The following is a 57,671-nucleotide window of genomic DNA, read 5'->3' on the forward strand; positions in this document are numbered from 1 at the left end:
AGTGTCAGAATCCTATCTCTTAAATTTAGTTGGCGATAAAAAGTTTTTTGAGCAGCCATTGCTGGAATTAATAAATCCTCCAGGTGATTCGCAATCGCTTCATTTTCTATTTGGGGACTATTTTTTTTCTTTGCATGATCTCGGTTAATTCTTTTTTTGCGAATCATAACTGGTTCTACTCGGGCTCAACTGCTTGCCCCGTAAAGGTTTCATCCTATTTTACCTTTTTTGGTCTACCCCCTTGACAATTTGCACTTTTTCTTAACTTGTCACAAATGGTCGTAGCTCAAGCCGCACAAAAGCAGACAAAAATATTAGAAATTCCTCTGGAACAATATCAGGAAATTCCTCAGAGTTTGATTTATGCGGTGGCACGAACTCAAGCGACGGCTGTTTTTGACAACTTAAGTAAAGCCGACCAATTTGCAGGCGATCGCTATATTATCGCTCATCAACCTAAATCAGTTTTATGTACTCCAATTATTCGGCAAGAAAAACTCGTCGGTATTGTGTACTTGGAAAATAACTTAACAGTGGGAGCATTTACTAATGAGCTATTAGAAATTCTCCAGATGCTCGCAGCTCAAGCGGCGAACTCTATTGATAATGCTCGTTTATATAAACAAATAGAGAAATATTCCCAAAGCTTAGAAGCAGAAGTAGCGCAAAAAACGGAAGATTTAAGGCAAAAAACTTTTGATTTAGAGCAAGCCTTTAAAAGCTTACAACAAACCCAAGCACAATTAATTCAGAGCGAAAAAATGTCATCTCTCGGTCAACTGGTAGCTGGGATTGCTCACGAAATCAACAATCCAGTAACATTTATTCGTAGTAATGTTGCACATATAGAGGGTTATCTCAAAAATTTACTTATTTTACTTGATATTTATCAACAATAGTATCCAGAACCCAGTAAAGTAATTCAAGCGAAAATATAAGAAATGGATTTAGATTTTATATGGGAAGATTTAATTAAAATTCTGCAATCTATGAAAGCAGGGAGCGATCGCATTAGCCAAATTATCCTGAGTTTGCGTAACTTTTCCCGATTAGATGAAGCCGACATGAAAGCAGTAGATTTACATACCGGAATTGAAAGCACTTTGCTAATTTTACAAACTCGCTTAAGACTGAGCGATGGCAAATCAGAAATACAAGTTATTAAAGAGTATGGAAATCTGCCCCCTGTCATTTGTTATGCTAGTGAGATAAATCAAGTATTTCTGAGTATTATCAGTAACGCTATTGATGCTCTTCAATCAATTAATAAAACAGATAAAAATCCTGTGATCAGGATTCAGACTGAATTCATTGAAAAAAAATGGGTTAGAATTAAAATCACTGATAATGGCGCCGGTATCCCGGCGAATATTCAATCCCGAATATTCGATCCATTTTTTACAACTAAACCAGTGGGTAGCGGTACAGGTTTGGGTTTATCTGTTAGCTATGGTATTGTCAAAAAACATGGCGGTAAATTAACCTGTAATTCTAGAGTTGGAGATGGTACAGAGTTAGCGATAGAGATTCCTATCAGCTATATTAGAACCTAAAGAAGCTTCTTACTGCTACACCCGTTGGGAGGTAAACCAAAAAATATTCGATCATTTATTGACGAGGAAAGCAGTGGGAAAAGGAACGGGTTTAGGATTGGCGATCGCACGGCAGATTGTAGTTGAGAAACACTTTGGTATGCTCGAAGTCAACTCAACTTTAGGCGCGGTACACAATTTACAATTTCACTGCCATGTTGAGCATTACCTGGGTAATTTATAGCCAATTTTTGGATTTTTCTTAAAATTGAAAGTTTTTTACACCCCAGTTTAAAATTTGGGGTGAGCGATCACTTCTGCCAAATTCTCGATACTTCGGTTGCACTAATTTATAAAGGAATCTCGATCGCAAATTCCGTACCTTCTCCTACAGTGGAACGGCAGCTCAAGGCTCCGGCGTGTTTTTCCGCGACAATTCGGTAACTGATGGCTAACCCTAAACCAGTGCCTTTTCCCATCGGTTTTGTCGTGAAAAACGGGTCAAATAATCGGCTCCGCACGTCTTCTGTCATGCCGATCGCATTATCGGAAATGCGGATGCAAATACTATTTTCGTTCAGGGCTTCTGTGCGAATGCTAATAGTTGGTTTCCAATCGTCGCCGCCGGCTGCCGTTAGCGAAGCCCTCGGAGAGGATCGCTTTTTATGGTTGCAAGCATCTTCTAAGGCGTCAATACTGTTGCTAAGCAGGTTCATAAATACCTGATTTAGCTGACCCGCATAACATTCTATTAAAGGGAGTTGACCGTAATCTTTGATTATTTTTATTTCTGGATAGTCGCCTCTGGCTCGGAGTTTGTTATGCAATATTAAGAGGGTATTATCTATGCCTTCGTGAAGGTTAGTAGGTTTTTTTACGGAGTCGTCTAAACGCGAGAAATTTCGCAAGCTCAAAACTATTTCGCGAATGCGATCGGCTCCCATTTTCATCGAAGATAATATTTTTAGTAAATCTTCTCTCAGAAATTCTAAATCGATATTGTCAATACATTCTTGAACTTCTACCACGGGCTGAGGATAGTGTTTTTGGTAAAGTTCCACAAGCTGCAACAAGTCTCGGATATATTGGCTGGCGTAGGAAATATTGCCGTAGATAAAACTGACAGGGTTATTAATTTCGTGAGCTACTCCAGCTACCATTTGACCGAGACTTGACATTTTTTCGGTATGAATTAGATGAGCTTGAGTTTCTCGGAGTTCTTTGAGAGCGATTTCTAGCTGCTGGGCTCTGTTGTTGGCGATCGCCTCGGAGAGCCGCAAAGCATCCTCCGCTGCTTTGCGCTCTGTTATGTCAAAAATGGCGCCGTTGAGGGATAAAACTTCACCGTCTGCGTTGAAAATGGCTTGACCTTTCTCTACAACCCACCGCACATTTCCGTCGCAGTGAATTAGGCGATATTCGATGATGTAAGGTTGTTTTGTCTTAATAGCCCGATCGATAATTGTCTCGATCTGCTCAGCGTCATCGGGGTGAACTATACTCGGAAAAGCCTGCACCGGTTTTTGCATAAAGTTAGCTGCAGGATAGCCGGAAATAGCTTCTATGCCACTGCTGATAAAAGTTAGGCTCGATCGCCCAGCAGGGCTGCACCGATAAACCGCACCGGGAATGTTAGAAACTAATGACCTAAATTCTTCTTCTCTTTCTCGCAAAGCTGCCTCAATCCGCTTGCGTTCGCTAATGTCACGAGCAAAAGCGCACTGATATTCTTTGCCGTTAAATTCCAAATGGTTGATCGTAATTTCTACCGGAAAGATGCGACCGTACTTAGTGAGGTGGTGAACTTCAATATTAACCGAACCGCATCGTTTTAAGACTTTCCAGTGCAAACTCCAAGCAGTTTGGGGAAAATCTGGATTGATGTCGTGCACGGTCATCGAGAGCAATTCTGCTGCAGAATATCCCAATGAAGTGCAAGCAGCGTCGTTGACGTACACAAATTTACCGTCGGGCCCGATCCAGAATATCGCATCTGCCGATCGGTCGATCGCAAATTGAGTCAGTTGCAACTTTTCCTCAACCCGGTGGCGATCGGCAATTTCTTTTTCTAACTGTTCATTAAGCGAATTGAGAGCTAAAGTGCGATCAACAATCGTATCTGAAGGATAAAACTTGAGCGATTGTTTTGCCAATTCTCCTTTCTCTATATCATGCGGGTGGTGATTTTCTTCTACCTGTTTTAACGACTGTTGTTGAAATTTTTCTTTTTGATTGAAACCAGACTCGGCAAGTGCTTTCGGCATGAGGGCGAGGGCGATTGCGGCTAAAAGCCAAGAAATCAAAGCACTTGTAGCTTTGAGAGTTACCGACAGCCAATATATGGAATGCCAAAGCGTCCAAACTTCCGTCAATTTAGCCGCACCCCAGGCAAAAAAAACAACCGCAAACAGCAGGAAAATCTTGCGGTGAGAACCTTGGCGGGTAAAATAAACTAAAGATAGGGCGATCGAGCAATAAGCCAGTGCCGTCAGCGAGTCAAAAACAGCGTACAGTCGCAACTCCGGTACCACGTTGCAGGCGAGTCTAGAAGATACAGCAAGTGTGGAAAAAAAAATTGTTAATTGTTCTTGCATAAAGTTCAAGAAAAAAATTATCTGTACCAATGCAAATCCGATCAAATCTAATTATTTGATTTCGGCTAGTGAAATATTTACATAATTATATACTTTTTTCATTTATGAAACAGCTATTTTTTCAGGAAATGTCAAAACTGTCGAGGTGGCGCCCTGAGAACGAAGCTTTTCTCAAATATGAGCAATGGTGAGCGTCACGGCTAGCAACGCTTACGTTGCTCCCTGTCACGGAATACATAGGTTCGCCTACTGATTGCTTCAGAAACATTTAAATTGTTAATGATCGCTATTAAATTTTCTTTTAGATTACTTAGGCAGTGAGCCAGGGGTTAAAAACCCCTGGCTCACAGATGGACTAACAAACTTTTAACGCAGAGAAAATCTCAATTTTTGGGCTGGAAATCCACAATTAAGCGCCGCCCAGCGCCCAATGCACCAAAGTCCGAACTCCAAAACCGGTAGCCCCAGGGCCATTGTAGCCATTTTCTTTGTCAGTCCAAACCGGGCCGGCAATATCTAAATGCGCCCATGCAGTATCCTTTACAAACTGCTTCAAAAATAGCGCCGCCGTAATCGAACCACCGGGACGTGGGCCTGTGTTTTTCATGTCGGCGTGCAATGCTTTCAAGCCCTCAAAATATTTTTCTTCCATCGGCATTCGCCAAAATTTTTCGCCTGCCAATTCTGAGGCGGCGACTATTTCGGCGGCGACGCTATCTTGAGGACTCCACAAACCCGCGATATCGTCGCCTAAAGCAATGACGCAGGCCCCGGTGAGAGTTGCTAAATCGACAATCGCGTCAACTCCCAGTTTATCAGCAAATACCAAAGCATCAGCCAAGGTTAAACGACCTTCAGCGTCGGTATTGTTGACTTCAATTGTTTTGCCGTTGGAAGCTGTAAGGATGTCTCCAGGGCGCATGGCGCGGCCGCTGATCATGTTTTCAGTGACGGCGCTGATAAAGTGAACTTCCACATCGGGTTTGATGTGTCCGATCGCCTTTGCCGCTCCCAAAGTAGCCGCAGCGCCGCCCATATCTATTTTCATCATTTCAATGCCGCTGCCCGCACCTTTGATGTTCAAACCGCCAGAATCAAAGGTCAATCCTTTGCCCACAATTGCTATTTTGCGGCGCGGTGTGCCTTCGGGTTTGTAAGTTAGGTGGATGAATTTTGGCGGCAAATCAGATGCTAGGGCTACGCCGAGAAAGGCTCCCATGCCGAGTTTTTCACAGTCTTCCCGCTCCAATATTTCTAATTCTAAACCGCATTCGGCAGCTAGACTTTGAGCAGTTTCTGCCATGGTAATCGGGGTGACAAAATTTGCCGGCGCTGCGACTAATTCCCGTGCTAAAATGACTCCGGCAGTGATTTGGCGGGCGCGGGCGATCGCACTTTCGGTATCGGCAAAACCAAGCAAATGAATTTGTTCGAGTTGCGGGCTTTTGTCTTCCTTTTCCGATTTGAAACGGTTGTCTTGATTCAGGGAGAGTTCTACACCTTCGGCGATGGCGCTGGCTGTAGAATCCGGCGCGTTTTTCCACACCGGAAAGCTAATTCCGAGGGTTTTGCATTTCTCTTTTTTGGCTAACTTGGCGCAAACGCCCGCAGCTTGCCGCACGGTGTCTAATTTTAAGTCCTCTGTTTTGCCCAAACCGACGATCGCAATTTTGCGAATGGGATTATTGCCGCCGACGCGGGTGATGGCGCTCGTGCCCACTTTGCCCTTAAAATCTACTTCCAGTAGCAGCTCTTTCAAAGTACCTGCAAGCTTTTCATCTAATTGTGCCAGCTCGCCGGTGAGTTCCAAGCCGTCCTCAAATAGACCAATTGCCAGGGCGTCTCCTGTCCAAACAGAGCGGGGCGTATCGGTGACTAGAAATTCCATGTTTTGATTTACACTTTAGATTTTAGATTTTTGATTGTACTTTGCAGTGGGTGGTTTGTGGTTTTTCGTTGGTGCGGGTAAATAGATCGATCGCACAAATTTTCGGCTCCACATCAAAATAAATTCTGCTACTATATCAGCCAAGTCCGCCTGCGATCGGATCTTCCACAAATCTCAATCATCTGTTTGGGGGTCGGCTGTCCGTTTTTGCCCCACTATTAACATTTATTTCTCGTTGAACAGGCATCCTGCCTGTGATGGCGTAGAACATCCATCCTGCCTCTGAGGGCTCTTGACAAACGATCGGTTATCTATTGTTATTCTCTTAAATTTTCCCATGCTAAAACGACGCCGGGCCCGATTTTCTGTTTTAATAAGCGTTTCAGTTTGCGTTATTGCGATCGGCTCTTTGGTTGCTGCGATGAAATTGATGGGTTTGGGCTCATCCCAGAAGGCTCAGCAGCCCCTGAATGCAGCGAATTCCGAATCGCAAGTCAAGATGTTGGTATCGCTATCACCGAGCGAGCGATCGGCGAAATTAGTTGAACTCGCAACCACTCAGTCTGCAAGTACGAACCCGCAGCAGGAAATCTCCCCTCAAAGCCGTGCCCGCTACCTGCTGGCCAGCGATTTAATCCAGCAAGGAAATGCCGCCAAAGCATTAAAATTATTGGACAAATTAGAGCAAGAATATCCGGTTTTAGCTGCTCACATTGCCCTAAAAAGGGCCCAAGCCTACCAATTGAGCGGCGACAAAGGCAAAGTCCAAAAAGCTTGGCAGGAACTACTCAAAAACTATCCGAGCGACCCAGTAGCAGCGGAAGCTTTATATGTTTTAGGCAAGTCAAAACCGGAATATTGGCAACAGGCAATTAGTGAATTTCCTGGTCATCCCCGCAGCGTAGAAATTGCCCTCCGCAAGTTAAAAGAAAACCCTAATCAGCCGCAGTTAATGCTGCTCGTAGCAAAATACGGTCATTATGTCAAAGATTACGGGACAATTTTGGAACAACTGGTGCAGCGAAACAGCGCCGGTTTGAAACCGGAAGATTGGGAAGAAATTGCCTTTGGTTATTGGGAAAAACAAGATTATGGCAAAGGAGCTATTGCTTACGGGAAAGCTCCCCGCAACGCCAAAAATCTTTACCGCAAAGCTCGCGGTTTGTGGCTCGACGGAAAAATCCCGGAATCGAGAATTGCCTATCAAGAATTAGTGCGCGAGTTTCCTGATGCCGAAGATACTGGTTTGGGTTTAATTCGGCTGTCGCGGCTGAGCGAGCCAAAGGATGCGATCGTTTTCCTCGATCGAGTTATTAGCAAATTCCCCAATTATGCCCCCGAAGCTTTGTTAGATAAATCCCAACTTCTCGACAAAGCACGCAGTGGTCAATCCGCCTCAGATACCCGCAAATTGCTATTGACAAAATACAACAATTCTGATAAGGCAGGCGAACTGCGGTGGACGATCGCCCAGCAGTATGCCAAAGGCGGAGATTTAAAATCAGCTTGGCAGTGGGCGAGAGAATTAACCACCCACAATCCCGACAGCGAACAAGCTCCAGAAGCAGCATTTTGGGTCGGGAAATGGGCACAGCAACTCGGCCGCCAACAAGACGCCAAGACTGCATTTGACTACACTATCTTACGCTATCCCGAATCATATTTTGCATGGCGATCGGCTGTACTTCTCGGCTGGCCCGTAGGCGACTTTACCACAGTCCGAGATTTGTCTCCCAATGTAGCGCGGCCGCCTCAGCGCCCCGAACCCACTGCAGGTTCTCCTGCTTTGAAAGAACTCTATCAATTAGGTCAAGATAGAGATGCTTGGACGCTGTGGCAAATAGAATTTATCGACCGCGTAGAGCCAAGTATTGCCGAACAGTTTACCGACGGTTTAATGCGAGTTGCAGTCGGAGACAATTTAGACGGTTTGTGGATGGTTGGGAGTTTGCGGCAGCGCGATAAACCCGATGATAGAACTCAATACCTCGAACTCAGACAGCAACCGATTTATTGGCAAGCACTTTATCCTTTTCCTTACTTAGAAACCATTGTCAAGTGGTCAAAAGAACGCACAATAAATCCAGTATTAGTAACCGCATTGATCCGGCAAGAATCCCGGTTTATGCCCTCCATCAAATCATCAGTTGGCGCTACCGGTTTAATGCAAGTAATGCCGGAAACAGCAGCTTGGGTTGCTCAACAAATCAGCCTCAAAAAGTATTCATTGGAGAATGTGGACGACAACGTTAAACTCGGTACGTGGTATTTGGATCACACTCACGACGAGTACAAGAATAACTCGATGTTAGCTGTTGCGAGTTACAATGCTGGGCCGAATGCAGTAGCAGATTGGTTGAAGAGGTTTAATTTTAGTGACCCGGATGCTTTTGCGGAAAAGATTCCTTTTCCTGAAACGAAAGGATACGTGAAATCGGTGTTTGAGAATTACTGGAATTATCTACGGATTTACAATCCCGAAGTTAATCAGTTAATGAGTGAGCATTATGCGGCTGCTCAGAAAAAAGCAAAGTGAATTATTCGTGGTGTGGGGGCGGGTTTATCTAAATTGTTGGTAATCGTTATATCTTTTTGGTGGAACCCGCCCCTACCAAATATGGTTTTGTAGCGGGTTCCACCAACCATAATCGCCCCAAACAAACAATCTCAAAAACCCGCCCCCACCCAACAAACAATCATCAGTAATTGACCGGAGATGATATCAGCGACATCCCAAAGAATCGCGAGTAGAAATCCCAGTTTGCGAATTAATACCGCTGGCTTTTGTACACAATTCTTTAACTTGTGCGCCATCCATAATTGCGTCGGTAAAGTCAGCGCCGGTGATATCAGCTCCCTCAAAAGTAGAACGCAGCAAAATTGTTTCCGCTAAAACTGCATCGCTTAAATCTGCCTTGGTAAATTTAACTTGATCTATCATTGCATTAGTTAAATTGGCGCCGTGCAAATTCGCCTGAGTCATCACCGAAGCGCTCATAATTGCTCCCCGCAAATCGGCATTAGAAAAATTAGTCAAGTCCATATTAGCGTTAGAAAACTCAGCGGCCCGCAGCATTTGACCAGAAAAATCGCGTCTTGTCAGTTCGGCGTTGCTAAAGGACAACGGCGGAGCGTAATATTTAGATTGAGCCAGCGCTGGCTGCGGCAGAATGAAGATAGTTAGCGCCAAGAGCAATGCTGCTAGTTGCCGGAGTTTCATAAATCTGATATTCTCGCAAGGTGGATATTTCGTAGTGTATCCCGAACTTTGGTCGATCGACTAAACAGTTAAAATCTGAATTAAGAGTGATGGAGATGGAAAAAAAGATATGCTAAGTTTTTTCTTAACTTGGATAGTAGCCGCAGTTTCGCTGGTAATTACCGCTAACATTGTACCAGGTATGGCGGTGGTTAGCTTTCCGGCGGCGATGCTGGCTGCTGTTGTTATCGGATTGGTGAATGCGGTTGTCAAACCGATTATTACATTGCTGACGCTGCCTTTGACCATTATTACTTTAGGTTTGTTTTTGTTTGTGGTGAATGCAATTTCGCTTTCCCTGGCTTCCTGGTTAGCGGCTGCGTTCAATATCGGCTTTGTGGTTAGCGGTTTTTGGCCGGCTTTGGTGGGTTCCATTGTGTTGTCATTCGTTTCTGGGTTGATCGGTCGATTTGTTAATGCCGATACTTTGTCTCAGTAATACATTATCCCGGATATTCGATCGGGCAAACTGCAACCGCTACTGTTACGGCAGAACCCGCCCTAACCCCTCCTTGTGAAAGGGGGGGATTTTTGTTGCGAAATATTTGTTTAGGGACTAAAAGCCTTTCACGGGCGGGTAGGATACCCAGCCCACAACCAGATTCACTCTTTGTGGAACAGGCATCTTGCCTGTTGTTGAGAACGGTACAAGATATCAGTTCGATCGCACACAGTGCCGCAGCTTCTGCTACGCTGGGCGTGCCGACTTCTTTGACTACAATATTTGAAGGATTGGGGACTTCTACGGAACTTAAAATGTCAGCAGCAAAGGTTTTTAACGGCCAATTTCGCGCTTGACAAAGTTCCAGCAAGCCGACTTCACCTGCTTTAGTGTCTATTGTAGCAAGACCTGCGATCGCACTTTCCGCTAAATGATTAGCGCGACATACATTTTGAATCGCAGTTTCGATTAATTCTCGCCCTGTTCCGCGTTCACAACCTATCCCTACCCACAACACTCTCGGATGCCACTGAACCTTTGGCAAAGCAGATTCCGGCGAAAATCTTCTCTGCGTGAAACTAATCCAAATTCGGGCTTTGATAGTTGATAGATTTTCCCCTTCCCAATACAAAGAATGTTTTTCGGGCAGGATGTTGTGCCACAAAGTAGAACCAACTTCTTGAATTACTTCGACAGTTTCCCCTCTAGCAAGAGCCGCCGCCACTCCAGTCCAGTCACCTTCGCCCCGGCTCCAACCGCTGGGAATGTCTAGCATATCTAAAGTAAATTCATCGCTCATTCTTCAGTTATCTATTCTGTAGTTTCACTGCGACCGCAATCTAAAAAGAAACTTAACACTCTGTTGAGTGAAAATTTTGGTATAATTGTAGCATAAACTACAAAAAACCCAACATTTAAGATGGTAGAACTAAATCAGTTACTGTTAGAGCTTGAAAGCAACCTCAAATGGGAAGGACTTATAGAAGAATGGACAGAACGCCGGGAAAGTTGGGTTAGCGATGCGGCAGCATCAGTTAACCTGACATATCTAGCAGAATTGCTAGTTGAATTGGAATCTAACTTGCAGTGGGAATCGGTGGATATTCAGTGGCAAGAGCGTCGGGAAAGTTGGGTAGAAGAATGTCTGGGAGCATCGATTGTTCAAGAAGTATCAAGTTTATTGCTGGAACTTGAAACCAATATAAATTCGGAAGCTATGGCTGATGAATGGCAGCAGAATCGCGAGGATTGGGTACAGCAAATGCACAATTTTAACCAGTAGTTTCGACGACTCAGAGCCTGTAGATATTGCGTTTTCAGGCTCAAAAATTTCCTAATGACTAATGATTAATGACTAATGACTAATGATTCATCTTTCTGCAAAACCCAATTCAAAAAAATATCAGCGAGTCCTTCAGCCATTTCGTGCATTTGCTGCCGAGAAGCATTCGGCTTCATAATCGTATTTTGACTGAAGGGCGCGGCTGCAAACATTCCCAAAAATACCTGAGCCATTTCCCAAAAAGCCTCAGCCACATCGCTCATTATAAAAAACCAACAGTCTAAATCAATAAAATTTGTACCATTATAGCACAAACTGCAAACAAGAAAAAACTTGATATGGTAGAACTAAATCAATTACTGTTAGAGTTTCAATCCCACCTAAACTGGGACGCAGTGAGGGAAGAATGGAAAGAACGTCGTGAGTGTTGGATGAGCGAGGTGTCAGCAGCAAGTGACGAACAACACCTAGCCAAATTGCTAGTTGAATTAGAATCCAATTTTCAGCGAGAAGCGGTACAAAGTCTCTGGAAAGTGATCCGTGAAAGTTGGGTACAAGAATGTCATATAGCATCGACGCTGGAAGAAGTATCAAGTCTATTGCTGGAACTTGAGAGCAATACAACTTGGGAAGTAGTGACGGATGAATGGCAGGATAATCGGGAGAATTGGGTACAGCAAATGTACGAATTTATAGAGTAATAATTCACTTAATCAAAATTAACTTTCATCGTGAATGATGTCCCTGCTGTGCGGTTGATTGTCTCGCTTCCGTCAATTACTTTAAATCCCGATCGCTCGTACAAACTCAGGGCTCGATTCGAGCTTCTGACACTCAGGGATACCGATCGATAAGAGACTTTCGCTGCTGACAACAAACGATCCAGCAACTGCGTTCCTACACCCTGATTTCTATATTCTGGAAGAACGGCGATCGCCAATTCCGGGATAGTATCGTCAACCCAGCCAAACCCCTTGTCATCATTTGTAAACAAACGCAGCCAGGCGGCTCCTACTGGCTGGCTCCCGTTCAATTCGATTGCTGCGAAGCCCAGATCGTTTGCACGTCCCCAATTCTTGACATATTTCGCAATTAAAGGATGATTCACAACCGCTTGCACCGTTGATTCACCTTCTTCTGCCACGTGCGCCGCTTCATACAGCATTTGCCACAGAAAATGCTCGTCTTCCTGGGTTAGTGGCCGAATAGAATAGTGCAAAACTTTGCCCATAACAACTTTTCCCTGTTGCCCTAATTATTCATCTTTCAGCAAAACCCCATTCAGAAAAATATCAGCGAGTCCTTCGGCCATTTCCTGCATTTCCTGCGGAGAAGCATTCGGCTCCATAATTGTATTTTGACTGAAACCCGCGACTGCAAACATTCCCAAAAATACCTGAGCGACAATCTTCGGATTCATCTTTCGATAAACTCCTTTTTCCATCGCCGTTTCAAAAAAAGCCTCAGCCACATCGCTCATTTTTCCGATGACTTCCAACTGAATTCTGTCGCGCAAATCGGGGTGAAATTGCGCCTCCAAAAAACACACCCGCATCATGTCGCTATTCTCGCGGATATTCAGCATCCGTCGCCGCATCACCTGAGCCACTGCTTTGTAACTGCCCATCTCGCTCAATTCTGTCAGCAAATCCGTCAGCAACTCAACCCATCCTTCCGTCGCCACCTCAATCAAAATCGCTTTTTTATTATCAAAATGCCGAAATAGCGTACCCTCGGCCACCCCCGCCGCTGCTGCTAAATCGCGAGTTGTCGTGCCGTCGTATCCGCTGCGGGCAAACAACCGCTGGGCGGCTTGTAAAATCCGCTTCTTGGTTTCTGTTTCAGAAGGAGGAGACTGATTAAAAATTCGCATGGCTTTGGAATCGGTAATTTCCGACTTGGAACTACGGGGTCGGGACTGAAGGGCTAAATAATGTTAAGTTTTAAGTTGTGCGCGGCTTTGATTCCAAACTTAAAACTCCTCGCCGGGCTCCAGACCCTTTTTGAGATTTGCTGTATCAGCGTAACATCTGCGACGCAACAGATCGCTTATGCCCCCAAAAATCTTTATCCTTAGAAAAGAATCTCTGACCGCCGAGCACAAACATTTTCTTGTTTGACAATCCCAAATCCATAATCGCAAATCGAATGACCCCGCAGTTCCAAAAACCCCGTGAAGCGAAGCTATCCCGTAGGGAAGCGCCCGATCGCAAAACTCGATTCATCGCCTCCCTACTGGCCGCTGTACTGCTGTGGTGGGGAATTTCTCCCGAAATCGCCCTCGCCCGCCCCAACGCCGCTAGTGGCTCCCAAGCAGTCTCTGTTCAACCGTCGCTCGATCGAGTAATCAGCCAAGTCAGCGAATTTAAGCTCGACAACGGCATGAAATTCATCGTACTCGAAAGGCCCAGATCGCCTGTAGCATCGTTTCTGATTCACGCCGATGTGGGTGGGGCAAACGAACCCGACGGTAAAACAGGTGTCGCTCACTATCTCGAACATTTAGCCTTCAAAGGCACGCCAAAAATCGGCACTACCGACTACCAAGCCGAAAAGCCGCTGCTAGAAAAACAAGACCAACTCTTCGAGCAAATGCAAGCAGCCAAGGCTAGCGGCAAAACTGAAGAAGTAGCCCAATTAAAAGCAGAATTTGACAAAGTTGAAGCCGAAGCTTCGCAATTTGTCAAGCGCAACGAACTCGGCAAAATAGTGGAACAAGCAGGTGGAGTCGGACTAAATGCCGCTACTTCCACCGACGCCACAATGTATTTTTACAGCCTTCCAGCTAATAAGTTAGAACTGTGGATGTCGCTGGAATCAGAGCGATTTCTAGAACCAGTATTTCGGGAATTTTACAAAGAAAAACAGGTAATTTTAGAAGAGCGCAGGCTGCGAACGGAGAATTCTCCGATCGGACAAATGGTTGAACTTTTTGCCAACAAAGCTTTCTCTGCTCATCCCTACCGCCGCCCCGTAATTGGCTACGCTGAAGACATTAAAAACCTCAGCCGCAGCGACGTGCAGAATTTTTTCGAGACTCACTACGTCCCCAGCAAGCTTACTGTTGCGGTGGTAGGAGACGTGAAAGCTTCGGAGGTGAAGCGACTAGCTCAAATTTATTTCGGCCGTTACAAGGCGAAACCAGCGCCTCCAGAATTGCAGATTGTCGAACCTCCCCAAACGCAAACTAAGGAAGTGACGCTGAAATTACAAACTCAACCTTGGTATTTGGAAGGATACCACCGGCCGGCGATGAATCATCCCGACAATGCGGTTTATGAAATGATTGGTTCTTTGCTCAGCGATGGTCGCACTTCTCGGCTCTACAAATCTTTGGTAGAACAACAGCAATTGGCGCTGGCTGCTCAAGGTTTCAGCGGTTATCCGGGGGAAAAGTATCCGAATTTGATGTTATTTTACGCTCAAACTGCTCCGGGCCACACGGTTGATGAGGTGGCGGCAGCTTTGAACAAGGAAATCGAGCGCCTGAAAACTGAGCCGGTTTCTGCTTTGGAATTGGAGCGCGTGAAAACTCAGGCGAGAGCCGATTTGTTGCGATCGCTCAATTCTAATATGGGCATGGCATTTGCGCTGGTGGACTATGAAGTAAACACCGGTTCGTGGCGAAATTTGTTCAAGGAATTGGATGCGATCGCGGCTGTTACTCCCGCTGACATTCAGCGTGTCGCTCAGGCAACTTTCCGCCCGGAAAATCGCACGATTGGTAAGCTTTTGCCACTGTAATAAGAAGGAAGAGGGAAGAAGGAAGAAGGAAGAAGGAAGAAGGAAGAGGGAAGAAGGAAGAAGGAAGAAGGAAGAAGGAAGAAACACTCGTTTCCAGGCTCTGCCTGGGAACGCACATCCAAAGGCTCTGCCTCGATTTAGAATCATCACAATAGGAAACATTGGAGAAAGAATGAAAAGGACTAAATTGAGACTGAAAAAAGTAAAGTTATTTCTGCTATCGCTTTGCTTTTTTACTGTTTCACTTGGCACGTTTAATTTGTTACCTTCCTTTGCGGCTGCACCGAAACACTACGACGAATTAACCTTCCCGGCGGTGCCCGAAATTAAATTACCTAAATATACTCGCTTCGAGCTGAAAAATGGCATCCGGGTGTATCTGATGGAAGACCGGGAACTCCCGTTAGTCGGGGGAACGGCGCTATTTCGCACGGGCGAGCGCTTTGAACCTGCTGATAAAATCGGACTGGCAAGTTTGGCGGGAGAAGTGATGCGAACTGGCGGCACGACCCGGCATACGGCTGATGAACTAAATCAGTTGCTAGAACAGCAAGCAGCTTCGGTAGAAACGGGAATTGATGTTAGTTCCGGTACCGCTAATTTTAGTGCTTTAGCTGAAGATTTGGAACCCGTGTTTGACTTATTTGCGGAAGTGATTCGGGAGCCAATATTTGCTAAGGAAAAGTTGGATTTAGCGAAGAAGCAAACTCAAGGTGCGATCGCCCGCCGCAATGACGATCCTAACGATATTACCGGCCGCGAGTTTCAAAAGTTAATTTATGGCGATCGCAGTCCTTACGCGCGCACGGTAGAATACAAAACCCTCGCCAATATTTCCCGCGACGATTTGGTGAGTTTCTACCAGAAATATTTCCATCCCAAGAATATGATCTTGGGTATTTCTGGGGACTTTGATACAGCTAAAATGCGAGCGCTCGTCGAGGAAAAATTCGGCAACTGGCAACCGAGTCAAAGTGCAGAAGTGCCGCCGTTACCAACGGTATCGCCGGCAAATCAAGGTGGCATATTTTTGGTAAATCAGCCGCAATTAAGTCAAAGTTACGTGCAAATGGGACATTTGGGCGGAATGCTCAGCAGTCCAGATTACGGTGCTTTGGACGTAATGAACGGGGTTTTGAACGGTTTCGGTGGCCGTTTGTTCAATAACGTGCGATCGCGCCAAGGCTTAGCTTATTCAGTATACGCGGCTTGGAGTCCGAGGTTTGACTATCCGGGGGTGTTTGTCGCAGGAGGCCAAACGCGATCGGACGCTACAGTACCGTTTATCCAGGCAATTCGGGCAGAGATCGATCGTATCCGCACCGAACCAATTACCGCCGAAGAATTAGCTTTTGCTAAAGATTCCACCCTCAATTCTTTCATCTTCAAATTTGAAAATCCCAGTCAAACTTTGTCGCGATTAATTCGCTACGAATATTACGGTTATCCCGAGGATTTCATTTTTCGCTACCGCCGCAGCATCGAAGCAGCAACAATTGCCGACGTGCAGCGCGTAGCCAAGACTTATTTGAAACCGGAGAATCTGGTAACATTAGTAGTGGGAAATAGTACGGCAATTGAACCGCCGTTATCGAGTTTGGGAACTTCGGTAAAAGTGCAATCTGTTGATATCACAATTCCCTCGGCTACTTAATCGATGATTCCTGTGACGCACCAGACTATTGTGTGGTGCGTCACTGTGAGATTGTGAATCTAATTGGTAAATTTTCGATGGCGAACCTTACGGCTAATGAATAATATAATGCAATACGGTTTACTTAAGACGATCCCCCCTAACCCCCCTTAAAAAGGGGAGTAGGGGGTGGGATCAGAATGCCCTCAAAGTCAACCCCTACTCCCCTTCTTAAGGGGGATTTAAGGGGATCTCCGGGGCATAAATATGTTAAGTGAACCGTATTGTAATATAATGAATATAACCACACAAGAGCAATTCGAGTTAATTCTAGGTTCTAGTATAGAAAATCAAGAATTCATCAGATTAACTTTAGGGAAGTATAGAGGAGGAGAAGACGGTTTAACTAAAATTATTGTGAGAATTGTAGAATTAAAAGCAAGCATAAAGCTTTCTTTAACCTATAGTTATAAAACTAAGGAAATAGTCAAAAATCACCCAATCGAAGAAGGATTAAATTTAATCAAAACCCTGATTGGCAGTCAATTTATGAGTATTAGATTATTCTCGATCGAGCAAGATGTTCAACTTGAATATGGCAAAAATAAAAAACCTAAAATTAATTTTATTAAGCCCACCTTTACCAATCCTGTTGATACGACTCCGCAGCAACACGACCGTAGGAAGAAACGGTATATTGAATCAGAAAATAATGTATATCTCAGAGCATTAGGCATTACCAATAGTCAAGGGAATGTCGTAAGAACGATGGAAGATAAGTTCAGACAGATAAATAAGTTTGTGGAAATCATACATGGCTTAGTTGAATCATCAGAATTGGCAGAAAAAAGTCATATCTCTGTAGTTGACATGGGTTCAGGAAAGGGATACTTAACCTTCGCAATATATGATTTTCTGAACAATATTTTAGACAAGGAAGCATCGGTTATTGGTATAGAAAGCAGAATACATTTAGTGGATTTTTGTAACTCTGTTGCCCAATCAGTTAATTTTGAAATGTTACATTTTAATCAAGGAAATATCAGTAACTATAGCGCCAAAAAATCAGACATAACCATCGCACTTCATGCCTGCGATACTGCAACAGATGATGCAATTTATAAAGGGATACAGTCTGATTCTTCCTTAATCATCCTAGCACCATGCTGCCACAAGCAAGTTAGGAAACAAATTCATCCGAATATGGTTTTGAAGGATCTCTTAAAGTCTGGTATTTTGCTGGAGAGGCAATCGGAAATAGTTACTGATGGATTAAGAGCGCTTTTACTTGAATTGTCTGGCTATAAAACTAAGGTTTTTGAGTTTATAGCTGCTGAACATACGAGTAAGAATATAATGATTGTGGGAATTAAAAGCAATCATAGTATCAATAAGGAGCAGATTATTGGACAAATCAAAGAAATTAAAAAACTTTATGGAATAAACTTTCACTATTTAGAGACTTTACTATTTCCCCACTTCTTTCTTTCCCCCGATCTGGCCGATATAATTAATGCTTAGTTGGTAAGCGATCGCGCTATAATACCAATTTCAACCCGATCGCATTCAAGCAGTAATCCTGGGTTTGAAGTGCCCTACGGTCAATTTGGATTGAGTAGCGATTTGCCCGATCGCCCGATTCATGTCAGCAGATCGGGATCGACACCCAACTCGCGCAACTTTGCCGCCAATACCTCCGCCCGCTGGCGTTCCTGTTGAGCCAGCAGCCGTTCCTGTTGGGCCTGTTCCGAGCTCCACAGCAGCAAATTTCCCTGCGAATCCCACCAACGCAGCCAATTCATAGTTTGCCCCAGCCGTTCCCCCGACCAAATCCCCAGCCACAAATCCAACTCTGGAATCCGCACCCGTCCCTCAGCATCAGCAGCCTGCGTTTCATAGGCTCCATTTTGCAGATACCGCACTTCCAGCTTGGGCTCGTAGGGGTCGTAGGTAACGTAGGTGGGCACTTGCAGAATCTGTTCGTAGAAGTAGAGCTTGCCATAGGGAGGAGTCGATCGCACCGACAATTCGCTGTAATCTTCATTAGACAAAAACTCCATCACCACCGATACCGGCGCACCCTCCAGATTCGGCGTGTAACTCCGGCGAATCGTCCCCTCAGCAACTGGATGCACTTGCGGCACGAAAAACCAATCCGGTGCTTTGACTACAATCTGCTTATTTACAGTCGCTACCAGTCCAAAATTGGAACCAATAAGGGCGATCGATTGAATGCGTCCAGCGGCTCCCAGAGCATCGGTGAGAGCGGCCGCAAGGGGTGGTTGTTGAATATTTTCCACAGGATCGTCGGGTAATACAAAGTCGGCTGGTAAGGCTTCCCAAGTGACATTTGGTGTTGTGGAACTTGATAAGATTTTAAGAACCATTAACTCATACCATTTGAGATTTTATATTTTAGATTACTCGTTACCAGGCTCCAGCCTGGTAACGCCGGGAGGTTCTGCCTCCATTTTACCAAGCGAGGCAGAGCCTCTGGATATAGGTTCCCAGGCTGGAGCCTTGGAACCAGTTAAGATGTTTGTAGTGGGGACTTTAGTCCTTCATGAATGCGGACTAAAGTCCTCACTACGAACCTCAACTAAAAATCAATAGTCAAAGGCGCTCTCGGAAACGGAATCACATCCCGAATATTCCCCATTCCCGTCATAAACTGCACTAACCGTTCAAATCCCAAACCAAAGCCAGCGTGAGGCACAGTACCGTAGCGACGCAAATCCAAATACCACCACAATTCCTCCTTATTCATACCCTGGGCTTCCATTCGTCGCTCCAACACATCCAGCCTTTCTTCCCGCTGGGAACCGCCGATAATTTCCCCAATATTAGGAGCCAAAACATCCATTGCTCGCACCGTTTTATCGTCCTCATTTAAACGCATATAAAATGCTTTAATCCCGACGGGATAATCGCTGACAATTGTCGGCTTTTTAAACAAGTCCTCAGCCAAATAACGCTCGTGTTCCGACTGCAAATCCAAGCCCCAACTTACCGGGAAATCAAACTTTTTGTCGGCTTTTTCCAAAAGTGCGATCGCCTCGGTATAAGTAATCCGCTCAAACTGATTATTAATGATATTTTCAGCAGTAGCCAAAACCGTTTTGTCAATGCGCTCATTGAAAAACTCCATATCTTCCGGGCAATGATCCAAAACGTATTTAAAAATGTACTTTAAAAACGCCTCAGCCAAATCCATATCTCCCTGCAGATCGCAGAAAGCCATCTCCGGTTCAATCATCCAAAACTCCGCCAAATGTCGCGAAGTATTAGAATTTTCCGCTCTAAAAGTCGGGCCAAAAGTGTAAACATTGCCGAAAGCCATCGCCATAACTTCCGCTTCCAACTGGCCGCTAACTGTTAAATAGGCGCGCTTTCCAAAAAAGTCTTTAGCATAATCAACCTCTTGCGAATCTGTGCGCGGCACATTCTTTAAATCAAAGTTGGTAACGGCGAACATTTCCCCCGCACCTTCGCAGTCGCTAGCAGCAATAATCGGAGTATGAACCCACAAAAAACCGCGTTCTTGAAAAAATTGGTGTACCGCCGCCGAACAAGCATTGCGGACTCGAAAGACAGCACCGTGGGTATTTGTGCGCGGCCGCAAATGCGCGATTGTCCGCAAAAATTCAAAGGAATGGCGCTTTTTTTGCAGCGGATAAGTTTGCGGGTCTGCATCGCCATAAACTTGTACTTGTGAAGCTTTCAACTCAATTCGCTGTCCTTTTGCTGGAGACGCTACCAGGACTCCCGACACTTCTAGAGATGCACCTGTATTCAGTTGTTTGAGTACATTTTCAAAGTCTGGCAAATCTGAATTTATCACTACTTGCAAGTTAGCCATCGCCGAACCATCGTTGACTTCGACAAAGGCAAATTCTTTCAATTCGCGCTTAGTGCGAACCCAACCTTGAACAGTTACAGTTTCGTCGGGTTCACCTGCGCGCAAAATTGCTGCTATTCGTTGAGTTGTCATATCCACTCCTGTTTATTTAATATTTTGCACCATATTTCTCTCTTTTCTCTTCCTCTGCGCCCTCTGCGGTAAAGAAAAAAATCATAAATCTCAACATAGTTCAACCTGCATAGGATTTCAAAATCCAACCGAGCAAAATGCCAAGTCCGCCAAAGCGAACTGCTTGCCAAAAAGGTTGTTTTATGCTTCCCCAAGAAAACAGGCTGCTTTCTAAATTCAACTCGATAGTTTCCAATTCTTGCTCAATTTCCCGCAATTCTTTTTTGAGTTCGGGCAATGGATTTCGGCGTCCCGACTGGCGGATTTCTTCGCGCCGATGACCGAGTTCTACTTGGCGCTGTCGATCGACCTGAATTTGAGTGTACCGTTCTTTGACTGCTGCGAGCGATCGCTCAACTGCTGCGATCGCTTGAACAAACTCACTTTCTTGCTCTTCCGGATTTAACTCTGACTGCTGTTGAGGCATTTCGATCTGCAAACCTGACAATAATAATAAAAAAAACCGATTTCCAATTAAGTTGTTATTATATGCAGTATATTTTTAAAATTCTGAAACGGCAGCCAAATCCGTATAATTGCCAATTATGCTTGAAACTACACAAACAACCCAAACTGTCAACCTCAACGAGCTGAGTACGGTAGAACTAGCCCAAGCTCTCGCCGCGCGCCTCGCCATCCCCGAAAAAGATTGGCATCGCCTCAAAGGCAACCGTTCTGCGCGGGCCTGCGAGCAAGCTGCGGCCGCTTTGGTCTTTTTGCTCAAAAAACAGCCCGAAGAAGCTCTCCCGCGCTTAAACCAAGCAGCAGGATGGCTGGATCGATCGATATCTGCTCCTCCCTGTCCCACCCACGGCAAATAATTAGATTGCTTCGTTCTTCGTAACGCTTCGCGGTTTTGAGTTTTGACTTGAGTAGTCGCTCAAAACTTAGACAATCGCGCCGCTTGATCGAGCAGCGCGATTGTGAGTTCAAAAGATTTATACTTTTTTAACTCAAAACTCACATTTTGCATTATGATCAGCTATCAATAGCCATAGCGTTCAAATTCTCACTGCAAGCTTGAGCCCGATAACGAAAAAATTTCCAGGTCTAGCTGAGGTGAAAACTACTGCCAAGTAGCGGTGCTAGCGCAAGCGAGGCAGCCGGTAGCGACTGGCAAGTTCTTTGCACAGCCGTAACTCCGTACCTTCAGAATTCCACTCTACCCGATCGAATATTTGGTAGAGAATAAACAACCCCCTACCACATTCCTGTTCCACATGGGGTAGTCCAGAGTTATCTGCAACGTCCTCTGCTAGGAGACTGTCGCAATCATCGGTATAAAGGTTGCAACCACAAGGAGCCTTAAAGCCAGAACCTTCATCCGATATCACCCACCAATATTGGTTTTGGACGATCGAAAAACGGACTCCAACAGTTTTACCGGGATCTAATTTGTTTCCATGCTTAGCAGCATTTACCAAAGCTTCTTGAAGCCCCAACCGCAATTCCGCTTGCCAGTAATCTGGCACCTCTGCTAGGAGCAGATCCAAAATAGGACAAAGGTATAGAGTAGAAGCGAAGCTAATCGTAATCCAATTGCGTCCGACGGGACGAGGTGAAATAGCAATCACTCAGAAAACTCCCTAACTTTCAGGTGGATAAAGTTCACACCCTGCATAGTTGGCTCCCTAGTATTCAAAATGCTAATTAATTGAGCGGCGCAGCTCTACTTCTATCTTAGAGTATCAAAGCAATTAAGAACAGCAAACAACGTCACAAAATATTCTGCGATTCTGAGAAACTTCTGCAGAGAACCATCAGTAATTCTACTTATAACTTTTCCCGGTCACGAAATTTTTGATTTCAGCTTTTGCCAACTCGCAACGCTTAGGTTCGCTGCAGCCCCCAAGCCGTCAACACCTCTGGAACAAACGATCCCCACCTGGAAAAGCTCGGAAATAACTATAAAAAAGTCGATCCCTTCACCCTCGCCAATGAGGCTCCACCCTAGCAGCCGCTGCTTTACGCCATCGCCTAGAACTTGCTTTTGCCGCCAAACAGCAAAATCATCATACCTAGGTATGTTGCAGCCAAAACCCGATTTATTTTCCGAAATGCGATCTGGCAAAACATCTCCCATTGCTGCGCCCCTCACAAAATCAATATTCGTTACAAAACTTATTGATCCTGAGTGCGGAAGATCGCCAGCTCTCAACTCGCTTACATTGAGGAATCCTTTGCTAGCGGAACCCCGGGGCGGATGCCAAACTTTATAAATCTGAGCATCGCGATACAATAGTTAAAGTAAATAATTATTTCTTTACATTATGCAAACCACCCCAACCATCACCACAGCCCCTATAGCAGGCACTTACTGGCAGTGGCGGGGCCATTCAGTGTACTACGTTCGATCCAGCGATCGGCATCCAGAACGGCCTCCCCTGCTGTTAATTCACGGTTTTGGAGCCTCCACAGACCACTGGCGCAAAAATATCAGCGGCCTAAGCAAAGACTTTGAAGTGTGGGCGATCGACCTGATCGGATTCGGGCGATCGGCAAAACCCGAATTGCAGTACAGCGGCGACCTCTGGCGCGACCAACTCCACGACTTTATCACCAACATCATCGGCCGGCCCGCCGTACTAGCCGGCAACTCCCTCGGAGGCTACGCCGCCTTGTGTGTAGCAGCCCAGCGCCCCGAATCAGCAGCCGGACTCATATTAATCAACAGCGCCGGCCCCTTCAGCGAACCGCAGCCCGCACCCGAAGCCCCGCCCTTGCAAAAAGCCATATCTGCGGTAGCTAAAACCTTATTTCAGCAAGATTGGGCAAGTTTTCTGCTGTTCCAGTACGTGCGCCAGCGATCGACAATTCGGAAAACCCTAGAAAAAGTTTATCTCGACCAAAGCGCCGTCACAGACCAATTAGTAGAAGAAATTTACCTTCCCTCCTGCGATCCCGGTGCCCCCAAAGTATTCGCTTCCGTATTCCGAACACCCCAAGGCGAAAAAATTGACGTATTACTTAGTCAATTAAACTGCCGGTTGCTAATGCTGTGGGGAGAAGGCGATCCGTGGATGAATTCCACAGAAAGAAGCGCCAAATTTCGCAAACACTATCCTCAGTTGACAGAACACTTTATCAAAGCTGGTCACTGTCCCCACGACGAAGTACCAGAACAGATAAACGAACTGATTCGCGCATGGATAATTGACAAGGGCATTGTTGACTGTTGACTGTTGACTGTTAACTGTTGACTACTGACTACTGACTAATGACTGATGACTTCATTTAACTTTCTGGTTAATCTCAACTCAAACATTCTGAGGATACGGAAACCATGACCAGCAAAAAGACTCGCCGCAATTTTATATTGAGCAGTATAGCTGTTGCCAGCGGCATTGCAGGTGCTAAGGCGATCGAACAGCAGGATCGGGAAATCGCAGCCGCACCCAATAACAAGGCGGCCGGCACAGTAAAAATGCCAGAACGAGTGTTAGGCAAAACCGGCGTGAAAGTGCCGATTTTCGGTTTGGGTGGGGCCGGACAAACACCGCTGTCGCAGCCGGGAAGAGAAGCAGAAGCGGCGGCGCAAATTGAACGCGCGATCGAACTAGGCATTCGCTATTTTGACACGGCGGCCGAGTACGGGCCCAGCGAAGAAAACTTAGGCAAAGTTTTGCCACCATATCGATCGCGCATATTCCTAGCCACAAAAACCTCCGCCAGAGACAGAGACGGCGCGTGGAGAGACTTAGAGCAATCGCTCAAAAGATTGAAAACCGATCGGCTAGACTTGTGGCAACTCCACCACGTCTCATTCCAAACAGAATTAGACCAAATTTTCAGTGCCAAAGGAGCAATAAAGGCGATCGAAGAAGCCAAACAGCAAAAAATAATTCGTTTTTCCGGCATCACCGGACACCACGAACCTGCTATCATTGTGCAAGGCTGGGAGCGCTATCCTTTTGACACAACATTAATCTCCCTCAACGCCGCCGAAAAACATCATCCGCGCTCCTTTGTTACCAGCGCTTTACCAATTGCCAAAGCCAAAAATATCGGTGTCATAGCCATGAAAATACCAGCTTACGGCAAATTATTTGAGAACGGTGTTTTAGATGGAATGCACCAAGCAATGGGCTACACGCTTTCACTTCCCGGCGTGCACTGCTGCGTCATCGCTGCCGACTCAGTAAAGCAATTAGAAGAAAACTTAAAAGTCGCCCAAGCATTCCAACCCCTGAACACAACAGAAATGGCAGCACTTGAAAAACGCACCGCCGCCGCTTGGCAAGAAAATACATTTTTCAGACAGTGGACTTAAAACACCAACTCCCAAATCCCCTTTTTGCTCTGTTTTTATTGTCTTGTGTTTGTTGTGGCGTGTCCCGCCCGTGAATCATCTTATGTGCGATCGAATGACTGCAATCAAATTGTTTTGTAGTCAGGACTCGATCCCTCATAAAACTACTAGGACTCAAGTCCTGACTACAAACCTACAACATTTATGTTAGCCAACTTTCTTTTATCAGCGGTGAAAATATAGCAACCGCCAAGCCGGTTAGGACTTTTTAATTTGCTGAAACCATTGCGATTGTTGCTTCCTCCTTCTTCCTTCTTCCTTCTGCTATACCTCAAATCAAAAAACAAGGGGACCTGGTTTGGTCGCCTTGTTTTTTATCATAAAAGATGCAATTTGTCAACACCAAAAAGCTACTTTTTTTTTCGTTTAGCCTTATCTAACCGCCTGCGATCGCGCCACTCAACAGAAGTCAAATAAGCGACCCCGCCAGTCACCGTCACCAGCAGTACAAAAGCCACTAAAACGAGAAAATTAGCAATCGAAAATTCCACAACCCCTCTTCCTCTGATTTTACATTTTCTACTTTCGATTTTAGATGAAAAATGTTAACAATTAACAGTTGAATATTGACGACCAACTGTTAATTGTTAACACTCTCGTCAAACTGCTGGCAACTCTGACAAAATTGTAAACCTCACATGATTAATTGCCAGACTTCCCACGGAAACCTCCTCCTTGTTTAAAGGAAGACCGCCGCTAGTGAGACTTTGAAACCGAATTCCCTTGCCAATTTCTACGTGATACCAAGCCAAACCCATAAAAAATCGCAACGGATAAGGACCTCTGTCTTGAATATCATCAGGATTAGATTCCATCGGCACCCAGCCAAAACCTGGAATGTAAAATTCCAGCCAAACGTGATTGAAATCCGGCTCCAGCGACACACCTTTTCTGTCAGCAAAAGCCGGACACTTGTAGCGCCCGATCGTGCGGCAAGCAATCCCGTTTAACCTAGCCAAAGCTAACAAGACTCCCACGTATTCGCCGCAGGAACCGATACCACGGCGCAGCACAATATCGGGAGTGTCAATGTGAGGTCTAATTCCGTAAGAAAGTTGATCGTAAACAAAATTACGAATGCTCAGCAATTGCCTGAGAATGTTAGTTTCCGAACCAATGGCAGCCACAGCAGCCGATCGCACAATCTCCGTGTCCATCGCCAAATTGTCATTATCCACCAAATACTTAGCTGCAAACTCCGGCGACAGCTTCGGAATCTTTTCGACATCCCGAGGCGACAACTGATACTTAATCGATCGAACTTCTAACAAAGCCTTCCAGCCAAAAATTCGGCGTTCCCCAGGGTGCAGCCGATCGAACTTAAACACCGCCACCCGTTCCCCTTCCTGAATCTCCTCAGTAAAAGGCATTCCGATCGGCGTAATTTCCCTTACCTTTTGCCGATGAGTTTCCGAAGGCAAAGCAATCCGCCACTCCAAATTTTCGATTTCTACCTCATCGAGAGGAGACAGTTCCTCCACATAAGACATTTCCATCAAAAAACCGTTTGACAAAGCGTAGCGGTCAGCTTCATTGTAGTGAAAAGACAAAGGCTGAATAAAAGTGCGATCGCGCTTAGTCAACTGAAAAGGATCTTCCGAATTCGGGTCATCCCGGATGTAAAGTTCATCCCCGGCATAAGCCACATACAGAACCTCTTCCCCGGTTTCGGAATCCTTGTGAAAAGCCAAACCTGAAGGCGACTCAAAGGGAGTCAAAACGCTAAATTTAATCTCCCCAGTTCCCCGTTCCAAACAGTAAACAGTTTGCTCAGTCTTGTCGCAAACCCAAATTTCCTCATCCCGGACTGTGATATTTTCTACCCCAATACCGGGAGCGTAAAACCGAGTAATTTCCCGACCAGTTTTTAGGTCAAAAACCAGAATCGTTCCCAATCTCTGGCAAGTCACATAAAGCGTAGATTTCCAAACAGCAATCCCGTCAGCAGGATAAGAAAGTGAAACAAAATGTTCCGGTTTGAGTTCCGCGATCGCCCCGTCCCGAACTGCGCCCCGACAGCAACAAATATCCTCATCCCGCGCAAACCAGAGAGTATCTTCCGAAATAGCCAGCCCCGTTGCGCCGGCAAACTTAGCCGTTTGATAAGGATTTAAAACCGTAGTATTGTCACTTTCTCGATCGATCTCCAATAGAAGCCCTTCGGCGCGATCGACAGCGAACAACCTATTTCCTAAAAAAGCAATGCCGTGCAGTGCCAAGACTCCGATGGGTCTTACCATCCGCAGCCCCGAAGGCTGTTTGTCCGAGAGAACAGGTGAATCGAGATTCATGCTAAATTTCTTGCCGGTATTGTACAGAAAACCTGATTTGTAACTTGTAGCCGATCGCTTGAGCTTCACCAGCAAAATTGCCGAGTTTCCTGATATCCAGGGCTGACGCATCAACCAGGTGTTTTTATGACAAGACGCGTTTTAGCCTCTTGCTAGAGTTAAAAGACCCCGAATATTAGTCTTTGTCAAAGTTGGGTTTAACAAGCTCAACCCAACCTGCTGCAGTGAATGGAAGTAAGTATAACTACTAAGCTACCACTGACAAACGCGACAGAGAATTCTATGTTGAGCAGAGCGACCCAAATAATCGTATCTGCCTGAAGATATAAATTAAGTACAACAGATTACTATATCCGTCAAAACCTTGGATAGAATAAAACCGTGCGATAAAGTTCCTAGGTTCATCAGAAGGCAGGTTCGTCATGGCTTTGAAGTCTGCTCTAAATATCGGTGCTCTTTCCTTAATTCTGTCTTTAGAGGCAGTTGCCGCCGGTAGTTTTTTAATACCAGCAGAGGCTCTCAACAGCCCCGCAAACATTGTCCAGCGCGCCTCACCACCGCAGCTACCCCTCAACTGGCAAACAGTTCAACCCGCCCAAGCAAGCGGAAGTAGACCGAACAGCGAGCAATTGGGAGCCGCGTGGAATAGCTTTCAACCGCCGCAGGACGGAGTACCTGGAAGGCGGGAAGGGGGAGGAACCCGCGGTTTAGAATGCCCCACGGCCACAACTGCCTTAACTGCCTTGATTCCCCAATCAACTATGGGGCAAACCATATCAGCAAAACCGACATTTTTCTACTACCTTCCCGTAGCCCTCGACAAAACAGTTCAGTTTGAGTTAGCAGACGAAAGGGACAAAACACTATACAAAAAAAGTTTTCGCATGGTAACTAGCCGTGCAGGTGTAGTTAGTGTCAGCCTCGGCTCCGACGAGAACTCGCCAGCCTTGGAAGTTGGCAAAAACTATCAATGGTACTTTACTATCAAATGCAACCCAAAAAATACAACAGATGATGTTCTCGTTTCCGGGTGGATCAACCGCACCGCACTCGCCCCAACCGTGAAAACAGAGTTGGATGGATCGCCCGATCTCACCAAGCTCAGCATCTTCGCCCAACAAAGTCTTTGGTACGAGTACCTGGCAACTCTAGCTCAATTGCGTATCGAGTCTCCCAGCGATGCCAGTTTAGCGATCAAGTGGTCAGCAGTGTTGAACTCAGTCGAACTCGGCAAAATAGCCCAAGAACCCTTAGTCGCAAGTGAGTTAACACCCATCACAAGAAAATAATTCGATACCAGCTTCACGCAAAAAATGCAACGGTAGGCCCGTGCCCCAAACCCTGATAGCCATAAGTCATTGCCAATTCTAAAATCTAAAATCTAAAATCTAAAATCTAAAATGGTATGAGGGGTGCAGCAAGTACGAAAAGCTCGGTTTCGAGCGCGGTATTTGGCAGCGCCACAGATGATTTTTGGCTGTTGCGGGTTCTTTGGTCGATCGTCCTAAATAAATTAAAATTTTTGTACTGATCAGCAGTTCGGACTTCTGGCATCTTGAAAGCCGGACGGTGGAAATTTTGATGGTCAAATTTAGCCTAATACTAAATGATAAACTGGCATAGTCAAGCAGCCGACAAACTTATTTTAGAGAAATTATTAATTATGCGCCCGAATGCAAATATTGCACTATTTCGGTTGGGGATTTCACTTCTAACTGCGCTCCCGATGGCTTGCTTGTATGCCAATAAAGCTATATCCCAAACAAACGATATTTCTCAGTTGCCCGTCGCCGCTGACAACTCAGCAGATACGGGCAATCAAGTATTAGCACTGCAAAAACTGGAAATCAAGCAGGATGAAACAGCAACAAACTTAAATCAGCTTCCCGATTCTATTGAGACCAACCCTGAACCAGAAGCACAATCGAACCCCGCCGAGAACAGCCAAGATGCCTGTTCCACAATCGATGAAACTGCTTGTGGTGCAGGCATTTTGCCCGAACCAACAAATCTGGTTGACAACGATCGCCAATGTCAGAACCCGCTAGATTGTAATCATGTTTTAGCCCAGAACCAACCCTCGCTGCCTCCAAACCTGCCACCGCCGCCGACGGAGCCCGATCCAAATCGCGATCGATTTCTGCAACCGGCCCCGCAGCCTTCCCCAGAACCTCCCCAAGTACCGCCAACAGTAGCGCCGGGGCCCCCGTCGCCAGTTCCCCCAACGCTGCCGAATACACCAATTGAGGTGCAGAAAATTCAAGTAGTTGGCAGCACAATTTTAAGCCAAGACGAAATTAATGCCTTAGTCAACCCCTTAGAAGGCCGTTCTACCACCCTAGAACAGCTCAAACAAATCGCAGACAAAATTACCGAAATTTACCTCAATCGTGGCTACATCACTTCGAGAGCAGTCTTGCCGCCCCAAACTATCACCACAGGGGTAGTCCAAATTCAAGTTATCGAAGGCAAGCTGGCCCGAATCGAGGTAGAAGGAACTAAAAGATTGCATCCGAGTTACATCCGCAGCCGAATTCGACTCGGTGCCGGAATGCCTTTAAGCACAGCTTCATTAGAAGACCAACTCCGGCTGCTGCGAGTCGATCCTTTATTTGACAATGTAGAAGCCAGTCTGCGGGCTGGGGAGAATGAAGGCGAGAGCATTCTGATCGTCCGAGTCTTGGAAGCTAATCCGTTTCAACCTACTTTCAGCATTGACAATTACTCGCCTCCCAGTGTCGGTTCCGAAAGATTGGGAGTTAGTTTGCGGCACCGCAATATAACAGGAAATGGCGACGAACTTGCGGCGGCTTATTATCGCTCGCTCGGCGATTCAGACGTGTTTGATTTCAGCTATCGCGTGCCGCTAAATGCGATGAACGGCACTTTGCAATTGAGGGCGGCACCGAACCGCAACAGTATTGTACAAGAACCTTTTGATAGTTTTGATATTTCGGGAAAATCGCATTTATTTGAAGTTAGTTACCGCCAGCCACTGCGGAGAACACCGATCGAAGAATTTGCCTTGTCTGCTGGTTTTACTTATCAGACAGGCAGAACTTTTGTCGCTGGCGAACCGGTATCTTTTGGCATCCGCGAGGAGTCCAAGGGTGTCAGCACTACGAGCGCAATTAAGTTGGGACAGGACTACATTCGGCGCGACCCGCAAGGTGCTTGGGCCGTGCGATCGCAATTTACGATCGGCACTAGCTTGTTTGATGCTACTCAATACGAAGGTTCTGATCCCGACGGACAATTTTTTAGTTGGCTGGGTCAAGTGCAGCGAGTACAGCGATTGAATGACAAACATTTATTAATTTTGCAGGCAGACTTGCAGTTGTCAGCTAATAGTTTGTTGCCTTCCCAGCAATTTGTAATTGGTGGCGGACAATCTTTGCGCGGCTACCGCCAGAATGTCCGTTCTGGCGATAACGGCTTTCGAGTTTCCATCGAGGATCGGATCACTTTGCAGCGCGATGCTTCGGGAAATCCCAAACTACAATTAGCTCCATTTTTGGATGCGGGTACGGTATGGAACGTTGCGAATAATCCTAATAAATTAACCAATCAGACATTTTTAGCAGGTGTAGGTTTAGGGGTAATCTGGGAACCGATACAGCGGGTGAACCTGCGCGTTGATTATGGTTTTCCTTTGGTGAGAATTAGCGATAAAGGCGACAATCTGCAAGATAACGGCATTTACTTCAATATAATTTATACACCATAAAATGAGCGATTTGCTGCTCTGCTACCCATACAAATTGTCTGTTATGGCCATTTGTGACAAGTTAAGAAAAAGTGCAAATTGTCAAGGGGGTAGACCAAAAAAGGTAAAACAGGATGAAACCTTTACGGGTCAAGCAGTTGAGCCCGAGTAGAACCCGTTATGATTCGCAAAAAAAGAATTAACCGAGATCATGCAAAGAAAAAAATCGTCCCCAAATAAAAAATGAAGCGATTGCGAATCACCTGGAAGATTTATTAATTCCAGCAATGGCTGCTCAAAAAACTTTTTATCGCCAACTAAATTTAAGAGATAGGATTCTGACACTACCATTAATGATGGCAGCAATATTAAGTCTTTTATGGCGAAACGTAGCAGGAGTAACAGAATTAACTAGATTATTAAATAGAGAAGGATTTTTATGGTGTGAGCCGTCTGCAATTAGTCAACAAGCATTATCACAAAGATTTTTAACTTTTCCCGCAGTTTTATTTGAAAAAGTATTTAAAGAATTACTACCTCATTTTCGAGGAAAATGGTTGATGAGAAAATCAATGCTACTACCAGATAGCGTACAATTTGCCTTAAAAAGCTTTGAAAATATCTGGATAGCTGATGGCTCAACATTAGAAGCATTATTTAAGAAGCTACAAAGTTTATCAGATGTACCGATTGGTCAATTAGCCGGAAAAATGGGAGTAATTATAGACCTAGTAACTCATCTTCCCGAATAAATTTGGTTTGGGGAAAATCCGAAACAAGCAGATACTAATTGGGAAGAAGATTTACTAAAAACAGTTAAGCCAAAAACTTTGCTGTTATTGGACAGAGGCTTTTATCACTTCGCTTTTTTGTCAAGACTCATTGAGCAAGAAATTGGATTTATCACTCGAATTAAGAAAGGTGCATCTTATCAAATCGAGCGGGTATTAACAAATACCTATGATATCAAATACCAGATAATTAAAATAGGTGCAGGGACAAAAAAGACACCAGCTTTAAGTATAAGATTAGTACAGATTCGCTCCAAGACTTCCTGGCGTTCTTACCTGACAAGTGTCCGAAAACCATAAGTATTGCCCCCTATGTAGTTGCAGATTTATATCAAAAACCCTGGCGAATTGAAGACGCATTTTGTACAGTAAAGATACTCCTAAATTTAAGTTATTTATGGACTGGTTCGTCCAACGGAATCAAGCTCCAAATCTGGGGTACTTGGCTATTTTATGCGGTTTTAGTAGATTTAGGAGATGCCGTTGCGGATGAATTAGGAGTACCAATTGAACGGATTTCATTAGAAATGATTTATCGGGGTATGTATAATTTCTCTGTTGCCTATCAAAAAGGATTAGCGTTTGACTTAGTTAAGTATTTTGCCGCCGACAAAAATCAAAATTTAGGGATTGTTAAGCTACGCATGAAAACCTCATGTCAGGCTAATTATTTCTCCTTTCCCTGGAACTCAAAGAAGTCCCGAACAATTTTTTTTCAACAATAAAGGAACAAATGGAGTCATATTTTAATTGGGTCAACAGGTAAAAGACGAGTAAAATTACTCATTGACAATAGTGCTTTTAGCTTAACTTGTGGGTAATGGTTATGGCAGAGGGGAGATGGGAAGAGTGGGGGAGTGGGAAATGAAGAAAATATTTCCTTCTTCCTTCTTCCCTCTTCCCTCTTCCTTGTTCAACATCCGATATTAATTAATCGCCGACTTCCCCGACAACCTCCGCAGCAGCCTGAGTTTCAAGCCAGAGTTTGAGCAGCAAGAGCTCTGCCCGATCGCCCAAAACAGTCGCAAACACGCCGTCAGCCCCCTCAGACTGGCCAGAAATCCACGTACCGCGCAGAGTCACTTCTACAAAGTCAGCATCAGCAACACAAAGCTCGATCGCATCATTGTCGTTTCGGCGCGCCTCAGATTCCAACAGAGACAGCGCTGGCAAATTCGCGGGCAACAAAAATGCCGCAGTGCTCGGTTCGACGCTGATGCTTTGACCAACTCGCATAGCCAGCACAACTCGCAGCGCCACTAACTGTTCGGGAGATTGAGCCAAACGCTCTAGGTTAAAGCCCGTTTCAGTGTAAGTCAACTTCAGCATATTGACAGCCCTAAATTTGGAATTGAAAGTTTAAAATTGAAAATCGGGAATTGGGAATTGGGCATCGGGCATCGGGCAGCGGGCAGCGGGCATCGGGAATTGGGCATTGGGAATTGGGCATTGGATAGGTCGGAATGAAAAGTTTGCTATTGCGACCTAAAATCCTTTTCAATTACAGGACTTAATTAGCTATTAACTATTAGCTATTACCAATTACCAATTACCTGTTTTGCCCATGCCCCATGCCCCATGCCCCATGCCCTATTCCCCAATTTGGTATTCGTGCCAAAACAGTTCGGCAAAAGCAACAGTGGGGTGTATGGGGGCTTTTGGCTTAGTTCGCAGAGACATTCCAGCTTCTACGGGAGTTCGATCGCCCTTACGAGAGTTGCACCGTTCGCAAGCAGTCACCACGTTGTCCCAAGTATGCGGGCCACCCTTCGATCGAGGCATGACGTGATCCAGCGTCAAATGTCGGTTGCTACCGCAGTATTGGCAAGAATGAGCGTCGCGGCGCAGAACTTCCCGGCGATTGACCGGGGGCACTTTCCACAGGCGTTCCCTGTTACCAAAAGTCAAGCGGATTTGTTCAGGTACGTGGATGCTGGTGCTGGGCGATCGCACCAGCCAGCCGTTGCCAATGCTAAAATCCAGAGGTTCAGCCTTGCCTGTTACCAACAGTACGATCGCCCGTTTGATGTTGACACGGCTCATCGGTAGGTAATTCTGAGAAAATACCACCACAGATTGCCTCAATACATCAGTTACTACGGTCACGGCTTGCTCCTCCTCGTCAATTTTGAATTTTAGATTTTAGATTTTGAATTTTAGATTGTCGATTGTGAATTTTGGTTGCTTCGTCAGCATTGGCTACATCTGATTTTTTGCCAGTTCCCCAAGCCGATCGAATTTATCAAATACCCAATCAAATGCCCCCGCTTCTCTTACTTAGAAGCGGGGGCCAGAAAAACTGCTAAAGGCAAATTTTCATCCTGTCTTGGTACAGTAGTTTAGCTGTACCTCCCGCTTCGCGTCTCTCGATATGGCTGTGCCACTTGCCGACCGTGCTGATCTACCTCGTTGTCGTTAATTTCTGCAATTTCTCCTAATCCACTATAACCGTGTTTATTTAGGGCCAAGCCCGCCCATGAGGTCGCTGCGACAGTCGCAAAACCCGTGCTAAAGACGTGCCGTAACGACTCGGAGCGACCCGTGGGGCGATCGCACTTCTGTTGATAGGTGGAGTAGGTGGGGAGAAATTTCACTGTAGGCAGAAGGTGGTTAAGAGGCTTTCAATCTAGCTGTAAACATACTACACTGATATTACACATATGTCCACCCGTCACGGAGAAAAAATTATGCATACCCTACCTAGAACCTCAACCACCGAAATGGAAGTCACCAGCATTCGACTCGAAAGAGAGCTCAAGGAGAGACTTAAAGAACTCGCGGGCAATCAAGGCTATCAAGCTTTGATTCGAGATTTGCTCTGGAATTACGTGCAGCAGAAGTCTGGAGAGTATCGGCAGATGTTTTCTCGATCGGATATTCGAGCCAGCATTAATGCCACAGCACAGCAGGAGGAACGCTGCGCGCTTACAGGAGAGTTGATTCGACCGGGCGGGCCGATGTTATTAGGCCTGACAATGCACGGCGAAATGGTGCCGCTGAGTATAGGGAGTATGGCTGGATAAACCAGTTTATCGAAAATTTGTGAGAGCGATCGGCCTGGGGTGAAGGCCCCAGGCGCTGAAGATGGGTTTCCGAAGCATTTCAAGGAGATATATTTAACGAACCGCGAAGACGCGAAGTGCGCGAAGCAAAATTAGAGAAGGAAGAAGATAGGCAATTTTAGCGGTTCGGGAGTTTGGTAACACAGATCCGGAGGCTCGCCCCACGCGCGAGAAGAATGCTAAACTTTCCATCGGGCGTGCCGAACAGACGATCGTACATTTGATGAACAAAATTAAAGGAATGCTGAAAAACCGCTACTTGACTGCTGCGAGTTCGATCGCCCTTCTCACAATTATTGCCGGATGTGCAGCTACTGAATCACCTCAACTTGCATCTCCCTCTCCTGTAGCTGAAACTTCCTCGCCCCCAGTTAAACCAAATCAGCCTCAGCCCTTAATAGTCTCTGTTAGCAATCCCGAAACAGCCACAAATACCAAAATCCAGCAATATCTCAACGGGTTGGCTGCCCAAGGTTTTGCCAAAGAAAACCAAGGCGTCTGGATGCAATCTGGCAACACTTTGCTAGCTAATCATCAAGGTACCGTTCCTCTGTCGGCCGCTTCTATTACCAAAGTAGCAACATCTCTGGTAGCACTGCAAGAATTCGGGCCGGAACATCAATTTATTACCTTAATTGGTACAACTGGAAAACTTGAAAACGGCGTATTAAAAGGCGATTTAATTGTGGGCGGAAGCGAAGATCCGTTGTTTGTTTGGGAAGAGGCGATCGCCCTCGGTAACGCCTTAAATCAAAAAGGGATAAAGCGAGTCACTGGCAATTTGATAATTGTCGATAAGTTTTACATGAACTTTGAACTTGATCCCCTCAAATCGGGAGAATTGCTCAAACAAGGATTGAACAGTCAAATCTGGCCCAGCGAAGCCGCCGCCCAGTATCAAACCCTGCCTCCCAATACGCCAAAACCCCAAATAGCAATTGAGGGTACTGTCAAAGTTTTGTCAGCACCTCCCAATGACGTACAGCCTTTAGTCAAACATTATTCTTTGCCCCTTGCTGAACTGATCAAAAAAATGAATCAGTACAGCAACAATCTCATGGCAGATATGCTAGCTGATACTGTCGGTGGTGCAAAAACAGTCGCCCAAAAAGCAGCCGCAGCAACCGGAGTTCCCCCCGCAGAAATTCAACTTGTCAACGGTTCGGGATTGAGCGAAGAAAATCTCATTTCTCCCCGGGCTGCTTGTGCGTTATTTATCGCTTTAGAACGCTATCTTGAACCTTACAGCATGACAGTTGCTGATGTCTTAACTGTAGTTGGGAAAGATCAAGGAATACTATCAGAACGCGCGCTTCCCCAATTAGCAGTGGTCAAATCGGGCACGTTGGATAATGTTAGCGCTTTGGGCGGAGCTTTGCCAACTCAAAAACAAGAAACTGTGTGGTTTGTGATTATGAATGGAGGGGCAAATGTCGAGACATTTCGCACTCAGCAAGAGGTTTTGCTGAAAAGCTTTTTGAATGAGTGGGGAAGTGTTCAAGTTTCGCCGCCGGAATTAACGCCAAATCCTGCTAGAAAGAGTAAGGTATCTCGCAGCGAAATTGTTCAATAAACTGTTGTGCATTTAATTTGTATATTCCGGTTGGGCTAGAAGCCCAACCCCTACTCCCCACAGCAGAGTTTGTAGGGTTCGTCAACACAGAAATTTTAAATTTTCAGCTAAAATAATGCAAGCTGATGCACTTTACGAATACAAACTAATTTAATTAGGGGTTTTCGCCCTCGCTACCACAATGCCGATCGCACTTTCGACTCTCCTAATATATCTCTGCAAGTCGTAAGCAACTGTCACCTGCCCAGCCGGCGAAGCGTGAATTAAACCCATATTGCCGTCAGCATTACGGTAGACTAAACCCGTGTGGGTGACATCCAATCCTTTAACATCCGTCGCTACTGCTATAATATCCCCTGGTTTTAACTGAGAATAAACACTTTTTATCTGATTTGTGGGGATGTAATTAACAGTAGTTTTTGCTAAGTCTGCTTCTTGGCTGACTATGCACTGATAAGTTGCTTCGTCTTTAACCATTTGCGGATAACTGTTGCGGTGCTGACTCATGAAATTTAGTGTTTTATTCATGGGCACTCCGCCTAATTCAGCGGTGATATTTTCCACTGTTTGCCGTTTTTGATTGTCATTAATCCATTCGGAAAAATAATGCAATCTGCTGCAATAACCGTTAATTTTACCGTTTAAATACCGCTGTTGTTCTATGCGATTTACAAAATTTTGATAGTCGTAATCTTGTACTGCTACGCCCCTGGCGATCGCCAAAACGGTTTCTACAAATAAAACGCAATCAAATTTATTCAACGTTACAATCAACTTTTCCTCGCCGGATTCGTCCAGCAAACCAGCGGCGTAGGGCTTTCCTAGGAAATTATCGGCGATCGCCTGGACAATTTCTCCGATCGAGCGATCGTGCAAATTTTGTTGTTTTGCATACTGTACAACCTTTTCAAAACGTGCTATGTCTTCAGGTAGTGCAACGGTTTCTCTCTCGGTATTATTGGAGTCCGATCGTCTCGCAAGCACTTTCAGCAATTCGGAATAGGAAATTTCCGCTAAATTGTTGAAGTCCCACAACATACTCGGAAAACTGGAAACAGTTGGCTTGTTGGTTAATTCCAGATTTTCGCTTTCTGGCGTCAAGGAAAACGCTACATCCGCGCCCTGTCCTGCTGTTTGTCGATCGACAACATATCCCGTAGCAGAGTGAGACTGAAATGCCCAAACATCAGGTATCAAAGAATTATTCACGCCGACGATCGCAAATCCCAAAACAGCCAGACTCCAAAAATTTCTCATGTTTTTCAAAGGATTTTGCTTCAACTCAGTGCTATCCTGAAAATTTTACAATTACTAGAAGTCTCAATCAGCCTAGTAGACAGATAAAATTGGCAATAGCGGACTAGATCGATACAGTTGTCATTTAGATGCCGCCCTATTATAAACTGATCGTGCGAGTTTGATAGCACAAAACTGTAATGCAAGTAGAACGCCGACGCCGCCCACGCCCAATTCCCGCCCGACGCCCCATCGAGCCCCTAGGCCCAATCCGGCCACGACGCCAAAGCAGCCAGCCTCCTGTCCAATCCCGTCGTCGAGTCAGGACGAAATTTTCTCGCTTAAAATACCGTAACATCCTGTGCTTAATTGCCGGGGCGATCGCGATCGGTTGGATTGTCACAATACCGTTCAGAATTCGCCGTGCCCCAGAACCGCCAGTCATCTTGGCTAAACAGGCCGTCTCGCCTCAAGAAACACTCTCGCCTCCGACAATTGAACCATCGAAAAATTTAGCCGATCGTCAAAGCGAACCTACCTTCAGCTACAACATCAAAACACCTCCCAATCCAGTTTACTCTCAAGAGTTGCAAGGGATTGTTGATGAAGCGGTGAAGATTGCAACCACCAAAGGAATGCCCGCAGAACGGCTATCAATTACCTTATTTGATGTCAGCAATTCCCAAAGTCACACCTTTGCCGGATATCAAAATCAAACTCTCCGATTTCCCGCTAGCGTTGCCAAGTTATTTTGGATGGCAGCGTTTTACTCAGCCATAGAAAAAGGCATCATTACGCAAAGAGAATCTGCCTTTAAAAACGACCTAGAGCAAATGATTCGCGTCTCGAACAACGATGCTGCCAGCCGACTTTTAGACAAAATCACAGATACAAAATCCGGCGGACGGCTCGCAGGAGAAGAGTTGCAAACATGGCTGAAAAAGCGCACTCAAATTAACACATTTTTCCAGTCAGCAGGCTACAATGATATTCGTATAAGCACCAAAAATTATCCCATATACTATTTAAGACAAGAAGGGCCAATCGGTCGCGACTTGCAATTGCGGGGCGATGCTTCTCAGCCGATTCGCAATCAAGTAACTACCGACCAAGCTGCCAGATTAATATATGAAATCTATACTAGGCAAGCGGTTTCCAGCATCGCCAGCCGCAAAATGGCTTACTTGCTGACTAGAGACTTAGACCCCAAGGCCTGGAAAAATGACCCTAGCAACTCGATAAAAGGATTTCTCGGCGAGTCTTTACCAACTAATATTTATTTTGGTTCCAAAGTAGGCTATACTTCCAAATCCCGCAGCGAAGCGGCATTTGTCAGGACTTTAGACGATCGCGCGATTTATATCTTAGTTGTTTTCGCAGACGATCCTGCTTATTCCAAGGACGAAACAGCTTTTCCTGCCATTTCCCGATACGTTTTCGATCGGCTAAATGATCGTGGCCCCAGCACTTTGCAGTGATATGGAGTAGGGCGGGTTGACAGTTAACAGTTAACTGTTAACTGTTGACTGTTAACTGTTGACTGTTAGTCGAAAAACTGAAGGATGGTTGATATCAAATTCGGTAGCATCGGAATTATTCATCTCTCTGTTCTTTTCATCTGTGTTCTCTGCGTCAACGGCGGTTTAATCCTTCCAATGCAACCGGATTTGATATGAGTGTTGAATGTTGACTCGATTTTATAGCAACCGCCAAGATGGTTAGGGCGTTGTTAATGGCTGAAACGATGGATTTTATTGCTTCTTCCTTCTTCCTTCTTCCGACTTCCATCGGACTTCTGCTATAGAATTCCGGCGCAGTCAGAAGTGATCTTACGCACAAACAACGGTTTCTGCGAAAAATTGGGACTGGCGACCCAAAAAACCAATTTCTTGACCACAAATCTAGCATTTTAGGTAAAACCTGCAGCAAGAAACCCGGTTTCTTATATCCTGTGAGCAAGTCCTAATTAGGTTTGTATTTAGGTAGTCGTTTGTCTCTCGTCGGTCGATCGCTAACTCTAAACGATGACTTAAACAATTGATTTAGCTGACCCAATTAAACTGGGGCGAAAGGATTCGAACCTCTGAATGGCGGGACCAAAACCCGCTGCCTTACCACTTGGCGACGCCCCAACGTCTTAACCTTCACTATCTTAACATTCAAACACAGCAATCTGTCAAGCATTTTGACAAGAAAATTTAAAAAATCTTTTTGTAAGCGATCGCCCCCAGGTTTATTCTTTGATCGCAGGGGGGCGAGCTACCGGGATTTCAATCCTGAAATCCGCTCCCTGTCCCGGTTCCGAGATACACTTCAAACTTCCTCCGTGTTTTTCCACCACTATCTGGTAGCTGATAGACAAGCCGAGCCCCGTACCCTTGCCTACAGGTTTAGTGGTAAAGAAAGGGTCAAACAAGTGGCATTTAGCTTTTTCGGGCAATCCGGGCCCGCTGTCTTGAATCCGAATCAGCACAACTTGACCCCTCGACTTTCCTGACTCATCAGCCTCCGAGTCTGGGCCCACCACAGCCGTGGAGATTTTGATCGTCTTAGGTGGAGGCTGATTTTCCAAAGAGTCGATCGCATTCGCCAAAATATTCATAAATACTTGGTTGAGTTGCCCGGCATAGCACTCTACCTTGGGCAAGTTGCCGTAGTCTTTAATTACCTCAATTCCCGGTATTAGCCCATTTGACTTCAAGCGACTCTGCAGAATCAGCAGCGTGCTGTCAATCCCTTCGTGAATGTCCACTAGCTTCATCTCTGCTTCGTCATGCCGTGCGAAGTTCCGCAGAGACAGGACAATTTGGCGGATGCGTTCAGTTCCCATCTCTATTGAAGACAGAATTTTCAGCAAATCCGGCACTATGAAATCAACATCTATTTCTTCGTTTTTGTCGAGAATTTCGGGGCAAGGGTCGGGGTAGTGCTTTTGATACAAGTGCAGCAAATCCAGTAGATTTTTCATGTACTGCTTGCAATAAGTCAAGTTCCCGTAAATAAAATTAACCGGATTGTTAATTTCATGGGCGACGCCGGCGACCATTTGACCGAGAGAGGACATTTTTTCGTTTTGGATGAGCTGAGTTTCTTTCTGCTGCAACTGCTGCAAAGTTTCCGTCAGTTGGCGGGCTTGAGTTTGAGCCGCTAAGGCTGCCGCCCGGGTTTGGGCGTAAAGTTCGGCTTGGTCGATCGCGATCGCCAGTTGATCCACCACCGCTTGCAGCAATTCCACTTCGCTGGTCGCCCAGGAACGGTGGCTGCTGTAATGGTTGCAAACTACAGCACCCATTTGACCGGAGCGAGTCTTGAGCGGCAGCAGCAGGTTAGAAACAATCCCGAGACTGCTCAAAAAAGCTCGCGTGGGCGGTTCGATGCACAGTGCTGTTGCAGCGTCGCCGATCCGGAGCGTTTGGCGGTGGCAAATTTTCTCGGCCAGCAGGGTTACTTGTTCGATCGGGTATTCTGTGAGCCGCTCTTTCAGTTCGGGATTTGCCGCCTCGTGGGTGATTGCAAAGCTTGGCTGCCCGTCTCGCGAGATGGAGTACCACAAAAAGTAGCACTGGTCAACCTGCAACAAGCTGCGAATTTCGTTGACAGCCGTATCTAAAATTTTGTCGAGGTCGAGGGAATTCCGCATCTGGCTGGCGAGGCCGAAGAGCAAGCCTTCCCGACGGCTCAACAATTCTTCTCGGGCTGCGTGGCGATCGATCGCCACGGCGATGGCGTTAGCCATGCAACCCAGAACTTCTAGCGCTCCCTCGCTTGCCAAAGCGCTACTGTACAGAGTCATCACTCCCACCAGTCGCTCCTCCACAATCAGCGGATAGGCAATGGTGAACAGAGACGGGTTCGACAGTAGGCACACAGGAGCAGTTTGGAGTTTTTCCGCTTCTGTTCGCACCCAATCTTCTATTTCTTTTGCCCACTCTTGGCTGCTAAGTCCTGAATTGGCCTGCAATTCTAACCGCTCTGTCTGCAGGTTAAAAGTCCAGATGCTCACCCCTGTGGCGTCGAGATACTCTACCATTGCCTCGGTGCAGCGGTTGAGGATGACCGATATTTTCCCGCCTTGTCCGAGGGCTGCACCGACTTTAGCTTGCAGGGAGCCCAAGCGAGCTCGCTCTTGTAGGGACGTTGCCGTTAGTTGGCGATCGGATGTGTCGCCGGAGCCGGCAACCATTTCTCGGATTTGTTGGGTATCGTCCGCGCGCCCGATGCCCGCTGAAGCTTCCCACACATATTGAGATTTGCCTGTTTCTCCCAGCGTCGGGAGCTTTTTTGTTCCATATATTGTTGTCATGCTGCTCTGTGGCGTAGGTACTGCAGACAAGCTCGATCGGTTCGAGCCCGGAACTAACTCCGAGATTTTCTGGCTGTCCGAAGTGATATCTTCTACCTCTGGCAACTGTTTCTGGGCTTTGACTAATTGCCAGCGCAGCTCCACCAAACTCGCAACTTGCCGACTCAAAGCTTGCACAGCTTCTATCGTTTCTTTTGTCAAGTCTCGCGGCACCGAGTCCATGACGGATAGCACTCCCAGCACCTGCCCATCAGAGCTGACAACTGGGATTCCGGCGTAAAATTTCACAAAGGGGTAGAAAACGATCAGCGGGTGTTCACCAAATCTCACATCTGTGGAAGCGTCTCGGACAAGGGCGGCGGGCAGTTCCTTAAAGGAATTTGCAGGGGGTTCGATCGCAAATTCGGGAGCAACTGGCGGTTGTTGCAGGGAAATTGCCCGGTCAAATTCTGAGTTTGAGTTTGATCTCTGGGCGAACTCTTCGGGAATTTGGTTGATCGCGCGAGCGCAAAAATTCAGGTAACGATCGACCAAAGTTTGATCAATACCTAACTGCGACTTCAACCAGTGGCGATTACCGTCAATCAAGCTCAAGAAAGCAATAGGAGTTCGGCTGAGCTGAGCTGCTAAACCGACCAAATTGTCCAAGCAAGCCTCGGGAGCAGAGCCGAGAAGCTGATACAAGTCAATGTTATGGAGCTTGAACACTTTTTTTACCAACAGGTAAGGGTGCTTTTATCATGTGTAACTGCCCGTTTAGTTGCTGGCAACCGCCCTTCTGAATACTTCCCTTGAAAAACAAGCTATGAATTCTGTGCTGGGAGACTCGGGGCGCAAGTTCGGCGCAGGTTGCTTGCGCCAATTCAGACTAACCTCTTGACCGATCTGGAAACTTTTGAGTTATGGGAGTTAGAGTATCCCTAATCTAAGACTATATAAATTATACTTCCCGTTGACTATGCTTTTGAATACCTCCGGCTCTCTAAATCTAAGAGCCTCTGTTGAGAGGAAGCAGCTTTCCCAAATATAACGCGATTGCTTACCTAGAATTTTTTAATCAGTTTAATTGTATTTTAACAAACTTGTCTCATCCTGGGTAGCTGGCTTGCTGGTAGATTTAAATCAGGGGTGTGTGCCACAATACCAGTGTTCTTTAGCGAGCTGTGCCTTAGACGGTCGTTCAACTACAGTTAGGAGATGAATTACAAAAGATTGGTAAGATGTTAAACTTTGTAACAATAGTTACTCCAACTCGACCTTCTAGGGTTTCTGGGCCCGGATGCACATTTTGCAACTGTTGTAATTGCCGATCGACAACTCTCCCAATCCCTTTTTTCGAGTTTGAGGTAAAAAAACAGGGGTAAAGTTTCAACTAACGCTCCAAGGGAGTTGACAATTATTGGGTAGACGCAACGCTCAAAAAATAACTGAACGAAGTATGTTTTGTATTTTCAAGAACTATAAATAAACAGGGAGAAAAATATGTCTGCAAGTAGCAGTCAAGTACCAACTATTTTGGCAGTTGATGATAGCGTCGTGATGCAAGGACTTGTTAAACAGGCCTTAAGCAAAGAGTTTCGAGTTCTCGTAACCGACAATGCAGTGGATGCTTTGTCAACGATTTATCACGAACAAATTTCTGTTTTGTTGCTGGATGTTTCGATGCCTGGTATTGACGGATTGGAACTCTGCCGCACGGTGCGGAGCTTGCCTCAGTTTCAGAATTTGCCGATCGTAATGCTGACAGCGCGAGATGGAGCATTTGATAAGGTACAGGGGCGTTTGGCGGGAGCAACAGAGTATTTAACTAAGCCGTTTGATGCCGATAAGTTGCGCGAGGTAATTGGTAAGTTTATTAAAATCAAATAATCGGACTTAGGAAAAAAAGTCAGTTTTGAGTAATTAATCAAGTAATTTGAGTAATTAATGAACTAAAAAGTTGCGATCGCGCTCTGTGATCCTCGACTTCTTTAACAAGTCGAGGGGCGGGGCATTCTGCACTATTTGCGAGGTAAGTCCTAAATTTTTAATTTAGCCAGGAGTAGAGGAGCGATCGCACTGACAGGTAAAACATATTGGGCGGCACCAAGGGCGATCGCCTCCTTGGGCATTCCGAAGACAATGCAGCTAGCCTCGTCTTGGGCGATTGTCAACCCCCCTTCTCTGGCGATAGCCAACATTCCGTCAGCACCATCTCTACCCATTCCTGTCAGTAAAACCCCTGCTGCTGCCCGACTATAAAAATTAGCTACCGACTTAAATGTCACCGTTACAGAAGGGCAGTGTCCCGCAGCATGAGCAGCTTCTGAATAAATAAATCGCCCTTGAGAATCCAATTCTAAATGACGTTTTTCTGGCGGAAAATAAACAGTTCCTGCTTGTGGTAATTCCCCAAAAGAAGCTATCTTAACAGGCAGTTTCGATTCATTACCCAGCCAATCAACTAATCCTTGCAAAAAACCTTCACTGATGTGCTGGACACAAATTATAGGCACAGGAAAACTGGCCGGAAGTTTAGAAATAATTGCGTATAGTGCTTGCGGCCCCCCTGTCGAAGCCCCTATAGCCAATACTTTAATAGTTGGAGAGTTAACTTTTTCGTTGGAAAATTTGTAATTATGAACTGGTGCTTGGTTGATTCTTACAAGTGGATTATGATCTTCGGTTGGCATCTTTTTTTGATGCCGTGTAAATACTTTCACTCCTGAGAGTATTTTGACTTTAGCTATTAATTGATTGGCGAGGCGAGCGTAATCAGATACTAACCCGCCAATCGGTTTGGGAAAAACATCCAATGCACCAGCCCTTAACACTTGAAATACATTCTGAGTATCATTCGCTTGCACTGAAGCACTAATTACTAAAATGGGTAGCGGATATTTCTTCATTACTTCTTCCGTAAATTCTAACCCGTTCATTGGTGCCATGTTCAAATCCGTACAGATTACTTGGGGCTGAACTTTGGGAATTAATTCTAGTCCTTCTAATCCGTTGCAAGCAGTTCCTACAACTTGGATGTCTGGCGAGGACTCAAAAATGCGTTTGAGGACGAGCGTAACTACTGGAGAATCTTCAACTAACAATAGTTTAATGGGCGATAACATCAGTTTGCTGGGAAATGGGGGATGGGAAAATCGGGAATGGAAAATCGGGAATGGGGAATGGGGAATAGGGAATAGGGCACTTGTACTGCCCTTCGACTTACTTCCCTTCGGCGAAGCTGAGCCGGCAAACCGCGCAGGGCGAGTGGCTAATCCCAGGACGAATCGCTCAGTAACCGCTTAGTCAAAGTATTGGGCATTGGGCATCGATGCACTGGTAATGGTGCACTGCGTACTGGATATTGGGCCTTGCTAATTGGTAGTAAATAACAAATCCCTAATAACCAAGGAGTAATGACTAATGACTAAACTAACCTTTTTAGTGTCTCTACCAGCACATCTTGATTGAAAGTACCTTTAGGAATATAAGCATTTGCCCCCGCATCAGCCCCTCTTTTTTTATCTTCATCCGATGCCAAAGATGTCACTAAAATTATCGGCAACTCACTGTATTCTTTTTGCTCCCGAATCTTAATAGTCAGTGCCAAGCCGTCTAAATTTGGCATTTGTACGTCAGAAATCACAGCATCAAAATCGCGAGTTTTCAATTTATGGAAAGCATCCAATCCGTCTACTGCAGTCACAACTTCGTAACCCGCACCTTCCAGGATGCGCTTTTCTTGAGTGCGCGTGGCGATCGAGTCTTCTGCTAATAGTATAACTTGTTTTCTGCTGGCAGTCTCAAGTTGCGATCGCGCACCAGAAACCCCACGGGACGAAACTTGCTGGCGTACAGATTTTATCAAATCGTGGGGATTGAGTATCATACAAACTTCCCCTGTACCGAGAATTGTGGCACCAGCAACATTTCGCACCCGTTTCAGCAATTGACTTTGAGGTTTCATCACCACATCCTGTTCGTCTATCAAAGCATCTACAAATAATCCCAATCTTTCCTCTCCAACTTTCACAACAATACAAGGAATTTTTGAATAAGTTGAATTTAGGAATTGTTTGGAATTTTTTCTCAGAATTTCTCTCCCGTTCTCCTGTCTCAAATACCGATTTTTTTGCCACTCTTGTCTATTGTTTAATTCTAGTAAATCTGTCAAATGAGCAACTGACAAAGGCTGACCATTTGAAAGTATAGTTTCCTTACCTTCTATAGCAAATATCTCAGACTGAGACACCTGTTGTGCAGTGTCTACAAACTCGACTGGCAGAGCATAAGGAATGTCTTCAACTACGACAATTAATACATTTGCTGTAGCTAAAGACGTGCTGATTTGCAGCCTCAAAGTGCATCCTTTCCCAGGTAAAGACTCTACTTGAATACTACCTTTTAGGGCTTCAACATTAGTACGAACTACATCTAAACCAACCCCGCGCCCCGATACTTCGGTAACAAATTTTTTGGTCGAAAAACCAGGAGTAAAAATTAAAGAGTGTAATTGAGCTTCTGTCATCTCTGCCAGTTGTTCAAGCGTACAAATATTACGTTTAACAGCCGTTTGTTTTATGCTATCTAGATTTAGTCCCCGGCCATCATCAGCAACTTCAATAATAATATTGCTAGCAATGTTATAGCCTTTAATTCGGAGAGTGGCTACAGGAGATTTACCTAGTTTTTTCCGCTCCTCAACAGTTTCAATACCGTGATCGATCGCATTTCTAATCATGTGCATTAAAGGGTCTTTCATTTCCTCTAAAATGCGTTTATCGGCTGTAGTTTCGCCTCCTTCAATAACTAATGCAACTTCTTTACCTTCCCGTTTCGCTAAGTCTCGTACAGTTCGAGGAAATAAATTAAAAATAGTAGACAAAGGCAGCAGTCTCAGAGTGCGAATTCCTGATTCTAATGCCTCAGCGATTAATTCGAGTCTGGCAGTATCTTCATAAACTCGATTTCTCAAGCAGTTGACTAAAGTTCCGAGACGTTCTAAACGTTCTTCTGTACGTTGATAGTAATCCTGCAATTGGCTAAATTTACCGTTGGCTTTAATACCGTTTTCATCTATTTGCATCCGATCAAAAGTCAAGCTCGTTACAAAATATTCTCGGCTCCACTCTTCCCACAAAGTTGTAATTTGTTCTATCTCTGCAACTCGGTGTCCTAGCCGAGTTTTTGTGACAGTAAGTTCCCCTGCTTGAGTCATTAAATCGTCTAAATTTTGAGTAGCAACGCGAATGGTTTCAATGCGGTAAGATGAGGTTGAGGATGCAGTAACTGCCGACTGCGAAGCCGACTCAGTGGCGGGCCCAGAAGGTGCAGGCAAGTTTTGAGCTTGTAGTAGAAATTCTGGCTTGGAATGTAAGGGTAAAAAAGAGGAATTTTTCTCTAAGTTAATGACTTCAGAAGTTTCAACATTTGTTTCTAGTTCTTGGGTAGCAGGCTCAGTAAATTGCAGTTCTACCAACGGTTGTTCTGGTACTTGTGAAGATGATTGCTCTACTATTGAGTCAGCAGCCTGTGGCTGTAACTGACTAGAAGCCCCCATCATGCTAGCGAGGATATAAAATGTATTAATGCCGGAATCTTCGCCGGTAACGGCTTCGTCAACGAGTTTCCGCATGGCGTCTAAACCTTGCGAAAGTCGATCGCTAATATCTGAATTTAGTGGAGTTTCTCCCCGCTTAACACCTCCCAAAATATGCTCCATTTGATGAGCTAAAGATGCTACATTTTTTACTCCCAGCATCCCAGCATCACCTTTAAGAGAATGGGTTTCCCGCAACAATAGTTCTAACTTAGCTAAGTCGTTGGGATGTTGTTCTAAGTAGAGCAATCCGTCATCTAGTTTCTGTAAGTGTTCTTCACTAGCGACTTTAAATACATCTCGAAGTTCTTGATCTTCAATCATCATATATGTTGTTAAGTAATAGGTAATTGAGTATGGTTCATGGGTAATTAGTAATGATAATTATGTTGAATACTCAGTCTATTGCTAATGACTAATGACTCATAACTACACTACTTCTTTAAGATTAAAGGCAGCTTCTGAGAGTTGTTGAGTACCGATTTTAACTTGAGTAATGCCGCTGACTGTTTGAGAGGCGGATTCCTTCATAGAAGTCATGGCATCACCTACTTGCTGAATCGCGATCGCCTGTTGTTTAACATTAAATGAAATTTGCTGGTTGCTAGCAAACACCAGATTGCAAGCTTCCCTCACGCCCGTAAAAGCTTCTGCCGTATCTTGTGCTGTTTTCACCCCTTCTGCAACCGTTTTGCGACTATCTTCAGTGGCTTTCACCGTTGAGTTGATCGCGCCCTTAATTTCTGGAACAATACCATTAATCTTTTGTGCAGCTTGTTGGCTTTCATCTGCTAACTTACGAATTTCGCTTGCTACCACCGCAAAACCTTTACCGTACTCACCGGCTCTGACTGCTTCAACAGCAGCGTTGAGAGCCAGCATATTAGTTTGGCTGGCTAAATCGCTAACCAAACTTGCGAGAGTCGATATATTGCCAATCTGACTCGTGCTGTCGTCGAGTCGATGATTTTGCTTAGAAATTGCCACCACAGCTTCTCTAAGATTCAGCATTTGATTAAGAGTTTTATCTACCTTTTTAGCACCTTCTTCAGCTAGATTTAAAGCTTGGCGAGCGGCAATGGCAACAGACTCAGCTTGCTCGGCTGTTTGCTGAGAAGATCGGCCCAAATTTTCTAGAGTTATAGTTGTTTGATTAACCGAAACAAATTGCCTATCTGCTATTTGTTCTTGCCTGTTCATATTAGATTCTATTTCCATGGAAAATAACGAGATCTGGTAAATCATCCCCCGAATGAGAGCAACAATCTTTTGCATAAAAAACCATCCAAATCCCAGCACCACAGCCAGGGAAATAACAGTAATCAACGCTGCTAGTTTTTGAAAAAAGTCGATGGAAGAAAATAGCAACTTTTTGGGTGAAGTATCCACAATTACTAAAAATTTATTTGGATTTTGTTTGCTTGGGAAAACTGTATTATAGCTAATCACTAGATCCCTATTATCAATATTTCCCTGGTTACCTGAGAGTATTTTAGCAATAATGTCTCCTGAATAATCATTTTTGACATTTTCCTTAGTTTTTAGTTCAAATCCCCATGCTTTTTTAGGATTGGGATGAGCCAGATAATACCCATCTTGATTTAAGATAAAAGATTGGTCTGATAGTTCAGGATTGAAATTTTCAACCATATCGAGCAGAGTGCTACCCAGAGCATTCGTAATGAGAAAGCCTTGTCTTTCTCCTTTGGTATCAAAAATTGGAGTTGCGTACCGAATTGTTGGCTTGTAAGGAATTTCTATTTTCCCCCTTTCCTTATTCAGGTTTAAGGAAGACACATAGACTTCTCCTGGTTTTAGCTTCATAGTTGCCGAGAAGTAATCTGTGTCTGCTTTATTTTGTAGTTGAGAATCGGGAACAACTTTAATATTTGTGCCGTCAGAGTCTACGCGCACGATCTCCTTACCGCTGTTATCTATATAACGCAGTTGCATATAATATGGCTTGGCTTCCATCAGGGATAAAAATGTGAGTTGCATTCGATAAACCCAATCTTTATAAGTTGAATTAGTTTGTCTGTCTACTCCCTTTCCTTCTCTAGCTCTAATCATTCCTTGGACTGGGGGAGTTTTACGGAGAAACAAAATATCCGTTCTCAGATTTTCAAATTTGTTAATCATTTGATTGGCGGTGGAATTAACACTATCACTAAGGGTTATTAATGCTAGATTTTGTAGTGCTGCTGTTGAAGAAGAAATTCCATACCAACCAACAATAGATACTGGAATCAAGGTACTTAAAATTAGGAGAAGGAGCAGGCGATGCTGCATTTTTTGGAAAAATTTGTTCATCATTTGTTACGGTGAATTGGTTACTGGTAACTTGTACGATCGCATAGTCGTAAGTATAGGGAATTAGGAAATTGTACGCTTGCGTAGCCGGGAGCATCTCATATTTGTAAAAACACTTCTTCTGGCTCCTTCCTTCTTCCTTCTTCCTTCAGGCTCCTGGCTCCTGGTTGCTGGCTCCAAATTATAGCTGGGCTGCTTTCATTGAGATGCTCCCGCGTAGCCGAAGTATAGGGAATTGGGAATTGGTAGTAAAGAAAAAATAACAACTCCCAAATAATAACTCACAACTCACAACTATACTGCTGATTTGAGATTACGTTCTAATTTGCACATAAACAAGTTATTACTCCGGTTAATATGGCTGGAATTTGTAGGGAGGTCAATCGCCAAAGCAATTGATTTAATCTTTAAGGATATATATATGTGGCATTTTTGGGGAACTACTCATAATTCATCTATCTCCTACAAAATTGCTTTCAAATCTAAGGCTGCTTCATTCAATTTTTGAGTACCGACTTTAGTCTGGCTGATACCGCAAGCGGTTTGGGCTGCGGCTTGATTGAGAGAGTTCATAGCTTGTACTACCTGTTCGATCGCGATCGATTGCTGTTTGGCATTCAGCGAAATTTGCTGAGAACTCAAAACCACATTATTAATGGCATTGGCAACTCCTGCAAATGCCGCGGCGGTTTCTGAGGCAATATTTACGCCAGATTCCACTGTTTTAGTTCCTTCGTCTGTCACCATTACTGTTGAGTTGATCGCCTTTTGAATATCAGCAACTAATAGATTAATTTGCACTCCTGACTTTTTACTGCGATCGGCAAGTTTGCGAATTTCTGACGCCACCACGCCAAACCCCTTGCCATGTTCTCCCGCCCGCACTGCTTCAACAGCAGCATTGAGTGCTAACATATTAGTTTGATTGGCCAAATCGCTAACTAAAGTTGAGATATTACCAATGTGATCTGTTTGTTCGCTCAACTCTATAATTTGTCCTTGGATATCCTGAACTTTAGTTTTCAGAGTTGCCATTGCTTCTAAAGTTTGTTTTACAGCTTTTGTGCCACCTCCAGCTAAATTTAAGGCTTGCATTGCTTGAACCACGGCGGTTTCGATCTGCTGTGATGTCGCCCTAGAAGATGCTCCCAATTCGTCCATTGTAGTAGTAGTTTGATTTACTGAAGCTGCCTGCTGACTTGCCATCCGTTCCTGTTCTTCCACGGTGGCTGCAATCTCAGTGGAAGAAGTGGCGATCGAGCTAATTGCCCGATCGATAGTTTGGGCAATTCCTGACGAAATCAGCCAAGCTATAACCGCACCTAACACCAATAAAAACACGGAACCAAATACCAATGCCGAGATCAACAAAACTAAAGATTGCTTGGTTTTTTCTGTAGCTTGCTTAATCGCTTTTACTTCTACTTCGCGAAATTGCTTATTCACTTCTACAAATTCCTGCACAAATTTTGTTTGTTTTCCTGTGTTAAATATAGCCAATGCTTCGCTTCTCTTATTTTGTTGTACTAAAACAACTATTTCGTTAGAACCATCATAATATTCTTGGCAGAGATATAACATCTTGTCTAAACGACTTCTCTGTTCAGGATTTTGGATTGTTAACAGCGCACTCTTACCCGACTGACTAGCTAATTCTCCACCTGTTTGAAAATCCTTTAAAAACTGAGAATTTTTATTAATGAAATACCCCCGCATTCCCCGTACCATTTGTTCAGCACCTGCGGACATCTCATTTGTGTATCTGATCACATTTTCGATCCTTTCTACTTCTTGAAAATTATTCAATACCTGATTTGTGGTTGTATAAACTAGCACAGGAAAACCCAAGTATATAGTTGCGGGTGCTACATATGCAAGCAGCATTCTATTTCTAATATTTAATTTTATTAACTTAGAAAACATATTTTTCTCCTTAATTTAAGCACGTGCATACACGCATTAGATTGCTTAGTAAAATCTCGCTTGAAAAGCGCATTTAGTATAACTCAATACGGTTTGGTTAAAACTATGTGTTCCTCAGAGATCCCCCTCGCATCCCCCCCATCGTTGCGGGGACGCAAGAGTAAGTTCTTGTCCCACCCTTCGTAGGCAGGGCTGTTTCATTCTCTTGTAGGGGCAATCCCTCGTGAAGAAACCCCATATCTGAAACCCCGACCCGCTCGTCTATGGGCTGGACGGGCACGGGGGGAGCGAGCTTAACCCAAGCGTATTATGGTATAACTAACTTCTTTAGTCTTGGAGGTATTTCAAGATAATTCTCTCATGCTGAGTCGCGCTCGTTACCAGTCCATATCTCTGCGTTGGATCGCGATTGCGAAGGAAATGAAGTATCAAGCCAGATGCTTCACTTGACTCATGACAGATATGCTTTGCCTAAGTCCTGTTCTGGATTCAAACCTCTTCATCAACAACTACTCCTCCTTTTGTCAGCAGTTTTTGCAAGTGCAGAATAGCCATCATTTTTTCCCCGTAAATAGCTGTCCCCCTTAGATATTCGCGGTTGGCAGAATGCAGTGCTACCGGAACAGCCGCAATTTCCGACACATCTAAGTATATAATATCTAATATTTCGTCAACAACTATACCAGCGACCAAATCAGCTACTTCAACAACGATCGCCTTAGAGAGATAATTGGCAGTCTCCGACATATTTAAAGACATATTTAAAACACTGCGAATATCAATTAGCGTCACAATTTCTCCCCGTAAGTTTATATTTCCCACTATGCGATCGGGAGTGCAAGGAACCGGAGTTACTTGGTTAATCTCAGTAAACTCGCGGACTAGATCTAAATGAATACCAAAGTATTCGTTATTCAAAACAAACACCGCCAGGGACATATTAATTGCAGCATCATTTTCCCCCTCGCTTCGCCGCCTCAAATGATTAGCGCGCGATTGAAAAATTGCTTTTTCTTCCGGGGTAGCCTGCGGGCAAAAAACGTGACGATTGCTCAAACTTTTAGGATTTTTACCTAACAATTTTGCACTTATTTGCCCCTGTAAAATTTCCGTCTCTGCCTCACCTGCTGCTGCTTCACTACCTGCATTGTTTGGAGAAACAGGCCAGCTTTCCTCTGACTTTTCGGGAGAATATCGAATTAAGTGATCGAGATTCAGCAGCATGATAATATCGGCTTCGCAGCGGGCCAATCCAGCTACAAAATGATGAGAGGCTTCTGAATTCTCTCGCCCGTAAGATAGCTGCGGAGTGATGGCATCTTCTGAGAGTTCCTTAACTTCGCGAACTTGATTGACAATTATACCGATTTTCGATTCTTGCCACTCTATGACGATCGTACTATCTGTCACAGAATACTCTTGCCAAACGTATCCAAAACGAAGATTCAGATCCATCACGGGCAGAATTTCGCCCCGAAGGTCGATCGCCCCAACAATATCTTGAGGTGCTTCTGCAATTGCTGTCAACTCCGGCAGAAAGAAAATTTCCCGAACGAAGCAGGCTTCTATACCGCAGAGAAAACCGTTCTGTTCAAAGATAAGATACGGTTTAGTTTCCATATTTTAGTGTACAGTTTCTTTACTGTATAATCTTAACAATTTTTTTTTAACATTCATCAGCACTTGACTAGCTGTCATTTTTCCCTGTGAATCAATGGGAGTGTTGGGCGGTAGTCCTTCCAGGATTTCACAAGATGAATTGTACATTTTAATAGCTCTTTTTACTTGACCTTCTTTATTGTATATATTCCCTAGTTCTATATAAGCTGAAACAAAAAAGGGACACATATAAATAGTCCTCTTTAATAATTTTTTGGCTATTTCCAATTGCCCCTGTTCTTCAGCAATTTGAGCTTGTAAATAATCAGTATATACTGATCCAGGCTCTACTTTTCTAGCTCGATTACAGTATTCTATTGCCTGAGAATAATTGCCGGCATTTGCCTGAACTTGAGCGATTAAAAAATAAGCATCAAAATTATGCCCCTGCAAGTCTATTGCCTCTTGTGCCTTATTGATAGCCTCAGCATAATCTTGATTTTTAAATAATTTTTTAGCCTCTAAAATTAACATTTGAGGCGTGGGATTTTGAGTATTTTCTGCTATTATTTTTTCTGTAACTGATACGGCATTGTTCGGCAAGCCGTCCTCCAGATAGCGAGAGGGCAGCATATTCCCCAGCGGATTACTTATTTTTAATACGGGCGGCATCTCTATCTCTGGAAAATTGCTGTTAGTAGTAAAACGAGGTGGCATCGTTTCCCCTGTTAGCAACTCACCACTATCATCGCCCATATTATCTGCTTTCGGGAATTCCCGAAATGCCGAGTTCGCTTCCCCTACCGTCGCAAACCTAGACTCTATTTGACAGTTTTCCTCCGGTACTGCCTCCCGATGCTGATACACCACCGATTCGGGGAAAACCTTGGGTTCAAACTCGTTCATAATTTGACCGTAAACTTCAGCGTGACCGGTCATTAAATATCCTTCAGGTCTCAGGGTCTTGGAAAATTTTTTCAGTACCAGTGAAATATACTTATGTTCAAAATACACAAAAACGTTTCTACACAAAATTAAGTCTATGTTATAAAGATTTTGGTAAATATTAGGAAAGTCATCTGTGATTAAATTTACACAACTAAAGTTGACACTTTCGCGCAATTCTAGATTGATTTCCCAATCATTTTGCCTCTGATGAAAATACTGCTTTTGTATCTGCGGTTCAACCAAGCGAAACGACCAATGACTGTAAATTCCCTGGGGCGCTTTTTTGATTACTTTTTCATTGATGTCTGTACCTAAAATTAATATTTTCCATTGATTCCAATCGGGAATCAACTGTTTTAAAACAATAGCTAAAGAATAAGGTTCTTCACCGGTGGAGCAGCCCGCACTCCAAATTCGCAGTGTCGGCTGCATTCCCAAGGTCTTGTGCAAGTTTCTTTTCTGCTCTATCAATTCAGGAAAAATCACTCTGTTTAAGAGAGCAAACTGTCCTTTGTCTCGCATAAAATAACTTTCAGTTGTTGTTAATAGCAATACTAATTTTGCCCATTCATTTTTACTTTCAAAAGTTTTAGCGGTTAAAAGTTTATAATATTGTTCGGGTTCTGCAATTTTTTTTTCTCTCATCCGAATCATGATTTTATGAGACAAACCAGGTCTATCTTGGGACCTAATTCGCACACCCATCTCCGTAGTAATTAAGTTGATAAATAGCTGAATTATGGAATCATTCATGTCAACTGAGGTAAATTAATTAAATAAATAATTTGGGAAGTGGCAACTTTTACTGAGCTGGTGCTGAGTTTGTCCTGAGCATAGCTGCTAGCCTGCGGCTCGTCGGTTCGCAAAGCCGAAGGGAGCCGAAGGGAAGTGCGTAGCTGAACTATTGGGAATTAGGGAACTTGTAAGCTCGTGTAGTCGAAGTATTGGTAATTGGAAATTGGGGAATTTGGAATTATAAATTGGGAATTTAGCCGATCGACTGAACAAGAACAGTGTCACAGCACATCATATCAGAAACTTGCCTGGTACTTAAAGGAAAAAGGCAAAAGGTAAAAGACAGAAACCAGGAAAAAATTATCCCTTCTGCCTTCCACCTTCTGCCTTCAAAGGCAGTAATCTCCAACTTTAAGCTGGATATATCCGCAGGCGGCGATTGGGTTCTTCCCCAAAACTGTGGGATTTCAGGTGATAGTGTTCCACAAGTTCGTGCTGCATTTTGCGGACGTTGGGAGAACGGGGCAGGAGTTCCACCGGCTGTCCCTTGGGAATGACAATTTGCTCGACTGCTAAGCGCGTTTCTTCCAGAGCTTCGAGCTCATCAGAAGAACCGCTGCGGGCGAATAAGGCGAGGTCTGCTACTTCCGGGGTGCCGGGGTCATCCATGTCCAACAGCCGTCGCAAAGCTCTCGCTACATGGGGAATAGTGGCGGCCTTAATTGTGTGCACGGGAACTTGGCGAGTTTTGGCCAAGTGCCTCAATTTCGACTGGTTCCGAACGTTCGATCGCAAAGCCACAACCACGTCAGCACTCTCAATATCCTTCGTCAGCAGCACCGGCAGGTTCAGCGTCGAAATCACCTGTTCGAGCTGGTGGCGAGGTATGCCGTAAGGATAAACGTGGAGGGGCAAATCTTCGCCGTTAGGGCCGACATTATGGGAATAGCGTCCGGCCTTGGGTACTGGTTCGACGGACAGGGATTCTTCGAGCAGTTGCTCGAAATACCGAGTCTCAGCAACCGGCGCGCTCTTAGCAGCTAAGTTCTCGCTGGGAGCGGGCATCGGCACCATTTTGCCAGCACTCCGCCACCCAGAGATCGGTGTGACGGGTCGGATTGGCGATACAGCAGCCGGGCCGCTGGAAGCTGACATCCCCGGAAACCGGGCGGGGGGAGCGGCCGACTCGCGCTCGATAATTACTTCTCCACTCTCGCTGACACTTCTGATTTGCTGGTTGGGTTCGCGTCCCCGCAGCAGAGTGTCGATCGAATCTGCAACTCGCTCGTGGATCACCCAGCGCTGGCGTTCCAGCATTTCGATGGCAATTTCAAAAGTTGGCGGTGCTTTGCGCTCCAAAACCGTCTTTTGAGAACCGCGCCGTCTTGCTTCGTCATCTCCCAGCGTCACCGCTTGGATGCCCCCAATTAAATCGGCCAGAGTCGGGTTTTTCATCAAGTTTTCGATCCGGTTCCCGTGGGCGGTACCGACCAACTGCACGCCCCTTTCGGCGATCGTCCGAGCCGCCAAAGCTTCGAGTTCCGTGCCGATTTCGTCAATCACGATCACTTGCGGCATATGGTTTTCCACTGCTTCGATCATGACTTGGTGCTGGAGTTCGGGACGGGAAACTTGCATTCTGCGAGCTCTACCGATCGCTGGGTGGGGAATATCTCCATCTCCGGCAATTTCGTTGGAGGTGTCGATGATTACCACCCGTTTTTCCAAGTCATCGGCGAGCACGCGGGCAATTTCCCGCAGGGCCGTGGTTTTGCCAACTCCGGGGCGGCCGAGCATCAAAATTGACTGACCGGTTTCCACCAAATCGCGGATAATGCCGATCGTCCCGAACACAGCGCGGCCCACCCTCAAAGTCAAGCCGATAATCTCGCCGCTGCGGTTGCGAAGGGCGCTAATTCGGTGCAGGGTTTGCTCGATACCGGCTCGGTTGTCGCCGCCGAAGTGGCCGACTCGCTCGATGCAATAGTTGAGGTGTGCCTTGGAAACCGGGGTTTGGGAAAGAGGTTCGGCCGAGGATGGAAAACGAGCTTCAGGTTGGCGGCCCAAGTCCATGACAATCTCAATGAGATTGTTGCGCTGCGGGTGCTGCTCTAAGGGCTGCCGGATCTCATCTGGCACGATGTCTAATAATCTGTTGAGGTCGTCTGTAATCTGCATTCGCCTCGATGTGTTCGGTGACGTTTTCAACTTTTTAGTCAGTTAACAGTTGTCAGTTGTCCGTTGCCAGTTGTTATGTGTCAGTTGCCAGTTGTTGTTGGAATTAACTGCTAACCACTAACTAATGACTAATGACTACTGACTAATGACTACTGACTAAAATTCTTTGAGCGGGGAAACTAGAGAACGAGCTAAACTCACGGCCTGTGAGAGAAGTTCTGGGACGGCTTCGAGCTGAGGTAGCCGAGATGTTTGAACTCCGGCTCCTGGCCGCGCGACTGCCACCGGAACGGCATAGGCTCGATCGGTCTGCATTGTTTCTAACTGTTCTAAAATTGGCGATAGCAAAACCCTGGCATAGCTGCCGTAAGCTACACCTGCAATGTATGGGACAGGGGGATCTGACGAATTTTTCCCGGCATCCTTCATCAGTCCCTCGGCTCTCAACTTGCTGACAGTGTGAGCATTAGTGCCGCCTGCAAGTTGCACGTATCCCGGCAACTGGGCAGCCAAAACTTTTTGACCGAGTTTGACCGCGGCTCTAGTAGTTCCTGTTCCGATATCTCCGCTCATTGGCCTACCGTCCGTTTGCCAAATTAGCGGACAAGGAAGTGGGGAAATTATTTGATAGAGTGTCCGCAAATAATCAATCAAACCGTCTCCATCGGGGCAACTAATTGCTATTACCTTGAGTTGAGCGACCCAAGGAGCTATGCTCGACCAAA

The 57,671-nt window shown here is 45.1% G+C and carries 46 protein-coding genes, 1 tRNA gene and 2 pseudogenes (1 of these 49 running past the window's edge); 21 read left to right on the forward strand and 28 right to left on the reverse strand.

The genetic code is table 11. The annotated features are described in order from the left end of the window. Window positions 1-275: 275 nt before the first annotated feature. The 3 genes from QUB37_RS01685 (at window position 276) to QUB37_RS01695 (ending at window position 1,776) form a co-directional block, all read left to right on the forward strand. Window positions 276-899, forward strand: coding sequence for a GAF domain-containing protein (locus tag QUB37_RS01685; RefSeq protein WP_333158500.1), 624 nt, complete (start codon window positions 276-278; stop codon window positions 897-899). A gap of 42 nt (window positions 900-941) precedes the next feature. Beyond that, window positions 942-1,553, forward strand: coding sequence for an ATP-binding protein (locus tag QUB37_RS01690; protein ID WP_333158502.1), 612 nt, complete (start codon window positions 942-944; stop codon window positions 1,551-1,553). A 73-nt stretch (window positions 1,554-1,626) separates the two neighbouring features. Then, the gene (locus QUB37_RS01695) at window positions 1,627-1,776 is read left to right on the forward strand and encodes a hypothetical protein (RefSeq protein WP_333158504.1); all 150 of its coding nucleotides are present in this window, start codon (window positions 1,627-1,629) and stop codon (window positions 1,774-1,776) included. Between the two features lie 106 nt (window positions 1,777-1,882). Here the strand turns inward: QUB37_RS01695 and QUB37_RS01700 are convergent, their stop codons facing one another. Together QUB37_RS01700 and QUB37_RS01705 are read right to left on the reverse strand one after the other, a co-directional pair. Beyond that, complete coding sequence (locus QUB37_RS01700; protein WP_333158506.1) at window positions 1,883-4,126, reverse strand: PAS domain S-box protein; 2,244 nt, start codon at window positions 4,124-4,126, stop codon at window positions 1,883-1,885. Between the two features lie 409 nt (window positions 4,127-4,535). Then, window positions 4,536-6,014, reverse strand: a complete 1,479-nt coding sequence (locus QUB37_RS01705) for a leucyl aminopeptidase (protein ID WP_333158508.1) — start codon at window positions 6,012-6,014, stop codon at window positions 4,536-4,538. A gap of 337 nt (window positions 6,015-6,351) precedes the next feature. Between QUB37_RS01705 and QUB37_RS01710 the strand changes: the two genes are divergently transcribed. After that, entirely contained in the window at window positions 6,352-8,550 is a 2,199-nt protein-coding gene (locus tag QUB37_RS01710) for a transglycosylase SLT domain-containing protein (RefSeq protein ID WP_333158510.1), read from the forward strand. A gap of 186 nt (window positions 8,551-8,736) precedes the next feature. On the opposite strand, the gene QUB37_RS01715 is transcribed toward QUB37_RS01710, so the two are convergent. Continuing rightward, window positions 8,737-9,234 (reverse strand): pentapeptide repeat-containing protein, encoded by a 498-nt coding sequence (locus QUB37_RS01715; RefSeq protein ID WP_333158513.1) that lies wholly within the window; start codon window positions 9,232-9,234, stop codon window positions 8,737-8,739. A 109-nt stretch (window positions 9,235-9,343) separates the two neighbouring features. Between QUB37_RS01715 and QUB37_RS01720 the strand changes: the two genes are divergently transcribed. After that, the gene (locus QUB37_RS01720) at window positions 9,344-9,712 is read left to right on the forward strand and encodes a phage holin family protein (RefSeq protein WP_333158515.1); all 369 of its coding nucleotides are present in this window, start codon (window positions 9,344-9,346) and stop codon (window positions 9,710-9,712) included. 4 nt (window positions 9,713-9,716) lie between these two features. Here the strand turns inward: QUB37_RS01720 and QUB37_RS01725 are convergent, their stop codons facing one another. Next, window positions 9,717-10,514, reverse strand: a complete 798-nt coding sequence (locus QUB37_RS01725) for a cobalamin biosynthesis protein (protein WP_333158517.1) — start codon at window positions 10,512-10,514, stop codon at window positions 9,717-9,719. Window positions 10,515-10,634: 120 nt separating this feature from the next. On the opposite strand from QUB37_RS01725, the gene QUB37_RS01730 reads away from it, so the two are divergent. Beyond that, complete coding sequence (locus QUB37_RS01730) at window positions 10,635-10,997, forward strand: hypothetical protein (protein ID WP_333158520.1); 363 nt, start codon at window positions 10,635-10,637, stop codon at window positions 10,995-10,997. A gap of 65 nt (window positions 10,998-11,062) precedes the next feature. Here QUB37_RS01730 and QUB37_RS01735 read toward each other — a convergent pair. Next, window positions 11,063-11,260 (reverse strand): annotated as a pseudogene (locus tag QUB37_RS01735) (TetR/AcrR family transcriptional regulator); the annotation flags it as partial. 75 nt (window positions 11,261-11,335) lie between these two features. Here QUB37_RS01735 and QUB37_RS01740 point away from each other — a divergent pair. Continuing rightward, entirely contained in the window at window positions 11,336-11,698 is a 363-nt protein-coding gene (locus QUB37_RS01740) for a hypothetical protein (protein WP_333158524.1), read from the forward strand. Window positions 11,699-11,706: 8 nt separating this feature from the next. Here the strand turns inward: QUB37_RS01740 and QUB37_RS01745 are convergent, their stop codons facing one another. Then, window positions 11,707-12,228 carry a GNAT family N-acetyltransferase gene (locus QUB37_RS01745; RefSeq protein ID WP_333158526.1) on the reverse strand — a complete coding sequence of 174 codons (522 nt, stop codon included), beginning with the start codon at window positions 12,226-12,228 and terminating at the stop codon, window positions 11,707-11,709. 24 nt (window positions 12,229-12,252) lie between these two features. Next, window positions 12,253-12,870, reverse strand: a complete 618-nt coding sequence (locus QUB37_RS01750; RefSeq protein WP_333083393.1) for a TetR/AcrR family transcriptional regulator — start codon at window positions 12,868-12,870, stop codon at window positions 12,253-12,255. A gap of 275 nt (window positions 12,871-13,145) precedes the next feature. On the opposite strand from QUB37_RS01750, the gene QUB37_RS01755 reads away from it, so the two are divergent. From QUB37_RS01755 to QUB37_RS01765, 3 genes are all read left to right on the forward strand, one after another. Continuing rightward, window positions 13,146-14,741: a pitrilysin family protein gene (locus QUB37_RS01755; RefSeq protein ID WP_333158528.1), complete on the forward strand. Its 1,596-nt coding sequence runs from the start codon at window positions 13,146-13,148 to the stop codon at window positions 14,739-14,741. 172 nt (window positions 14,742-14,913) lie between these two features. Continuing rightward, on the forward strand, window positions 14,914-16,395 hold the full coding sequence (locus QUB37_RS01760) for a pitrilysin family protein (RefSeq protein ID WP_333158903.1): 1,482 nt from the start codon (window positions 14,914-14,916) through the stop codon (window positions 16,393-16,395). A 273-nt stretch (window positions 16,396-16,668) separates the two neighbouring features. Further along, on the forward strand, window positions 16,669-17,895 hold the full coding sequence (locus tag QUB37_RS01765) for an SAM-dependent methyltransferase (RefSeq protein ID WP_333158530.1): 1,227 nt from the start codon (window positions 16,669-16,671) through the stop codon (window positions 17,893-17,895). Window positions 17,896-18,014: 119 nt separating this feature from the next. Here the strand turns inward: QUB37_RS01765 and QUB37_RS01770 are convergent, their stop codons facing one another. From QUB37_RS01770 to QUB37_RS01780, 3 genes are all read right to left on the reverse strand, one after another. Next, entirely contained in the window at window positions 18,015-18,761 is a 747-nt protein-coding gene (locus tag QUB37_RS01770; protein ID WP_333158531.1) for a Uma2 family endonuclease, read from the reverse strand. Between the two features lie 212 nt (window positions 18,762-18,973). Then, on the reverse strand, window positions 18,974-20,365 hold the full coding sequence (gene asnS, locus QUB37_RS01775; RefSeq protein WP_333158534.1) for an asparagine--tRNA ligase: 1,392 nt from the start codon (window positions 20,363-20,365) through the stop codon (window positions 18,974-18,976). Window positions 20,366-20,465: 100 nt separating this feature from the next. Then, window positions 20,466-20,831 carry a DUF2203 domain-containing protein gene (locus tag QUB37_RS01780; protein WP_333158536.1) on the reverse strand — a complete coding sequence of 122 codons (366 nt, stop codon included), beginning with the start codon at window positions 20,829-20,831 and terminating at the stop codon, window positions 20,466-20,468. A 118-nt stretch (window positions 20,832-20,949) separates the two neighbouring features. On the opposite strand from QUB37_RS01780, the gene QUB37_RS01785 reads away from it, so the two are divergent. Next, complete coding sequence (locus QUB37_RS01785) at window positions 20,950-21,225, forward strand: DUF6439 family protein (RefSeq protein WP_333158538.1); 276 nt, start codon at window positions 20,950-20,952, stop codon at window positions 21,223-21,225. Between the two features lie 264 nt (window positions 21,226-21,489). Here QUB37_RS01785 and QUB37_RS01790 read toward each other — a convergent pair whose 3' ends face one another. After that, window positions 21,490-21,978 (reverse strand): anti-sigma regulatory factor, encoded by a 489-nt coding sequence (locus tag QUB37_RS01790; RefSeq protein WP_333158540.1) that lies wholly within the window; start codon window positions 21,976-21,978, stop codon window positions 21,490-21,492. Between the two features lie 215 nt (window positions 21,979-22,193). Next, window positions 22,194-22,502: a hypothetical protein gene (locus QUB37_RS01795; protein WP_333158542.1), complete on the reverse strand. Its 309-nt coding sequence runs from the start codon at window positions 22,500-22,502 to the stop codon at window positions 22,194-22,196. A gap of 172 nt (window positions 22,503-22,674) precedes the next feature. On the opposite strand from QUB37_RS01795, the gene QUB37_RS01800 reads away from it, so the two are divergent. Together QUB37_RS01800 and QUB37_RS01805 are read left to right on the forward strand one after the other, a co-directional pair. After that, window positions 22,675-23,583 carry an alpha/beta fold hydrolase gene (locus QUB37_RS01800; RefSeq protein ID WP_333158544.1) on the forward strand — a complete coding sequence of 303 codons (909 nt, stop codon included), beginning with the start codon at window positions 22,675-22,677 and terminating at the stop codon, window positions 23,581-23,583. A gap of 104 nt (window positions 23,584-23,687) precedes the next feature. Then, window positions 23,688-24,674, forward strand: coding sequence for an aldo/keto reductase (locus QUB37_RS01805; protein ID WP_333158546.1), 987 nt, complete (start codon window positions 23,688-23,690; stop codon window positions 24,672-24,674). Window positions 24,675-25,063: 389 nt separating this feature from the next. On the opposite strand, the gene QUB37_RS01810 is transcribed toward QUB37_RS01805, so the two are convergent. Next, window positions 25,064-25,204, reverse strand: a complete 141-nt coding sequence (locus QUB37_RS01810) for a hypothetical protein (RefSeq protein ID WP_190736053.1) — start codon at window positions 25,202-25,204, stop codon at window positions 25,064-25,066. A gap of 108 nt (window positions 25,205-25,312) precedes the next feature. Further along, window positions 25,313-27,004, reverse strand: coding sequence for a transglutaminase domain-containing protein (locus QUB37_RS01815; protein WP_333158905.1), 1,692 nt, complete (start codon window positions 27,002-27,004; stop codon window positions 25,313-25,315). Window positions 27,005-27,426: 422 nt separating this feature from the next. On the opposite strand from QUB37_RS01815, the gene QUB37_RS01820 reads away from it, so the two are divergent. The 3 genes and pseudogenes from QUB37_RS01820 (at window position 27,427) to QUB37_RS01830 (ending at window position 32,251) form a co-directional block, all read left to right on the forward strand. Further along, complete coding sequence (locus tag QUB37_RS01820; protein WP_333158548.1) at window positions 27,427-28,293, forward strand: DUF928 domain-containing protein; 867 nt, start codon at window positions 27,427-27,429, stop codon at window positions 28,291-28,293. A gap of 317 nt (window positions 28,294-28,610) precedes the next feature. Then, the gene (locus tag QUB37_RS01825; RefSeq protein WP_333158551.1) at window positions 28,611-30,731 is read left to right on the forward strand and encodes a ShlB/FhaC/HecB family hemolysin secretion/activation protein; all 2,121 of its coding nucleotides are present in this window, start codon (window positions 28,611-28,613) and stop codon (window positions 30,729-30,731) included. Window positions 30,732-30,997: 266 nt separating this feature from the next. After that, window positions 30,998-32,251, forward strand: a pseudogene (locus tag QUB37_RS01830) (IS4 family transposase). Window positions 32,252-32,431: 180 nt separating this feature from the next. Here the strand turns inward: QUB37_RS01830 and QUB37_RS01835 are convergent. From QUB37_RS01835 to QUB37_RS01845, 3 genes are all read right to left on the reverse strand, one after another. Beyond that, window positions 32,432-32,830 carry an alr0857 family protein gene (locus tag QUB37_RS01835; protein ID WP_333158553.1) on the reverse strand — a complete coding sequence of 133 codons (399 nt, stop codon included), beginning with the start codon at window positions 32,828-32,830 and terminating at the stop codon, window positions 32,432-32,434. A gap of 261 nt (window positions 32,831-33,091) precedes the next feature. Next, window positions 33,092-33,607 (reverse strand): HNH endonuclease, encoded by a 516-nt coding sequence (locus QUB37_RS01840; RefSeq protein ID WP_333056402.1) that lies wholly within the window; start codon window positions 33,605-33,607, stop codon window positions 33,092-33,094. Between the two features lie 233 nt (window positions 33,608-33,840). Beyond that, the gene (locus QUB37_RS01845) at window positions 33,841-34,095 is read right to left on the reverse strand and encodes a hypothetical protein (RefSeq protein WP_333158555.1); all 255 of its coding nucleotides are present in this window, start codon (window positions 34,093-34,095) and stop codon (window positions 33,841-33,843) included. Between the two features lie 93 nt (window positions 34,096-34,188). Here QUB37_RS01845 and QUB37_RS01850 point away from each other — a divergent pair, with 93 nt between their 5' ends. Both QUB37_RS01850 and QUB37_RS01855 read left to right on the forward strand, forming a co-directional pair. After that, window positions 34,189-34,524, forward strand: a complete 336-nt coding sequence (locus tag QUB37_RS01850; protein WP_039886507.1) for a ribbon-helix-helix domain-containing protein — start codon at window positions 34,189-34,191, stop codon at window positions 34,522-34,524. Between the two features lie 262 nt (window positions 34,525-34,786). Next, window positions 34,787-36,136 (forward strand): D-alanyl-D-alanine carboxypeptidase, encoded by a 1,350-nt coding sequence (locus tag QUB37_RS01855; RefSeq protein ID WP_333158557.1) that lies wholly within the window; start codon window positions 34,787-34,789, stop codon window positions 36,134-36,136. Between the two features lie 150 nt (window positions 36,137-36,286). Here the strand turns inward: QUB37_RS01855 and QUB37_RS01860 are convergent, their stop codons facing one another. Further along, a complete protein-coding gene (locus QUB37_RS01860; protein WP_333158559.1) occupies window positions 36,287-37,393 on the reverse strand; it encodes an N-acetylmuramoyl-L-alanine amidase-like domain-containing protein in 1,107 nt (368 codons plus the stop codon). Between the two features lie 179 nt (window positions 37,394-37,572). On the opposite strand from QUB37_RS01860, the gene QUB37_RS01865 reads away from it, so the two are divergent. Next, a complete protein-coding gene (locus QUB37_RS01865; protein ID WP_333158561.1) occupies window positions 37,573-38,850 on the forward strand; it encodes a serine hydrolase in 1,278 nt (425 codons plus the stop codon). A 582-nt stretch (window positions 38,851-39,432) separates the two neighbouring features. On the opposite strand, the gene QUB37_RS01870 is transcribed toward QUB37_RS01865, so the two are convergent. Together QUB37_RS01870 and QUB37_RS01875 are read right to left on the reverse strand one after the other, a co-directional pair. Then, window positions 39,433-39,504, reverse strand: a tRNA-Gln gene (locus tag QUB37_RS01870). 101 nt (window positions 39,505-39,605) lie between these two features. Continuing rightward, window positions 39,606-42,383: a GAF domain-containing protein gene (locus tag QUB37_RS01875; protein ID WP_333158564.1), complete on the reverse strand. Its 2,778-nt coding sequence runs from the start codon at window positions 42,381-42,383 to the stop codon at window positions 39,606-39,608. A 774-nt stretch (window positions 42,384-43,157) separates the two neighbouring features. On the opposite strand from QUB37_RS01875, the gene QUB37_RS01880 reads away from it, so the two are divergent. Further along, entirely contained in the window at window positions 43,158-43,544 is a 387-nt protein-coding gene (locus QUB37_RS01880; protein ID WP_015175702.1) for a response regulator, read from the forward strand. A gap of 149 nt (window positions 43,545-43,693) precedes the next feature. Here the strand turns inward: QUB37_RS01880 and cheB are convergent, their stop codons facing one another. Continuing rightward, window positions 43,694-44,779 (reverse strand): chemotaxis-specific protein-glutamate methyltransferase CheB, encoded by a 1,086-nt coding sequence (gene cheB / locus QUB37_RS01885; protein WP_333158566.1) that lies wholly within the window; start codon window positions 44,777-44,779, stop codon window positions 43,694-43,696. On the opposite strand from cheB, the gene QUB37_RS01890 reads away from it, so the two are divergent. Continuing rightward, window positions 44,766-44,960 carry a hypothetical protein gene (locus QUB37_RS01890; protein ID WP_333158568.1) on the forward strand — a complete coding sequence of 65 codons (195 nt, stop codon included), beginning with the start codon at window positions 44,766-44,768 and terminating at the stop codon, window positions 44,958-44,960. The genes cheB and QUB37_RS01890 overlap by 14 nt on opposite strands. Before the next feature lie 121 nt (window positions 44,961-45,081). Here QUB37_RS01890 and QUB37_RS01895 read toward each other — a convergent pair whose 3' ends face one another. From QUB37_RS01895 to ldpA, 7 genes are all read right to left on the reverse strand, one after another. After that, the gene (locus QUB37_RS01895) at window positions 45,082-47,577 is read right to left on the reverse strand and encodes a hybrid sensor histidine kinase/response regulator (RefSeq protein WP_333158907.1); all 2,496 of its coding nucleotides are present in this window, start codon (window positions 47,575-47,577) and stop codon (window positions 45,082-45,084) included. A 105-nt stretch (window positions 47,578-47,682) separates the two neighbouring features. Then, entirely contained in the window at window positions 47,683-49,392 is a 1,710-nt protein-coding gene (locus QUB37_RS01900) for a methyl-accepting chemotaxis protein (RefSeq protein ID WP_333158570.1), read from the reverse strand. 633 nt (window positions 49,393-50,025) lie between these two features. Then, window positions 50,026-51,447 (reverse strand): methyl-accepting chemotaxis protein, encoded by a 1,422-nt coding sequence (locus QUB37_RS01905; RefSeq protein WP_333158572.1) that lies wholly within the window; start codon window positions 51,445-51,447, stop codon window positions 50,026-50,028. A 528-nt stretch (window positions 51,448-51,975) separates the two neighbouring features. After that, complete coding sequence (locus tag QUB37_RS01910) at window positions 51,976-53,106, reverse strand: chemotaxis protein CheW (protein ID WP_333158574.1); 1,131 nt, start codon at window positions 53,104-53,106, stop codon at window positions 51,976-51,978. Between the two features lie 3 nt (window positions 53,107-53,109). Further along, the gene (locus QUB37_RS01915) at window positions 53,110-54,786 is read right to left on the reverse strand and encodes a CheR family methyltransferase (RefSeq protein WP_333158576.1); all 1,677 of its coding nucleotides are present in this window, start codon (window positions 54,784-54,786) and stop codon (window positions 53,110-53,112) included. Between the two features lie 393 nt (window positions 54,787-55,179). Beyond that, the gene (locus QUB37_RS01920; protein ID WP_333158578.1) at window positions 55,180-56,946 is read right to left on the reverse strand and encodes a R3H domain-containing nucleic acid-binding protein; all 1,767 of its coding nucleotides are present in this window, start codon (window positions 56,944-56,946) and stop codon (window positions 55,180-55,182) included. Between the two features lie 156 nt (window positions 56,947-57,102). After that, window positions 57,103-57,671, reverse strand: the final stretch of a protein-coding gene (gene ldpA / locus QUB37_RS01925; protein WP_333158580.1) for a circadian clock protein LdpA. The gene runs 583 nt beyond the window's last position; the window shows 569 of its 1,152 coding nt (coding positions 584-1,152); its start codon lies off the right edge, out of view — the gene reads right to left on this strand; it ends in the stop codon at window positions 57,103-57,105.

Source organism: Microcoleus sp. AT3-A2 (genome assembly GCF_036705685.1).
Classification (GTDB): Bacteria; Cyanobacteriota; Cyanobacteriia; order Cyanobacteriales; family Microcoleaceae; genus Microcoleus.

Coding starts and splice junctions, on each gene's coding strand:
- QUB37_RS01865 (WP_333158561.1), top strand. CDS start 37,573: ATGCAAGTAGAACGCCGACGCCGCCCACGCCCAATTCCCGCCCGACGC.
- QUB37_RS01755 (WP_333158528.1), top strand. CDS start 13,146: ATGACCCCGCAGTTCCAAAAACCCCGTGAAGCGAAGCTATCCCGTAGG.
- cheB (WP_333158566.1), bottom strand. CDS start 44,779: ATGTTATCGCCCATTAAACTATTGTTAGTTGAAGATTCTCCAGTAGTT.
- QUB37_RS01800 (WP_333158544.1), top strand. CDS start 22,675: ATGCAAACCACCCCAACCATCACCACAGCCCCTATAGCAGGCACTTAC.
- QUB37_RS01765 (WP_333158530.1), top strand. CDS start 16,669: ATGAATATAACCACACAAGAGCAATTCGAGTTAATTCTAGGTTCTAGT.
- QUB37_RS01715 (WP_333158513.1), bottom strand. CDS start 9,234: ATGAAACTCCGGCAACTAGCAGCATTGCTCTTGGCGCTAACTATCTTC.
- QUB37_RS01815 (WP_333158905.1), bottom strand. CDS start 27,004: ATGAATCTCGATTCACCTGTTCTCTCGGACAAACAGCCTTCGGGGCTG.
- QUB37_RS01730 (WP_333158520.1), top strand. CDS start 10,635: ATGGTAGAACTAAATCAGTTACTGTTAGAGCTTGAAAGCAACCTCAAA.
- QUB37_RS01780 (WP_333158536.1), bottom strand. CDS start 20,831: ATGCCTCAACAGCAGTCAGAGTTAAATCCGGAAGAGCAAGAAAGTGAG.
- QUB37_RS01690 (WP_333158502.1), top strand. CDS start 942: ATGGATTTAGATTTTATATGGGAAGATTTAATTAAAATTCTGCAATCT.
- QUB37_RS01880 (WP_015175702.1), top strand. CDS start 43,158: ATGTCTGCAAGTAGCAGTCAAGTACCAACTATTTTGGCAGTTGATGAT.
- QUB37_RS01900 (WP_333158570.1), bottom strand. CDS start 49,392: ATGATTAACAAATTTGAAAATCTGAGAACGGATATTTTGTTTCTCCGT.
- QUB37_RS01745 (WP_333158526.1), bottom strand. CDS start 12,228: ATGGGCAAAGTTTTGCACTATTCTATTCGGCCACTAACCCAGGAAGAC.
- QUB37_RS01860 (WP_333158559.1), bottom strand. CDS start 37,393: ATGAGAAATTTTTGGAGTCTGGCTGTTTTGGGATTTGCGATCGTCGGC.
- QUB37_RS01785 (WP_333158538.1), top strand. CDS start 20,950: ATGCTTGAAACTACACAAACAACCCAAACTGTCAACCTCAACGAGCTG.
- QUB37_RS01905 (WP_333158572.1), bottom strand. CDS start 51,447: ATGCTGCTTGCATATGTAGCACCCGCAACTATATACTTGGGTTTTCCT.
- QUB37_RS01920 (WP_333158578.1), bottom strand. CDS start 56,946: ATGCAGATTACAGACGACCTCAACAGATTATTAGACATCGTGCCAGAT.
- QUB37_RS01700 (WP_333158506.1), bottom strand. CDS start 4,126: ATGCAAGAACAATTAACAATTTTTTTTTCCACACTTGCTGTATCTTCT.
- QUB37_RS01725 (WP_333158517.1), bottom strand. CDS start 10,514: ATGAGCGATGAATTTACTTTAGATATGCTAGACATTCCCAGCGGTTGG.
- QUB37_RS01910 (WP_333158574.1), bottom strand. CDS start 53,106: ATGGAAACTAAACCGTATCTTATCTTTGAACAGAACGGTTTTCTCTGC.
- QUB37_RS01850 (WP_039886507.1), top strand. CDS start 34,189: ATGCATACCCTACCTAGAACCTCAACCACCGAAATGGAAGTCACCAGC.
- QUB37_RS01890 (WP_333158568.1), top strand. CDS start 44,766: ATGGGCGATAACATCAGTTTGCTGGGAAATGGGGGATGGGAAAATCGG.
- QUB37_RS01825 (WP_333158551.1), top strand. CDS start 28,611: ATGATAAACTGGCATAGTCAAGCAGCCGACAAACTTATTTTAGAGAAA.
- QUB37_RS01710 (WP_333158510.1), top strand. CDS start 6,352: ATGCTAAAACGACGCCGGGCCCGATTTTCTGTTTTAATAAGCGTTTCA.
- asnS (WP_333158534.1), bottom strand. CDS start 20,365: ATGACAACTCAACGAATAGCAGCAATTTTGCGCGCAGGTGAACCCGAC.
- QUB37_RS01685 (WP_333158500.1), top strand. CDS start 276: ATGGTCGTAGCTCAAGCCGCACAAAAGCAGACAAAAATATTAGAAATT.
- QUB37_RS01855 (WP_333158557.1), top strand. CDS start 34,787: ATGAACAAAATTAAAGGAATGCTGAAAAACCGCTACTTGACTGCTGCG.
- QUB37_RS01705 (WP_333158508.1), bottom strand. CDS start 6,014: ATGGAATTTCTAGTCACCGATACGCCCCGCTCTGTTTGGACAGGAGAC.
- QUB37_RS01805 (WP_333158546.1), top strand. CDS start 23,688: ATGACCAGCAAAAAGACTCGCCGCAATTTTATATTGAGCAGTATAGCT.
- QUB37_RS01820 (WP_333158548.1), top strand. CDS start 27,427: ATGGCTTTGAAGTCTGCTCTAAATATCGGTGCTCTTTCCTTAATTCTG.
- QUB37_RS01740 (WP_333158524.1), top strand. CDS start 11,336: ATGGTAGAACTAAATCAATTACTGTTAGAGTTTCAATCCCACCTAAAC.
- QUB37_RS01835 (WP_333158553.1), bottom strand. CDS start 32,830: ATGCTGAAGTTGACTTACACTGAAACGGGCTTTAACCTAGAGCGTTTG.
- QUB37_RS01720 (WP_333158515.1), top strand. CDS start 9,344: ATGCTAAGTTTTTTCTTAACTTGGATAGTAGCCGCAGTTTCGCTGGTA.
- QUB37_RS01750 (WP_333083393.1), bottom strand. CDS start 12,870: ATGCGAATTTTTAATCAGTCTCCTCCTTCTGAAACAGAAACCAAGAAG.
- QUB37_RS01760 (WP_333158903.1), top strand. CDS start 14,914: ATGAAAAGGACTAAATTGAGACTGAAAAAAGTAAAGTTATTTCTGCTA.
- QUB37_RS01895 (WP_333158907.1), bottom strand. CDS start 47,577: ATGATTGAAGATCAAGAACTTCGAGATGTATTTAAAGTCGCTAGTGAA.
- QUB37_RS01915 (WP_333158576.1), bottom strand. CDS start 54,786: ATGAATGATTCCATAATTCAGCTATTTATCAACTTAATTACTACGGAG.
- QUB37_RS01770 (WP_333158531.1), bottom strand. CDS start 18,761: ATGGTTCTTAAAATCTTATCAAGTTCCACAACACCAAATGTCACTTGG.